Below are 57,671 nucleotides of genomic sequence, written 5' to 3' on the forward strand. Positions count from 1 at the left end.
TACATTGCTTAAGACCAAGAGAAATACGACGACGTTCTTCGTCAATTTCTAATACCATAACTTCAACTGTGTCACCTAAGTTAACAACTTTAGATGGGTGAATGTTTTTGTTAGTCCAATCCATTTCAGAAACGTGAACTAAACCTTCAACGCCTTCTTGGATCTCAACGAAACAACCGTAATCAGTTAAGTTAGTTACGCGACCTGTAAGCTTAGCACCTTCAGGGTAACGTTTAGCGATAGCAACCCATGGATCTTCGCCTAACTGCTTCATACCTAAAGAAACACGAGTACGTTCACGATCGAATTTCAATACTTTAACTTGGATTTCATCACCAACATTTACGATTTCACTTGGGTGCTTAACACGTTTCCAAGCCATATCTGTGATGTGAAGTAGGCCGTCAATGCCGCCTAAGTCTACGAATGCACCGTAGTCAGTAAGGTTCTTAACGATACCTTTAACTTCAATACCTTCAGCAAGAGAAGCAAGAAGCTCATCACGTTCAACACTGCTTTCTGATTCGATAACAGCACGACGTGAAACAACAACGTTATTACGCTTTTGATCAAGCTTAATAACTTTAAATTCTAAGTCTTTACCTTCAAGGTGAGTAGTGTCACGAATTGGACGAACATCTACTAATGAACCCGGTAAGAAAGCGCGAATGTTGCTAACTTCAACCGTGAAACCACCTTTAACTTTACCGTTGATAACACCGATAATAGTTTCTTTTTCTTCGTATGCTTTTTCAAGCACTTGCCATGCTTCGTGACGTTTTGCGTCATCACGAGAAAGAATAGTTTCACCGAAACCATCATCTGTAGCTTTAAGCGATACATCAACTTCATCACCAACAGATACTTCAACTTCACCTGTAAGGCTTTTGAATTGATCGATTGAGATAACAGATTCAGATTTTAAGCCAGCGTCAACTAAAACGTTGTCTTTAGTGATAGCAACTACAGTCCCTTTAATGATTGAACCAGGGCGTGTTTCGATTGTTTTTAAACTTTCTTCAAAAAGTTGTGCAAAATTTTCAGTCATAACTTGTATATAAACTCAGTTATTAATCCAGTCAACGTCATTGTTTCATGGGGTAATTAAATAATTGCCCAGTGCATCCGTACAGTAGGCATAAGGTTAATTTTCAGCTTACATTAATTTTTCATTACTAAATGAAAGGATTTTACCAACCACTTCTTCAATAGAAAGTTCAGTAGAATCAATAATTAATGCACCTTCTGCAGGGACAAGCGGCGCAACCTTGCGGTTTTGATCTCGCTCATCTCTTAGACGTATGTCATCCAAAAGGCGCCCGATTTTAACATCAAAGCCCTTGCCTTTCAACTGATTAAATCTTCTTTGTGCTCTTTCTTCTGCACTGGCTGTTAAAAAAACTTTAACTGGTGCATCAGCAAATACAACGGTGCCCATGTCACGACCATCTGCAACTAAGCCTGGTGTAACTTTAAAAGCACGTTGGCGTCTTAGTAATGCTTCTCTAACACGAGGAAATGCTGCTACTTTAGAGGCCAATGCGCCAATTTCTTCGGTACGTATGGCATTTGAAACATCTTCGCCCTCTAAAATAACACTACCTTCACCGGCAGCAGATATTTGAAACTGAACATCAAGGTGCGCAGCAACAGGCAATAAAGATGCTTCATCTTCAACACTAATATTATGGTGTTGAGCGGCAACCGCTAATACGCGGTAAATTGCGCCACTATCTAATAAGTGCCAACCTAACTGTTCGGCAACAATACGGGCAACTGTTCCTTTACCGGCACCACTGGGTCCATCTATAGTGATGACTGGAATGCTTTCCTGCATTTATTTATCTCCTAAAGTCGAAAATCGGCGGCATTATACGGGATTTACAATTCAAAATCGCGTAATAAATTATTCTGTAACACTTTTTAAGATGAAACAGTCGATAACTTCTCGAAATAATCAGGAAATGTTTTAGCTGTACATTTAGGATCATTAATCGTTACAGGCGTATCACTTAAGGCCACAAGTGAAAAACACATAGCAACTCGATGATCATTATAAGTATCAATATCAGCATGTTTTAAAGCAGTTGGTGGTGTGATAGAAATAAAGTCTTCGCCTTCTACTACTTCAGCACCAACCTTTCTTAGTTCGGTTGCCATGGCGCTTAAACGATCAGTTTCTTTCACTCGCCAATTATAGATATTTCGAATAGTTGTTGTGCCGCTGGCAAAAAGAGCTGTGGTAGCTATAGTCATGGCTGCATCAGGAATGTGGTTCATGTCCATATCTACAGCCGTAAGCGGCTTACCAATCACAGTAATAGATTCATCATTCCAAATAACTTCTGCGCCCATTTTTTCCAGCACATCAGCAAAGTGTTTATCACCTTGGACACTTAATTTGCCCACGCCGTGTACGGTAATTTCGCCACCTTTTATAGCACCTGCAGCTAAAAAATATGATGCAGATGATGCATCACCTTCTACCATGTATTTATCAACAGCTTGATAAGATTGTTTGCCTTTTACTGTAAATGATTGATATTCATTATTTTGTACCGTGACGCCAAATCTCGACATAATATCGAGCGTAATATCAATATAAGGTTTTGAGACTAACTCACCTTCTATAACAATATTTGTATCGGTATTAAGTAAAGGCGCTACCATCAAAATTGCTGTTAGAAATTGACTTGAAATAGAGCCATCAATACTAACAGTACTGCCAGATAGCGCTTTACCATTAATTTTTACCGGCGGGTAATCTTTGTTTTCTAGGTATTCGATATCAGCATTAAGCTGCGCTAATGCATCGACTAAGTGACCAATAGGTCTTTCCTTCATTCTTGGTTCACCCGTTAATACAAACTCACCTTGGCTTGCAGCAAGTGCGGCACATAACGGTCGCATTGCAGTACCTGCATTACCAAGATATAGCTCTAACGATTCACTTGTCTTAAAAAAGCCATTATTGCCAATAACAGTACACTCAGTACCACAATCACTTAAGGTATATTGAATACCTAAAGTTTTTAAGGCGCCTAACATGTAATTAATATCGTCACTCACTAACAAATTAGTGATTTTTGTTTCACCCTTAGCAAGCGCTGCTATTAATAAAGCACGATTCGATAGGCTCTTTGAGCCAGGTAAAAACACTTCACCATTTATTTTATTAATTGGTTGTAGAGTTAGTTGCTCCATATTATTTAGCCTCTGCTGCAAATTTTTTCATAAAATTAATTAACGCTTCTACACCTTCAATTGGCATTGCGTTATATATACTGGCTCGCATTCCGCCAACCATACGATGACCTTTTAATGCTGTTAATCCTTCAGCCTCAGCTTGTTTTACAAAGTCTGCTGATAAACTGTCGTCAGTTAACCAAAATGGAACATTCATCAAGCTTCTATTCTCTGAAACTATTGAATTTGTATAAAAGCTACTTTGATCAATATACTGATATAAAAGCTGTGCTTTTTGTTGATTAATATCAGCAATAGCGCTAACGCCCCCCTTTTCTTGTAACCATTCAAAAACCAAACCTGCTAAATACCATGCATAAGTAGGTGGTGTGTTATACATAGAGCCATTTTCTGCTAAAACCTGATAATTCATTATCGAAGGAGTATCTATATGTGCATTACCCAGTAAATCTTCTCTAACAATAACGATAGTTAAACCCGATGGGCCGATATTTTTTTGAGCACCGGCATAAATCAAACCAAATTTACTGACATCAAATTCGCGAGACAAAATAGTAGAAGACATATCGGCAATTAGTGGGATCTCCCCGGTATCTGGAATATCAAAGATTTCGATTCCATCTACAGTCTCATTAGGGCAGTAATGAACATAAGCTGCATTAGCGCTTAATGCCCAATCATTACTAGGTTTTACACGTTGTTCGCCATTAACATTATCGATAGCGTTGATAACGTTAATATTGCCATAATGACATGCCTCTTCTGCTGCGGCTTTTGACCAAGCACCTGTTACAATGTAGTCAGCATTTTTAGTCTCACCTAAAAGGTTTAATGCTACTGCTGAAAATTGACCACGACCACCGCCGTGACAAAACAACACTTTATAATTATCGGGAACTGCCATTAAAGATCGTAAGTTGGCTTCAGCATTTTCGGCTACAGCAATAAACTCTTTGCTACGATGACTCAACTCCATTACTGAGCTGCCTGTATCGGCAAAATTTAAAAATTCACTTTGCGCCTTTTTCATCACATCAACAGGTAACATTGCAGGACCTGCGCAAAAATTGTAAACACTAGACATCTAAAACTTCACCTTTCGTTAATTTAATTTATCACCCGATAATGATATAAAATGAGTTAACACTCTCTAAAATAGTTAACGCCATCATTTGAACATTATGTCTTTATTGAAAACAGTTAGTTGAATACCAAATTGATTAATGAAGAGCTCTATTCTGTCATAAGTAATATGAATAATTACAGGGTATAAAATCTAGTTAGGCGTATATATTCTTATGAATTCTATAACCGTGTAGTTATTCATTTTAATCGTTAAATATGATCTGCTAATTTATCAAGGTAGTTTAACTGTTTCATTTGATTTTTAAGGACTCTAGCATACCTATTTAATCGTTATCATCAATTCAAAAATCAACTTTGATATAACTTTTATCTCAAATTTTGCTCATAAAAAAAGGCGGTATAAACCGCCTTTCTTACTTTAATAACGGTTACTCTGCAGTATCGTCATCATTGAGCTTAGAATCTTCACCTTTACTCTCATCAGATTCAGGTGTTTCAACTTGTTCACCTGCTTCTATTTGAGTGGTTGTTGGCTCACCATTCTCATCTACTTCAAAGGTCTCAACTTCTTCAATTTCATCGATACGTTGTAAGGCAACTACATGCTCGCCTTCAATGGTACGGATAATACGAACACCTTGAGTATTACGACCAATAACGCTGACTTCGCCTACACGAGTACGAACTAACGTACCGTTATCAGTGATCAACATTATTTCGTCTTGTTCTTCAACTTGTACTGCACCAACCACTGGACCATTACGTTCACTCACTTTAATTGAAACAACACCTTTAGTCGCTCGACTTTTCGCAGGGTATTCTTCCAATGCCGTACGCTTACCGTAGCCATTTTCAGTAATAGTTAATATCGGACCATCATTTTTCGGAACAATTAGAGACACAACCTTTTGATCGCCCTCTAACTTAATACCGCGAACACCAGTGCCGGTACGACCAATAGGTTTTAACGCCCATAATTGCTCGCCTGTTTCAGGATCAACTTTTATCTCACCCGTTTCACTGTCACGTTTCTTCTCGTTGAAACGTACCACTTTACCAGCGTCTGAGAACAACATAATGTCGTTATCGCCATCGGTAATATCAACACCAATAAGAGTGTCGTCGTCACGGAGGTTTAACGCAATAATACCGTTAGCTCGTTGGTTTTTGTATGCCGTTAATGCTGTTTTCTTAACTGTACCAGAAGCAGTCGCCATAATAATGAACTTGTCTTCTTCGTATTCACGTACCGGTAAAATTGCCGTAATACGCTCACCATCTTCAAGTGGTAAAATATTAACAATTGGACGTCCACGTGCTGTTCTGCTTGCTAGTGGCAATTGGAACACTTTTAACCAGTAAAGTTTACCGCGATCTGAGAAACATAAAATAGTATCGTGGGTATTAGCGATTAATAAACGTTCGATGAAATCTTCTTCTTTCATCTTAGTTGCCGCTTTACCTTTACCACCACGTCGTTGTGCTTGGTAATCACTTAATATTTGATATTTAACATAACCTTCATGAGAAAGTGTTACGACCACATCTTCTTCTGTGATCAAATCTTCCATCGATAAATCGTGTGAAGCGTTGGTAATTTCAGTGCGACGTTCATCACCAAATTCATCACGAATGACTTCAAGTTCTTCACGGATAACTTCCATCAAGCGAGAAGGCGTTGCTAAAATATGAAGTAATTCAGCAATAACTTCTAATAATGCTTTATATTCACTTAAGATTTTTTCGTGTTCTAGACCCGTTAATTTATGTAAACGTAAATCTAGAATAGCTTGTGCTTGTGGAGGCGTTAAAAAATATTGACCATCACGAATACCAAAATCATCTTCAACCCACTCAGGACGAGCAGCGTCATCACCAGCAGCAGCTAGCATGTCAGACACAAGGCCTAAGTCCCAACCTTGAGCTAACAATTGTTCTTTAGCTTCACTCGGTGTTGGTGAGTTTTTAATTAAGGCAATAATCGGATCAATATTTGAAAGCGCAATCGACAAGCCTTCAAGTAAATGTGCACGTTCACGAGCTTTACGTAATTCAAATATCGTTCTACGTGTTACGACTTCACGACGATGCAAAATAAAGGCGTCTAGCATTTCACGTAGGTTGAATAGTTTAGGTTGACCATTAGTCAGTGCCACCATATTCAAACCAAACGATACTTGCATTTGGGTAAGCTTATATAAGTTATTTAAAATAACTTCGCCTACTTCACCACGTTTTACTTCGATAACCATACGCATACCGTCTTTATCAGACTCATCACGTAAGGCAGAAATACCTTCTAAACGCTTCTCTTTTACCAAGTCAGCCATTTTTTCAATTAAGCGGGCTTTGTTAACTTGGTATGGTAATTCGTGAACTACAATGGTTTCTTTGCCCGACTTCTCGTCAACTTCGATTTCTGCACGAGCACGAATTTTGATTTTACCACGACCGGTCAGGTAAGCTTCTTGAATACCCGCACGTCCACTGATAATACCCGCGGTTGGAAAGTCTGGTCCTGGAATAAACTCTAAAAGCTCTTCAAAGCTAATATCGCTATTATCTATTACTGCCAAACACCCATTAATAACTTCAGTTAAGTTATGCGGTGGAATGTTAGTAGCCATACCTACGGCGATACCTGAAGTACCATTAACTAGTAAGTTAGGAATTCGAGTTGGCATAACCGCTGGTATCATTTCCGTGCCATCATAGTTGGCAACGTAATCAACCGTTTCTTTATCTAAGTCGGCTAAAATAGAGTGGGCAATTTTCGCCATTCTAATTTCGGTATAACGCATTGCCGCTGCTGAATCACCATCAACAGAACCAAAGTTACCTTGGCCATCTACTAACATGTAGCGCAATGAAAATGGTTGCGCCATACGAACAATTGTATCGTAAACAGCCGTATCACCATGCGGGTGATACTTACCAATTACATCACCAACAACACGTGCTGATTTTTTGTACGGCTTGTTAAAGTCGTTGCCTAATACGTTCATCGCAAAAAGTACGCGACGATGCACTGGTTTTAATCCATCACGCACATCTGGTAGTGCACGACCTACGATAACGCTCATTGCGTAATCTAAATAGGAGCTTTTTAGCTCATCCTCAATATTGACAGGAGCAATATTATTCGCCAAATCGGTCATAAATTGATGGTATCCCTTAACGTAAATCTAATTCAGAAAATTTCGAAATTATTATTTTTAATTAACACGGCATACTAGCATAAATATTTGTCATGCCATACCGCTTTATTTTGCTTAATTCTGCCGTTAAAAAGCTAAAGTTTCAAGTAAATGCTAGATATAAAGCATTTAGGCAATACCGATATGATTTAAAAGATATTTTTTAAGTTATTTTTATATGCTGTTTTGCTTAAAATTGCTGTTTGTATGCATTTTAATCACATGTCGATTTAAACAGCAAATCTCGCTCTAACCATCTTATTAATGCCAGTATTGTGCAACTCGTCTTATGCAGAACAAATACCGTTGGCTGAACGAATATAAGATGGGCTTTATTTACAGTGAATAACCTTTGCCACTAGGCTTGTCGTAATTATTGGTTTAGAATCTTAATCATTAATAGACCAACAACGATAAATATTTATGTCTAACACGTTTAATGTTAATCCTGATGAAATTGCCAAATTTGAACAAGTTGCCAGTCAATGGTGGGAACTAGATGGTGATTTTAAACCTTTACATCAAATCAACCCGCTACGCCGACAATTTATTTGTCAGCATGTTGGCGATATATTTTCTAAAAAAATTATTGATGTTGGCTGTGGCGGCGGTATTTTAGCCGAGAGCCTAGCGCAGCTTGGCGCTGAAGTGACAGGTATTGATATGGGGCAAGAGCCACTAAATGTCGCTAAACTACACGCATTAGAAACAGGTGTAAGCGTTGATTACCAAAAAATTACCGCTGAAGAAAAAGCGCAGCAACAACCAGAACAATATGATGTAGTAACTTGCATGGAAATGCTTGAACATGTGCCAGACCCAGCTTCTATTATAAAGGCCTGTGCACAAATGGTTAAACCCGGCGGCTTTGTTTTTTTCTCGACCTTAAATAAATCGTTAAAGGCTTATTTGCTCGCAATTGTTGCTGCTGAGAAAATTTTAAAGTTAGTGCCTGATGGTACGCATGATCATAAAAGCTTTATCCGCCCTTCTACATTAATCGGTTGGGCTGAATCGTTTGATTTAAAATGTATAGATGCTGCTGGCATTCATTACAACCCATTAACTGAAAACCATAAATTAACCTCATCACTAGATGTTAATTATATTTTGTGTTGCCAGCGTCTTTAACTTATATAAGACACGCAATCATCGCGTTGTTTAATGTTTATATTAAACCTTTAAAAACAACGCGCCTTCCCTTTTAAACTTACCTTTAACGTAGAGCTGCATTAATGCCTTCAACAAACAATAAAAAACAAAACTTAGCAAGCGTACTATTTGATCTCGATGGCACCTTATTAGATACCGCTGATGATTTAGGCGCAGCTTTAAATTTTGTTTTAGCACAACACAATAAACCGCAAGTGGCGGCAAAAGATTATCGACCTGTTGCCTCAGACGGCGCCTTAGGCTTATTATCTCTTGGTTTTGGCGATGCTATTAAAGAGTTTAATTATGAAACATTGCGTAAACAGTTTTTAGATTATTACCAAGAAAACATCGCCGTACATACTTGCCTTTATCCTGGTGTAGCTGAATTACTGCTGCATTTAGAGACTAATAAAATACCTTGGGGTATTGTAACCAACAAACCTGAAGGGTTAACCAAAACGTTACTTCCTCACTATGCTGAATTTACACAATGTGCGGTTATGGTAGCTGGTGACACATTACCTCTGCGAAAACCTGATCCTGAGCCACTTTTATATGCTTGTAAAAAAATAGGTGTAGATCATCAACAATGTTTTTATGTTGGCGATGCACTTCGAGACATTCAAGCCGGAAATAGCGCACAAATGGCTACCTTTGTTGCTAAATGGGGCTACATTGCAAGTAGTGAAGATTGTAAAACATGGCAAGGTGATCACATTATCGCAAAGCCAACTGATTTAATTGCCTTTATCACACAATAAAATGCAGAAGAACAAACCAATTTAACGCGAGTCTTAATATATTTTATGGCTAGATTTTTATTGGTTTCTTCGGTTTATTTTAGCTTGATTAAATGCCATAGTTTAATGCAATAACTTATATACCATTGGCTAATTATTTTACTCTTCCTAAGTCGCTCAATTATCTAATACCTCTGAGCTAAGCACTACATTCCTAGTTTGATGATGTTTTTAACGTTATTACTACACGTTAACCTAGCAAATAAGTGCTTTTGTATTATGTATTAAAGATAATCTTAAAGCGTTGATAAAACAATCACTCGTCAATTTGACTGTTCAATAACTAAACTAAAAACATAAGCAATTGAAAAATATAAATATTAATCCCTATATTACCTTTAGTCATATAAAACTAAAAAAATAACTTAAAATAATTTAGTCGATAAAAATAATTTAAAATAACCGTTGCGTTTTACAAAAACCAAAATTAAAAAGCACTACTAAGTTAGTTGTTACTAACAGATCTTTTACTCTAAAAAAATCAACCAAAAAACGATATTTTTTATCGCTTGCATTGTAAGGCAAACCTCACTATCTTGTGATTAGATTTTTAAAAACCCCAAGATATAGTGCATTTTTCATTCAGGGACACATTGAGTGATATACGACTTATATCGTATAAAGGACATCTTGAGGCATTTAACATTTTAATTACCTATTGTGGGTGATTAAAAACAACAAATAGATTTACAGGTCATTCATGAATAACAACCTTTTTGTTACAAAACGCAACGGTTCTAAAGAGCCAATCGACTTAGAGAAAATCCATAAAGTTATTGCTTGGGCTGCTAACGGCTTAGACAATGTCTCGGTATCTCAAGTTGAACTTAAATCACATATTCAGTTTTACGATGGTATTAAAACTGCTGATATTCATGAGACCATTATTAAATCAGCTGCTGATTTAATTTCAGAAGAAACACCAGACTACCAATATCTAGCTGCTCGCTTAGCGATATTTCATTTGCGCAAAAAAGCTTATGGCCAATTTGAGCCACCAAAGCTATATCCTCATGTTATAAAGTTAGTAGAAGCCGGCAAGTACGATGAACATTTATTAACTGATTACACGCCTGAAGAATTCGAGCAACTAGAAAGCTTTATGGATCACGCACGTGATTTAGATTTTAGTTACGCGGCTGTAAAACAGTTAGAAGGTAAATATCTTGTACAAAACCGTGTAACGGGTGAAATTTATGAAAGCGCGCAATTCCTTTACATATTAGTAGCAGCGTGTTTGTTTGCAAAATACCCTAAAGAAACACGTTTAGAATACGTTAAAGGTTTTTACAACGCTATTTCAACCTTTAAACTTTCATTACCTACACCTATTATGGCCGGTGTACGTACACCTACACGCCAATTTTCATCATGTGTACTAATTGAATGTGGCGATAGCTTAGATTCAATTAATGCAACGTCTAGCTCTATCGTTAAATATGTTTCTCAACGTGCAGGGATTGGTATCAACGCTGGTCGAATTCGTGCATTAGGTAGTACCATTAGAAATGGTGAAGCTTTTCATACCGGTTGTATTCCTTTTTACAAACTCTTTCAAACAGCCGTTAAAAGCTGTTCGCAAGGTGGTGTTCGTGGCGGCGCAGCTACGCTATTCTACCCATTGTGGCATTTAGAGGTTGAAAGTTTATTAGTACTTAAAAATAACCGTGGTGTTGAAGAAAACCGCGTTCGCCATCTTGATTACGGCGTGCAGTTTAATAAGCTTATGTACCAACGTTTAATAAAAGGTCAGTCAATTACCTTATTTAGCCCTAGCGATGTACCGGGTTTATACGACGCATTCTTTGAAGATCAAGACAAATTTGAAGAGCTTTACGTTAAATACGAAGCGGACGAATCAATTCGTAAAAAGTGTATAAAAGCAATTGAGTTATTTACACTATTTGCTCAAGAGCGTGCAAGTACAGGTCGAATTTATTTACAAAATGTCGATCACTGTAATACACACTCACCTTTTGACCCAACTGTTGCACCAATACGTCAAAGTAACTTATGTTTAGAGATTGCCTTACCAACTAAGCCAATGGAAGATGTAAACGATCCAAACGGTGAAATTGCTCTTTGTACTTTGTCAGCGTTTAACTTAGGCGCTATCGACAACTTAGACGAGTTATCGGGTTTAGCAGACTTAGCCGTACGTGCTTTAGATAGTTTATTAGATTACCAAGACTACCCTGTTCCTGCAGCACACACAGCTACCATGGGACGTCGTACACTCGGTATAGGTGTTATTAACTACGCTTACTACTTAGCCAAAAATGGTGTTTTCTATTCAAACGGGAGTGCGAACAACCTAACACATCGTACGTTTGAAGCGATTCAATACCATTTATTAAAAGCATCTAACGAATTAGCGATTGAACAAGGTGCTTGTCCTAAATTTAATGAAACGCGTTTATCACAAGGTATTTTACCTATCGATACTTACAAAAAAGAAATCGATAACATTACCGGTGAGCCTTTACACTTAGATTGGGAATCATTGCGCGCAAGCATTAAAAAGCATGGTGTTAGAAACTCAACAGTATCAGCATTAATGCCGTCAGAAACATCATCTCAAATTTCTAATGCAACTAATGGCATTGAACCACCACGCGGTTTAATCAGTATTAAAGCAAGTAAAGATGGCGTTTTAAAACAAGTTGTTCCTGAGTATCAACGATTAAAAGACAACTACGAGTTACTTTGGAATATTCCAAATAACGAAGGCTACTTGCAATTAGTTGGCATAATGCAGAAGTTTATTGACCAAACTATATCTGCTAACACTAACTACGATCCTGCGCGATTTGAAGGCGGTAAAGTACCCATTAAACAAGTTTTAAAAGACATGTTAACTGCCTATAAACTCGGTGTTAAAACTATGTATTACCATAACACTCGCGATGGCGCTGACGACAATCAAATTGAAGTTGAAGACGATTGTGCCGGCGGTGCGTGCAAGATATAACGTCTACAAGAGGAAAACAGCAAGTTTTCCTCTTTTTTTACCAGCCAATTTGTAAAAAATTAAACATAATAACAACTAGATTAACCAACACTTAGTAATGAAATACTGCCCTATGAGCGTACTATTTCAAGGAGAAATAAATGTCGTACACTACGTTTAACCAAACAGCTAACAATGCTTTGTTAGAGCCAATGTTTTTGGGGAACAGTGTTAATGTTGCACGATACGATCAACAACGCTATATGGCGTTTGAAAAACTGATTGAAAAGCAGTTATCCTTCTTTTGGCGTCCAGAAGAAATTGATGTATCTAAAGACCGTGCCGATTGGCAGAGTTTAACTGAGTCTGAAAAACACATATTTATTTCTAATTTAAAATATCAAACCTTATTAGACTCTATGGCAGCACGCTCGGTAAATGCTGTTTTACTACCACTTGTGTCTCTGCCAGAAGTAGAAACGTGGGTAGAAACTTGGGCATTTAGTGAAACCATTCACTCTCGTTCATACACGCATATTTTGCGTAATTTATTTACTGACCCAAGTGAAGTATTCGACGACATTATGGTTAACCCGGCAATTTTAAAGCGTGCTTCAAGTATCGCCCAATATTTTGATGCCGTAATTATCACTACACAGTTGTTGCAGTCTCAAGGCCCTGGTAGTTATGAAGTTGACGGCAACACTATTGAAGTTAGCGAACGTAAACTAAAAGAACGTCTTTTCTTAGCAATATGCTCTGTTAATGCCCTAGAAGCGATTCGTTTTTATGTTAGCTTTGCCTGTTCATTCGCCTTCGCTGAACGTGAGTTATTAGAAGGTAATGCAAAAATTATTAAACTGATTGCTCGTGATGAAGCCTTGCACTTAACGGGTACTCAACACATGTTAAATAACTGGATGTCAGGCAGAGACGATCCAGAAATGCAAGAAATTGCCACTACGTTACGTGAAGAAGGCAAACAAATATTCATGGACGTGGTAGATCAAGAAAAAGAATGGGCTGATTACCTATTTAAAGATGGCTCTATGATCGGTCTTAACGCTGCAATTTTAAAACAATATATCGAATACATCAGTAATCAGCGTTTGGCTGCAATTGGTTTCGATGCTCCATACGACGTGAAAAGTAACCCATTGCCTTGGATGAATTCATATTTGGTTAGTGATAACGTGCAAGTTGCTCCTCAAGAAACTGAAATTTCAAGCTACCTAGTTGGACAAGTTGACTCGTCTGTATCTAGCGATGATTTTGACGACTTCGATTTATAGTATTTATGTCTTTTAGTATAACCATCGAGGAACAAGAAATAACGTTTCTCGATGAAGATAAAAATATATTGAACACCCTAGAAAGAAAAAATATAGAATCACATTTTCATTGCCGAGATGGTTTTTGTGGTGCATGTCGTTGTACCTTAAAAAAAGGCACAGTTGAGTACCACGAATACCCACTCGCTTTTATCGGCGACAATGAAATTCTCACCTGCTGCTCCTACCCTACTTCTGATATTGAATTGGTTATTGAATAATTCACATTATCCCATGCTCAATTAACATCATTGAACATTCATTTAACAAGTCACGTTATTAACGTTAACAATGTTAAATACCGCCGATAAAAACCTAAGATAAAAATATTTACACATAAAAAAAGCAGCGTATTAACGCTGCTTTTGGCTATAACCGACTGTTTATTTAATAAGTTAGCCTGTAATAGTTTGATAGATAACAGGTACTTGATCAGCTTGCTTCTCACCAATATCTAAAGCGGCTAAATACTGCTGACTTGCTCTAAGCGCTGCATCTTCATCTTTAGCATGAACGCGTGCTAACACATCGCCACGATTTACTAGGGTGCCGGTAGGTAATACACGGTCAAAGCCAACCGTATGATCAATTTGCTGACCATTGGCTGTACGGCCACCTTTCAAACCTACAACCGCTAAACCAATATCACGAGTTTGCATGCCATTAATGTAACCATGATCTGAAGCAATAATATCTTGAACGTAGTTTGCACGTTCCATCGAGCGCCATGGATCTTCCATAAAGTCGCTTGGCCCACCTAATGCGTGGATCATTTTGTTGAACTTTTCAGCAGCAGCACCAGAAGATAATGCATGGTTAATTTTTGTTAAAGCTTGCTCTTCGTTGTCAGCAACTTTAGCACTTACTAACATGGCTTTAGCTAATGAAACAACAACAGCATGTAAACGAGGCTCACGTAACGAGCCGTTTAAGTATTTAACGGTTTCAGCCATTTCTAAAGCATTACCTGCAGTAGCACCTAATACTTGGTTCATGTCAGTAATAATTGCTTGTGTTGGCACACCAGCGCCATTAGCAACATTAACAATACTTTGTGCTAAGGCTTTAGCATCGTCAATATTTGACATCATGGCACCATTACCAACTTTTACATCCATCACTAAGCTATCAAGCCCTGCTGCTAGCTTTTTAGATAAAATAGAAGCTGTGATTAATGGAATAGATTCTACCGTCGCAGTAATATCACGAATACCGTATAAACGTTTATCTGCTGGCGCTAAATTATCGGTTTGCGAAATAATCGCCATACCTAAATCTTTTACAATCCCTTTAAATTCAGCAATACTTGGCTGAACATTAAAGCCTGCAATACTTTCTAATTTATCGGCTGTTCCGCCAGTATGGCCTAAGCCACGACCTGCAATCATAGGTACGTAAGCACCACAAGCTGCAACAATAGCCGCTAGCATAAAGCTCACTTTATCGCCCACACCACCTGTTGAATGCTTATCAACCACTGGACCATCTAATTCAGGCCAAGATAATACATCGCCTGATTGTTTCATCGCCATGGTGAAGTCAATAATTTCACGTGTTTCCATACCTTGTTGGAAAATCGCCATGGCCATTGAGCCAGCTTGAGCATCATTAAAATCTTTTGTTACTAGGCCATCTACAAAGCTTTGAATTTGTTCTTTAGACAGCGAGCCACCATTACGTTTGGTGCGAATAATTTCTTGAGGTAATAACATTAACTAGAGTCCTTATATTTCCAGTAAATCTTTAGGTGTAAAAGCATCTGGTAATAGTTCGTTAACTGTCCATTGCTTTTTATCATTATTATGGTTAACAGCCATCACGAGTGCGTCAGGTGCTAAAAACTCAACAATAACTTGTCGACAAGCACCACATGGTGGCGTTAATTTTTCTTGATTGGTATAAATAACTATCGCTGAAAACGACTTCTCACCTGAGATAACGCCTTGTGCTAAACAATTGCGTTCAGCACAAACCGTTAAGCCGTATGAGGCATTTTCAACATTACAGCCTTTAACTACCTTGCCATTAGCTGTTAACGCAGCAGCACCCACATGAAAGTTGCTATAGGGCGCATAGGCATTTTCAAAGCCTTCTTTTGCAGCATTAACGAGTGTTAATAATTTATTTTCTTCTATCTTCATCATTAAAAAGCCTTTATCTGACCATGTGGTCAACTTATATTCTATCCTAGTAAATCACTAGAGGAAAAGCAACCTATATAATCAATAATTACGGGCTATGATGTGCCAATAAACAATTTCCAATACCGTGAAAATAAAAAAGCCAACATAACTGTTGGCTTTTTAAAAAGGTATTACTTAGTAGATATTAGAAAGTGTATTTAACACCAATCTTCATACTCCAAGTAGACTCTCTATCTTGGAATCTAGCTGGTGTCTCACCTTCACTAACATTTGCAGATTCATAAACGTATTGACCCGCATCGTTGATACTATAATCTAATATCTCTGTTGCTGATTGACCAAATGGTAATTGGTAAACACGTGCAGCACCTTCATCAAAAATAGCTAGCGCATTTTTAATGTCGATATAGAATAAACCTTTATGACCTTCTAAGAAACCTGGGATTTCTTGTTCAAAACGTAAGTCCATAGTCGTTGTCCATGGCGCAGTATAGTCGTTCTTACCAAGGTAGCCGCCATCAGAGCTAATACCAGCCGTTGCTAATTCAGCCATAATTTCGTCGTAGCTTAAACCGTTAGCAAAATCAACCGCACCATCGCTAGCACTTGTTGGAATGTAAGGTAAATTAGCTGTAGTAAGATCTAACTCGCCAGATAAACCAGTACGGTTATTGTAGCCTAGCAAGTAGCTAAATGGACGACCTGATTTGCGTTCCCAGAACATGTGCATGCCAGTGTTGTAACCTTCAAACATTTCAGTGTTATATGAAAGGTTGAACGTTAAACGATGCTTAACTTGGTAAGCTGACGTACCAATAGTTGGGTTCTCAGGATCTATAACTGGGTTAAAGTTGTATGCCGTATTTGAAGAAGTACCGGTTGCATCTACACGATTACGAATAGTTGAATGCGTGTATGAAAAGTTTGCTTTAAAGCCATTTTTCCAATTTTTAGCTACTGATAATGTCTCAATCATTGTATGACCGCCAGATGTATTAGTTAATAATACATCTCGTGCATCTCTATCAGCGTCAGCAAAAGTATAAATTGGACGACCTTCAACAGTTAAACCGCCATTTCCTTTTGAAGTATCTAAAGTACGAGAAAGATCAGACCATGCCATATCTTTCTGAATATCTTTATAAAGAATTTCACCACTTATGCGCCAGTCATCACCTAGTCCGATATCACTTAAATCAGCAACGTAATCAGCTGCTAAGCTATACTGCCATGTTGTAGGAACTTCGAAGTTTGGATCAATTGCGTCAATATTTGAATTTGGTCCACCTAACTCAGATTGAGCAATTTGATCTTGTGCATGTTGTGGAATACCACTTGGATCAGCATTTTGTAAGAAAGTATTAGCGGCTATATCATCACCGAAGCTTCGATATAATGCGATTCTTGAGCCATCATTTGTAAATGCATTAGAGATAAATACATTTGGTCGGCCGCCACTAAATAAGCCAGCACCACCACGAATGGTTAAATCATCAGTTGCAGTCCATGTAAAGCCTAGACGAGGTAATAACACATCTAAACCATCAAGGTTTTCATTGTTTGAAAAACCATAACGATCATAAAAACTTTGGTTAAAGTTAGGAGCATCATCATTTACAGTTAATTCATAACGTAAGCCATAAGTTACGTTAAGTGAGTCATTAACATCCCAGCTATCTTCAATGTATAATGCATGGTTACCAAGGGCAAATTCAGCGGCTGCATCATCACGGTTTAAGCTTGGGTTATTTTGGTATTCAAACCAATCAGCTTGACCTGCTTCAAAGTCATCTATGCTATCGAAATACCATGAACCTAAGTAATGTTGCATGAAAATGTTATAAACTTCTACTTCTTCGTATTCCCAACCAAAAGAAATAGCATGATCTTCGTATAAGTATTCACCACTTGCACGGAATTGGAAAGTTTCATTAGTTAGTTCATTTGCATGACGACTGTCATCAGAACCTAACATAATTTCGCCACCGTTTACGGTGTCAATTTTAACTTCACCAAACTCATAACCACCAAGTGAAACTTGTCCGTTAACAGATTCTTTTTTTGAAACTTTAATTTCTGTTGAGAAATCTTCAGTCCAGTAAGAGAATAATTGAGCAACGTAAGTATCAAATTCATTCGAACGGTTATACCAATGAGAAGAAAGGTATAAATCATCTGAATTACCAGAGCCTTGGTTACCCGCACTGTTACTAGAACCGTGTGAATAGGTAAAGGTTGCACGATGATCTTCGTTGATGTTCCAGTCTAGTTTCAATGAGTACTTTTCATCTTCTAGTGGAATAGAATCGTCCCAGCTTCCAGCATCATAGCCATATTTGTCACTAGCAATGTTAATTACACGATCAACTTCAGCTTGAGATACTTGAGTAACTTCATTAGCAACACCAGATCCTAAAGGACCTTTGTCAACAGAACTTGGTGATTCAAAAGTTTCGTAAGATGCGAAGAAAAATAGTTTATCTTTAATGATCGGACCGCCAAACGTAGCACCCCAAGTTTCTTCATCAAATTTTAAATCAATTTTGTCGCCATCGTCTGTTTCAGGAGTACCAGCCCAAGCATCTTTTGCTTGTTCTATAAACATAGAACCATGGAATTCATTTGTACCTGATTTTGTAACAACGCTTACTTTACCACCAGAAAAACCGCCTTCTTTAGCGGTAAATGGTGCAATGGCAACACTGATTTGATCAATTGAATCAAAAGAGATTGGTGAACGTTCTGTAGGGTAACCATTACCGGCTAAACCAAAATCATCATTAAGGTTTACACCATCAACAGCCAAACTGTTATATCTTGGGTTACTACCCGCTAGAGATAAAGTATTGCCATCATTACCAACAACAGCCATTGGGTTTTGACGAACAATGTCTTTCAAGTCACGGTTGAAAGCAGCTGATTTAGTTAAATCGTCGCCACTAAATACACTAGATGAACCTTTTGACGGGTCAAAGAATGTTGAAGAACCTGTAACAGCAATACGTTCAATATTAACATCGTCTAAAACTTCATTAAGACGGAATACATCGCCTAACGAGATATAAATACCTTCTAATTTTTTATCAGCATAAATATCAGAGTCAATCGTTACCGTGTATGGACCACCAACACGAAGACCTTGTGCAGAGAAGTTACCCGTATCGTTAACTTTTAAAGTTTTACGAGTACCTGAAGGCTCATGAACTATGGTAATCGTTGCATCTGTAACTACATTACCGCTTGCAGTTAAGATATTGCCACGAATTGACGATGACGTATCATCAGCCATAGCTGATGTTGACAACCCTAACGCAAGTACAACTGCGCCAGTAATGCGTGAGAGACGATGAGTTTTCATCATAATATTCCTTGGTATAAGTTAGTGTTTTGTTTTGTAAATATTTTATTAAAATGTTTTTTAAAGTTTTACTTAGCTAATTATTCATCTTTTTATTGTTTTATAAGCTTCTGCATGTGAAATTAAAACAGAGTTTTATTACATTTTCATTACAAAATTTTACACCTATTTGTTTAAAAATTTACATTTTACAAACAAATAAAATACAAAAACACAGAGGCACCTAATAAACACTTCAATAACAATAACTTAAACAATCAATTTAAACATAACAAAAAAACACTTATAACCATAAACTGCTCATTAGACATTGATTATAACAAAAAATGATAAAAACATACCGTTTGGTCAAGATAAAATAAAGTATGATTTTAGCTCTATTTTTTAAGGGCTGTATTAGTGTAAAGAATATAACCATGACAAAAAATGAAATTATAAGTAGGTATATTTTCTTGTGAAATCCTACAAAACGTATTAAAACAGTGCCTTAAATATGTATTTAAATTAAACTGACCAAGAACTGTCGAGCCTGGCTATATTACTTGAGAATAATCAACCCGATTAATTGGCAACACATATAGCAAGATTACGCTAAGGTTCGTATGGACCGAATAAGTGTAATATTGGCTTAATAGAATTACGTTAACAAAAATATAATTATAAAAAGGTTAATCACGTGAGTAACAATAACAGCAATGAAAAGCAAGGAAGCATTCGCGCTAGAAGTGAGGCTATAATTTTAAAGGCCGCCCAAAAAGAGTTCATATTACAGGGCTTTAAAGGTGCTACCGTTCAGTCTATAGCCGATAACGCAGGGCTACCTAAAGCTAATGTTTTGTATTACTTCAAAAATAAAGAAAATATATACCATGCTGTATTACAGTTAACACTTGATACTTGGGACCAAGGTATCGGTGAACTTGATGTTGAGGACGGCCCTGTTGTTGCTATTGAAAAGTTTATTGCCTCTAAAGTTAAAATGTCTTTCGAACATCCAGAAGCCTCTAAAATTTATGCAATGGAGATTATTCAAGGCGCCTTGCACTTAAAAGAGTTTGCACGTACGTACCTTCGTCAATGGGTTCGTGAAAAAGCGAAAGTATTTCAAGTATGGATTGATAGTGGCGAAATGAAAGATATTGATCCCGTAAAGCTTATTTTTTTAATTTGGTCTTCAACTCAACATTATGCCGATTTTGAACAACAGATATTAACGATAATGAATCGCGCTGATTATGAAGAAGATGATATGACTCAAGTAACACAATTTTTAACTGACTTTATATTGCGTGGTTGCGGGTTAAAGTAGGAACTTTGATGAAATTATTTACATTTTTATTAACAACGTCCTTATTAATAAGCCCAGGGATAGTAATGGCAGAAAGAATCAGCAAAACAACATCTTCCATACGTATTGCCACTTTCAATGTGAGTATGGAAGCTTTAAATTATCTCCCCTCTGAATTAGGTAGAGAAGCTAAACCTACGGGTAAAGAATTAGCGCAAGCATTGAAACAAAACCATCAACAAATTAGAAATATTGCTGAAATAATCCAACGCGTAAATCCTGATATAATTTTGTTAAATGAATTTGACTCAAATGATAAAACTCATCAATCATTGAAGCTTTTTTTAAGTGAATATTTAGCAAAGAGCCAGCAAGGTGAGAACGCTATAAACTTCCCTTACTTTTATCAAGGGCCTGTCAACACCGGTGTTGCATCAGGTTTTGATTTAAATAATGACAACAAAATAGGAGAATTACCCAGCGATGCCTTCGGTTATGGACTTTTTCCCGGACACTTTGGTATGGCATTATTATCTAAGTATCCAATAGTAGAAGATAAAATAAGAACATTTCAGCTATTTAAATGGCGAGATATGCCTAATGCCATGATGCCTATCGATCCAGAAACAAAAGCACCATGGTTTAATGAAAAAGCCTGGAACAACTATCGCCTATCTTCTAAATCTCACTGGGATATTCCTTTAAATGTTAACGGAGAAGAGTTGCATATTTTAGCAAGCCACCCCACTCCACCCGTGTTTGACGGACCTGAAGATCGCAACGGAAAAAGAAACTTTGATGAAATACGTTTTTGGATTGATTACTTAACCCCAAGTGCCGCCAGCTATATTTACGACGACAAAACCCAATATGGTGGCCTTAGCGAAAATAAAGCCTTTGTTATCTTAGGCGATTTAAATGCTGATGCTGTCGATGGAGATGCGATTAAATCTGGTATTCAAAGCTTAATTTCCCATGCACGTGTCAATGATCCTACACCTTTTAGTGAAGGCGGAAAACTTCACAAAAAGGACAACCCTAACGCAAAATATCACACAGCCTATTGGGGCATGCGTGCCGATTACGTATTACCTGCTAAACAGCAACTACAGGTCATTAACTCGGGTATTTTTTGGCCCACAGTCAAAGAAGCTGAGTTTAGATTAATTAAAGACCGTGCTGCTTCATCAGATCACCGACTAGTTTGGGTCGATGTAGCATTTAAAGAATAAATTTATGAACAAACAACAGCTTAACTTAAGCTGTTGCACTTACCTTTTACCCTTATAAAGTTAGCGGATATCAATATGAAAAAATTCATTCCAAGCTTATTAACCAGTTTGTTAATCATGTCTTGTAGTCAACTTCAAGCGGCACCAACCAAATTAAACACCAGCGCGGCAGATAATATGCCCAAGAATATTATCATGGTTGTCGGTGATGGCATGGGACCAGCTTTTACCACAGCTTATCGTTATTATAACGACAACCCAAATACTCCTGAAATTGAAAAAACTGTGTTTGATCGCAATTTCACAGGTACCAGTAGCACCCACCCTGATCCTGAATCTGGCTATATTACCGACTCAGCAGCAAGCGCTACAGCGTTATCTACCGGCATAAAAACTTACAATAATTCGATAGGCTTAGATATAAACAGATTGCCGGTTGAAACCGTTTTAGAATATGCAAAAAAACAAGGCAAGAAAACCGGCGTTGTTGTTACCGTACAAATAAATCACGCAACTCCTGCTTCGTACTTAGCTCATAACGAACATCGTTATAACTATAACGCTATCGCTGACAGCTATATTGATGACGGTATAAAAGCAGATCTATATTTAGGTGGCGGCTGGAAATATTTTATCCGTAAAGATAGAAACTTAGTTGACGAGTTTATTGGTTCTGGTTTTCATTACATCGATAAATATAGCGAAATAGACTCTATTCCTAACGATAAGCCGGTATTAGGGTTATTTGATAAAACCAATTTACCTTGGGCATTAGACGATACCAACAAACACCGTTTATCAATGATGACCAAAGCAGCTACCAAGCAATTAGAAAACAAGCATGGTTATTTCATGCTAGTTGAAGGAAGCCAAGTAGATTACGCCGGACACGCGCGAGATATTGCTGCGGCAATGGCAGAAATGGACGACTTAGCAAAAACCATTGAATACCTTGAAACTTATGTAGCAGATAACCCAGATACATTAGTAGTGATCACGGCAGACCATAGTACTGGTGGTTTAACTATTGGTAAAAAAACAGCACGCACAGACCCAAACATTAATAGTAAATACTTGTGGCGACCTGAATTTATTAGAGCCATGACTATGTCACCACAAACAATGGCGAGTAAGTTTGTTGAAAATGATTTAAGCATAGAAAAAATTAATGAATTCATGACTTTTGATATTACCGAAGCTGACTTAGCTAACTTAAAAGCAGCAAAGGTTATCGACCTAGATATTATGACGCAATTCAACCAATTATCTGCTGCCGAGAAAAAGGGCAAAAGAGCGCCAAGAGCTTATCAATCTGTACTTAACGTAATGACCAAAATCATTGATATAAAAACGAATACTGGCTGGGGATCAATTAGCCCATCAGGAACGCATACTGGCGTTGATGTCCCCGTATTCGCTTTTGGTAAAGGTAGTGAAAACTTCAATGGCTTTCAAGATAACACCGATATTGCTAAGAAAATATTTACCTTGCTAGGTAAGAAATAACTTAGTATTCGTTAGCCATAGGCAGCCAAAATGCATGATTTTTTAATACAGTTATATAGAAATTAATCATTAAACGCTAATATTGAATCAAGTTAAAAACGTCGAGTAATTCACTCGGCGTTTTTGTTTATTAAGCTTAAATGATTAAAGCTTAAATGATTAACCTTAAACGACTTACCACACAATAAGTCAAATCTATAAAGCCAAATATTAAACATAATAGCTATCAACAGCTCAACGCCTAAATTTCTCACTGAAATTCAGAGTATAAAAAGCCATCATCAATTTCACACTTTGATGATGGAATGATGGCTAGCAGGATTTCGAAATTAAGCTTTTCTTTTAAAGCAGATAAACTAACAAAAAATAGTGAGTTACCAGCTTGCATAAGCCTTAATCTTTATTGAGCTCATCATGCAATTCAATATTAAGCTCTAAAACGTTTAAATCGCCTTCTTTTTTATCAAGATTTATCGAGAAACTTTCATCTGATACTTTAATATATTTACGTAAAACCTTCAGAATATCTTCGGTGAGTTGCGGTAAATAATCAGGCTGCTTATTACGGCTATTACGTTCGTGAGCAACAATAATTTGCAGACGTTCTTTAGCCTTAGAAGCTGTTGTTACCTGCTTTTCTTTTTTAAAAAAATAATCAAGCAATGCCATGTTAACCTCCAAATAAACGACTAAGAATGCCTTTTTTCTCGGCTTGTATAAATCTAAATTCAACCTCTTCGCCAAGTAAACGTTCAATAACGTCCTGGTAGGCTTTACCTGCATCGCTTTCAGTATCTAAAATTACCGGTTCACCGGCATTTGATGCTTTAAGTACCGCTTGGGATTCAGGTATAACACCTAGTAAAGGTATTGAAAGAATATCTTTAACATCTTCTACGCTGAGCATCTCACCTTCTTCTACACGTTTTGGTGAGTAACGTGTTAGTAATAGGTGTTCTTTTATTGGCTCTAAACCAAGTTCTGCTCGGCGAGAGCGACTAGCTAACATACCTAAAATACGATCAGAGTCACGTACTGAAGAAACTTCAGGATTGGTAGTTACAATGGCTTCGTCAGCGTAATACAGAGCCATCATAGCACCTGCTTCTATACCTGCAGGCGAGTCACAGACAATAAAATCGTAGCTTTTACCTAGCTCTTCAAGCACTTTACCCACATTTTCTTTATTTAATGCATCTTTATCACGTGTTTGCGAGGCAGGTAATATTGACAGGCTGCTAACACGTTTATCTTTAATCAACGCTTGATTTAATGTTGCTTCACCATTGATAACATTGACAAAATCATAAACAACACGACGTTCGCACCCCATGATTAAGTCAAGATTTCGTAATCCAATATCAAAATCAATTAAAACAACTTTATGACCCTTCAACGCAAGGCCAAGGCCAATAGCAGCACTTGAGGTAGTTTTACCCACACCGCCCTTTCCTGATGTAACAACTATTATTCGTGCCATAGACCGAATATCCTTTATAAGTTAAATGTTAAAGTTAAATAAGTTTTGACGACGTTAATTCGCTGTCAGTCAAATGAATATATACAGGTGAGCCCCAGTGCGCTTCCATTGACTCACTAAGCCAATAGTTGCCATTAATAGAAACCAACTCTGCTTCAAGATTTTGGCAATATATTTGTGCTTTATGATGACCTTTAGCACCTGCAATTGCTCTGCCGCGTAGCGAACCGTAGATATGTATATTACCATCGGCGATCACTTCAGCGCCGGCTGAGACTGAACCAATAATGACAAGGTTTTGCTCTTTCGCATAAAGCTGCTGGCCAGAACGAATTTGCCCTCGATGAACTTTATCGGTATATAAATGACAAGTTGTTGCTGGAGTTGTTGAACCTGTTTGTGATGCTGAACTTTGTTTAGCTGCAGTATCTTTAACTAGCGTACTTTTATCAGCAGCGCTAGCCTTAGCAGTGTTAACAAAAGAAAAACCTAGTTGGCGAATAACTTGACGTTGTTCTTTTTCAATCGCACCTGTAAAACCAACAAAGATAAAATTAAACTCTTCTATTAAGGCTTTTACTGCTTGATAATCAATTAAGCCTGCTACTTGTTCAATACTGACTACAACAGGAACTAAATGAAAGAAATCAGGGGCTTGTGCTACTTTTTTTGTTAAATCAGCACGAATATGGGCTAACATGGATGTTTTTAGATGTAAAACAGATAGGGTAAAACTTGACCCTTTAAATTCAATACTGGCATCAGCCATAATGAAGTTATTCCTAAATGAAGCAACAATCTGTGTTTAGACACTCATTATTTACAATGATAATATCTACATTGATAATATTTACAAAGTGTTGCCAATATTACCGTTATCTTAACTAACCGATAACGGTAATACTAATAAATGAAACATTGCTAATCCAAGCTATTAATAAACTTACTTATTTACTTGGCTTAAACTATTTTTTAAAGTCGAAATTAAAGCAGCTTGCCCATCTTGAATACAATTAACTTTATTATTTGCTACAAGTAGTGAATAACTTAAATTAATTGACGCAACTAATAATGTACGCTCATTGGTAGCCATACCTTTTTGTTGCTTGATATCATCACATATAACAGCCAGGTTAGCCGCAGCCTGCTTAAAATCTTCTGCTTGCTCTGCTGAACAAGAAAACTTGTGCTGCTTGCCCATAATTTCAACGTTGATACCGATAGGGTCTTCAGCAAACATTAACTAAGCTCTTCTACACTTTGTAATTTGTCTAAAATGCTTGTTACAGCATTGCTGGTTTGCTTCTGCTTTTCTTCACTTTCAAGTACTTCGAGTTGCAACATTTCATTTTCATCAGCCAATAATGACTTTTGCTGCTCTAAAGTTGCCACTTGGCTTTTTAGTAAGGTATTTTTCTCAATGATCTGTTCAATCAGTTGTTCGAGTTGAGGGAGAGTATTTTCTAACATAAGGCGCTCTTGTTAACTGTATAAATAAAAGCGCAAACTTAATCTAAACTGAGACAAAATGCTACTGTTTAACAAGATTTAAAGCTGAATTTATGTAACAAATATTAACGACAAGCCAAATGAACACACAGAGTATAAAAAACAAACATTTATAACAAAAAACATACAGTTAATTTAACTTTACATAGCAGTGGCTGTAACGGTTTATAATCTGTTAACTCGGCTATAAAAATCAATTAATTAACCTTAAGTAGTGTTTAGCCATATAAAGCTACAGTAACAACAAAAGAGTTTTTTGTCCTATCTAGGTAATATAATCTATTCGCGAGTCATTACGTTAAAATCTAGCTTGTGATAATTGAGTATAATAGCTAATATCAACATAGTTAATAGCCATAAATGGATAGCATCACTATGAAGAATAAGGTCAGTCTATCGGTACTAATGCTTTTCTCAATCTTATTCAGCATGACGAGTGCAGCAGAAAAGTTAACGGTAGTTTTTGGTGAAAAGTTAGCACCTTGGGTTTTAGCTGATACCGATGAAGGAATTATCATCGATATATTAAAAGCCACACTTACCCCCTTAGGATATGAAATTCAACCGTTATACATGCCTTATGCGCGACGAACACATGCTTATAAATACGGTAATGTAGATGCAGTTTCTGATATGAATTTGAATACGATTAACCAACACAATTTAAAAGGTTACTTCTCAGATAATGCTTATGCTTATGAAAATTTTGCTTTTAGTTTGCATAAAAATAAATTTAATTTTACCCAAATAGAAGATCTTAAAAACCATAGTTTACTTTCGTGGCAAGATGCTGCAATTCATTTAGGTGAAGCATACGCGAAAATGGTGAATAGTCATGACAGTTATAGCGAGACCTTTGATCAATTAGTACAAGTTAAAATGCTTTATTTAGACAAATTTGACGTTGTACAAATGGATGCGAATATTTTTGATTACTATCGAGTGCAGATAATAAATGATGGCAAAATAAATGCCACTCAACAAGTTGACCGTTTTGGGCTATTTGGTGAAAGTCCGAATGGTTTTTTATTTAAATCAGAAGCGTTACGAAACAAATTTAATACGCAGCTACTACGCATAAAGAAGTCAGGTGAATACCAGAAAATATTTGATCGTTACTTAACTACCGGTAACACTGGTACGGAAAAGATAAAAAATTAAATCACTTAATTTGTACTCAAGCTAGAGTTAATTTCTTTCAGCTAATCAATAACGTAAATTTTAAAGTTTATTTTGCATTTAGATTTTAATAAGTCATGCATCAGTAAAAATAACACATACCATAAATAATCTAACTAGCAACAAAGTCATGCTAGACACAAAATATATTATCCCCTTATTAAGCCACCCATAATAACTTGTTCATATTTTTATGAGTAAACTACACTTAGTTCACAATTCTAAATGTGGTGTTTATTATGCCTAAACCTCGTTCTCAACAAATCAGTTTAACAGACACGCCGAATTATCATATTTGCAGTCGCACCGTTCGCAAGGCCTTTTTATGCGGTGTTGATAAAGAAACCGGCGTTAGTTATGAGCACAGGCGTAGCTGGATTGAAAAGCGTATATTTCAATTAGCTCAGGTGTTTGCCATTGATATTTGTGCTCATGCTGTGATGAATAATCACTTACACCTCGTTCTTCATGTTGAAAGTGAACAAGTGGAAAACTGGACAACATTAGAGGTGCTTACTCGTTGGCATAAGTTGTTTAAAGGTACCCACCTCACTGTTAAATTTCAACAAGAACAACCGTTAACGCAGTTCGAATTGGAAATGGTTGAAGACACAGTACAGGTGTATAAACAGCGCCTCATCGATATCAGTTGGTTTATGCGCTCTTTAAATGAGCCTATTGCCAGGCAAGCCAATAAAGAAGATAAGTGTACTGGCCACTTCTGGGAAGGACGTTTTAAATCTCAAGCCCTGCTTGATGACGCTGCATTACTGTCTTGTATGGCTTATGTAGATTTAAATCCTGTCCGTGCCGGTATTGCCCCAACGCCTGAGCAGTCAAGCTTTACCAGTATTCAACTGCGTATCAAAGCAGCGATTAAAGGAGAGCAACCTAAAGCCTTATTACCTTTCACTGACAATGAACATCAAGAAAAAACTGCAGGCATTTCTTTTAGCTTAAAAGATTACTTAACACTTGTTGATGAAACTGGGCGCGTGATGAGAGAAGATAAACGCGGCGCTATCAATGCTAAAACGGCTGAAATACTATCAAGACTCCACATCAGCGATGAGAGCTGGTTAAAACTCACCACCAACTTTGAAGGTATGTTCACTGGCGCGGTAGGTACTGCAGAGCATTTGTGTGAATTTACAGAGCAGGTTGGTTTAAAGCGAGCTCATGGTATCGCCAATGCTCAGGCTTGTTTGAATAGCGCTTAGCCAACTAACTCAGTTCAATAACAAAAAATACGGTTTTCTGAGGATGACATTAAAAGCTTGCCTGAAATTCAGCAGATGCTCAGAAAACTCTGCAAATAGACAACATACTCCTCATTTACTTACTGAATAGTCCTACTAAAGCAAAAGTAATCTTCCCTTTCTTTGTTCGGTTATTTTATACAGTTATTATGGGTGGCTTAATAAGTTAAAGCTTGCCTGAAATTCAGCAGATGCTCAGAAAACTCTGCAAATAGACAACATACTCCTCATTTACTTACTGAGTAGCCCTACTAAAGCAAAAGTAATCTTCCCTTTCTTTGTTCGGTTATTTTATACAGTTATTATGAGTGGCTTAATAAGTTGGGTGGCTTAATAAGTTTTGCTATGTTCGGTTATTTTATATAGTTATTATGGGTGGCTTAATAAGTTTTGCTTTCTTTGTTTGGTTATTTTATACAGTTATTATGGGTGGCTTAATAAGTTGTTAATTTGGGTGGCTTAATAAGTTGCTGCAAATAGACAACATATCCCTCAGTTACATACTGAATAGTCCTACTAAAGCAAAAGTAATCTTCCCTTTCTTTGTTCGGTTATTTTATACAGTTATTATGGGTGGCTTGATAAGCTATTGTTATGGGTGGCTTAATAAGTTGTTAATAAGTTGAATATGGGTGGCTTAATAAGTTGATAAGTTGGGACGAGACATAAGTTGGTTAAAAAGCACCAGATGCGCTCATGATGCTTTTTATTATGATAAGGAAAATTAATCGCTTATTAATTACCTATTCACTCTACGAGAGATTAAACCAAAAATCGCTAATGTAAACATCGCGATAGTGGATGGTTCAGGTACCTGTGCAGTCGAAGGTGCTGCACTTAAGGAGCTGGTAAACATTACGTTGCTCTCCTCTTGCGTCAAGCCTTGCACTGCTAAACGACTGGTTGCGGTATTGCTTGCATCAACAAAACCACCATTTAAGCCAAAAGCCTGTACTTGTCCGTAAAGAAAAAACTGGTCTCCCGTATTAACATTAAAACTTACACTAAGTGAACTGGTATAAGGATTATCCGCTGTTGCTGCAATAATTGGTTGACCTACACTACCAAAATACCCTGAAGCAAGCTCAGTACCATAATCTAGTGGAAACGTTTGGTTACTATCAAACAACATGTCAGTTGCTGCGCCAAACCATAAACTAAAAATATAATCGTGAAAATCTGCTGTGTCAGGATCATTCCAGGTACCACCAGAATTGAAAAAATCAAAATCCATGGTGTATTCAAGAGTCTGGCCTTCGCCTGACCAAAGGTACTCTGTTGCAGCAAAACCATTAACAGAGTTACGTTCGAAACTAGCTGAATCAGACTTTACTTTAATTTGAGGCAAACCGAGGTTGTTTTCATCTAAAATAACATTTGCATAATATTTTCCGTCATTATCCCCCATCGTGACTAGGCTACGACCTGTCTGCCTTATTATTTCCACCCCACCAACTTCCTCATCAGTAAAAGCTACACCTTCAGGCATATCTGGAAATGGAGAATCACTCCTAACTGTGCCATCATTATTGTAGATGGCTCGCTGATTGCCACCGTTAAAGTGACACATTAGTTGTGTTGTTGCTTCCCTGTCGTATAACAACTCAACAATGGTTTTCCAATTACTGATATAATTTGGATCCTGTAAGCCCGGACATGTTCTTTGATGCGTATCGACAGATGTATGTTGAGTAACTAAGCCCGCATTGGCGATACTATTGACTGATAAAAATAAACTAAATATTGTAAGTTTTAACGCTGTATTTTTCATTTGCAAATCCTTTTAAGTACTTGTTGAACAAAGTCAAACAAAAACAGTTAGATTAATAATTATTATAATAAGCAACGCCTTTACGCATAAAACATACCAATTAAATATACTCTAATTAAATCATGTACATCAAGAATTCAAAGTATAATTAAATTACCGTTGGCTCTAAGGCTGTAAAATAATCGGACACTTTAATGCAGGAGTATCGATAAAACATGTATATAGCTTTTCTCAAGGCGAAAAAAAATCCAATACATGTATTGGATTTTAATAAAACGCTAAATCAAGCTGACATTAATTAATGTTTGTACAACCTTTCATATAAGGTTGTAAAGCCGTTGGCACATTAATGCTACCATCAGCTTGTTGATAGTTTTCAAGTACAGCGACTAAGGTGCGACCAACCGCAAGACCTGAACCGTTAAGCGTATGAACTAACTCTGGCTTATTCGTTTCGCTACTACGATATCTTGCTTGCATTCTACGAGCTTGAAAGTCGCCCATATTTGAACAAGAAGAAATTTCACGGTAAGTGTTTTGCGCGGGTAACCACACTTCGATATCAAAGGTTTTAGTGGCACTGAAACCAATGTCTCCAGTACATAACACTACAGTTCTATATGGTAATTCGAGTTTTTCTAGAATCTTTTCAGCATGACCGGTTAAGTCTTCTAAAGCTTGAAAAGAGTCTTCTGGCTTAACGATTTGTACCATTTCAACTTTGTCGAATTGATGCTGACGAATTAAGCCACGAATGTCTCTGCCATAAGAACCTGCTTCACTACGAAAACATGGTGTATGCGCGCACATTTTTATCGGTAGGTCTTGCTCTTCAATAATTTCATCACGCACTAAGTTCGTTAACGGTACTTCTGCGGTTGGGATCAAAGACAGTTTTTTATTGTTCAATTCGGTATGGAATAAATCTTCACCAAATTTTGGTAACTGGCCAGTACCGTACAAAGAGTCATGGTTAACTAAATAAGGTACATACATTTCTTGGTAGCCATGCTCTTCACTATGCACGTCTAACATAAACTGTGCTAATGCCCGGTGAAGTTTAGCAATTTGGCCACGCATAACAGCGAAACGAGTACCAGCAAGCTTTGCGCCACTTTCAAAATCTAAACCTTTGTCTAAAGCGGTAGCAACGTCAACATGGTCTTTAACTTCAAAATCAAATTCGCGCGGTGTACCCCAACGTTTTATTTCAACGTTGTCGTCTTCACTTGCGCCCGCAGGTACTGACTGATGAATTAAGTTTGGAATAGCAGAAGCGATCAGGTCGATTTTCGCCAACACTTGTGTTTGTTCTTCTTTCGCTGCTTCTAGCTCGTCACCAAGTTTACTCACTTCAGCCAACAAAGGCTGAATATCTTCGCCACGAGCTTTGGCTTGTCCTATTGACTTAGAGCGAGTATTACGCTGATTTTGTAAGTCTTGCGTATTCATTTGAATGGTTTTACGCTGCTCTTCCAATGCAATTAATTGCGCGGTATCTAACGTATATCCACGTTTAGCAAGTTCAGCTGCGGTGTTTTCTATGTCTGTTCTAAGTAGTTTTGGATCAAGCATGATATGTCACGTGTTTTCTTTGTTATTTACTTGTTAAAAATAGATACAATATACATGCCTAATGCTGCTGCAATAATGCAAAAGCCAACATTAAGTAAAATGTTTATTGTTGCTTTAAATATGTCACCTTGCTGAATTAATAACAAGGTATCTAATGAGAAGGTTGAGAAAGTGGTAAATGCGCCTAAAAAGCCAATACCAATAAGTGTTCGATAAACACTTACTTCAATCACACCTTGTTCAATTAACCCATAAAGTGCTCCCATGATCAGGGATCCGGAAATATTAACCGCCAACGTCGCAAAAGGGAATCCTTTTCCGAGCCAATTTAGAATTAATTGTGAAATATAAAATCTAAGACTCGCACCAAAGGCACCGCCTAAGGCAACAAATAGGTATAAAGTGAAGTTACTGAAGGTATTAGTCATATCGACGTTGGTCACTTTGTTGATTTAACTGGTTTAAATAATTGAGTTTTTCACGCAGTTGTTTTTCAAGTCCGCGATCCGTAGGTTGATAAAGCATGGTTTGGGCGATTTCTTCTGGAAAATAATTTTCACCCGCAGCAAAGCCCCCTACTTCATTGTGCGCATAACGATATTCATCTCCATGCCCTAGCTCTTTTGTAATCGCGCTAGTAGAGTTTTTCAAATGTAATGGCACATCAAGATCACTGGTTTCTTTTGCTAAAGCCTTTGCTTGAGAAAATGCCATATAAACTGCATTACTTTTTGGCGCCAGTGCCATATAAACTGTAGCTTGAGCTATTGCTCGCTCCCCTTCGCTGGGGCCAACTCGTTGAAATGTATCCCAAGCATTAATCGCTAATTGCATGGCACGTGGGTCTGCATTACCAATATCTTCACTCGCTATGGCGAGTAGGCGTCGAGCGACATAAAGTGCATCACCGCCGCCGGTAAGAATACGGGCATACCAATAAAGTGCAGCATCGGGATCCGAGCCTCTAACCGATTTATGAAAAGCACTAATGAGGTCGTAAAATGCATCGCCGCCTTTATCGTAAAGGGCTATTTTATTACCAGCAACTTGGATCAATTGCTCTTTAGTCAAGACTTGTTGGTTGTTTTCAACCTGAGTAATTTCTAAACAGTTTTCAAATAAATTGAGTAATCTTCGGGCATCGCCGTTAGCTAATGCAATAAGTTGTTTCTTGGTTTCTTGATCAATAACAATTTCAAGCTGAGTACTCTTTTGTTGATAACTAATGGCTCGCGCTAATACATTACTTAAGTTTTGTTCACTCAATTTTTTTAAGGTATAAACACGGGCACGTGAAAGTATCGCTTGGTTTAATTCAAAGGCTGGGTTTTCAGTGGTCGCGCCGATAAATATAATAGTGCCGTCTTCTATGTGCGGTAAAAATGCATCTTGTTGGCTTTTATTGAAACGATGCACTTCATCAACGAAAAGCACCGTTCGGCGTTGCTGATGTGTCGCGCGATTTTTCGCGTTTTCAATCGCTTGGCGAATATCTTTAATACCTGAAGTTACGGCAGAAACACGTTCTATATCGGCATTGGCATGGTTCGCAATAATTTCAGCAATCGTCGTTTTGCCGGTACCTGGTGGCCCCCAAAAAATAATAGAGTGCACTTTGCCTTGTTCAATCGCTAAAGGTAATGGCATACCTTTAGCCAAAATATGCTCTTGGCCTTCATACTCTGCCAGTGATTTCGGCCTCAATTTAGCCGCTAAGGGTTTAAAGCGGTCATCTTCAGCAAACTCTAGGTCGAGTGAGCCATTAGCGTTGGTCATCTAAATAAACACCTTCGGGGACGGTAAACTGGAATATACTCTGCTTAGGTTTAGTATTGCTTTGCTCAAGCGTTATTACACTGAGTTGGCCAGTTGCGTCTAAAATATTGAAGCTTGAAAGTTCAATGCTGTTTTCCACATTAGCAAAACTGAGCTCTAAACTTTTAACACGCGCATTTTCATTCGTTGCGGTAACCAAGTAACGATTGTCTGTTAATTGACTTACGGTGTAATCTTGCCAAAGTTGTTCATTATTACTGGTAATAAGTAATATGGGTGTATTGGCAATAGCACTCTCTAAGGTATAAACACTAACTTGCTCAACAAAAGGATCATAAAACCATAAATTTTCGCCATCTGAAACGATTAATGACTCGTCTGGCATAACAGTTTGCCAATGCACTAAATTAGGTTTACTGACCGAAATAAGACCATTACCTTGCTGTAATTCATTACCTGCTTCGTCAAATATAACTTGAGTAAAACTTGCACTAAAAAAATCAATCTTAGCTAATTTAGCCATTAATTCACTTTTATAAGTATTTGATTTTTCCATAGCATTAACAGCAACATGCTGGTTATTTTGTTTATCGAGCATTTGATTATCAGCACGATTTTCACTGACATTTGCTGTTACTGACTTTTGTAAGTCTATTTTATTAGCCGCTTTAACTTTATTTTCAATCACCTGTGAGGTCTTAAGTTCAAAGTCATCATGACTTAGCGCTAAGCTCGACGCTGAAAGTACAGCACTGCACAGAGTTGCTATGGCAGCGCCATTTTTTATAAGTTTACTTTTACTTTGCATATTAATTGTCCTTAACGGGTGGTGGCGCTAAAACTTCTCGCGCACCATTGTTACCTGGTCTGCTTACGACACCGTGCGATTCCATTTGTTCAACAATACGTGCAGAGCGGTTGTAACCAATTCTAAATTTTCTTTGGATACTAGAAATTGAAACACGACGACTTTCTGTAATAAAGGCTAGGGCTTCGTCGTATAAGGTATCAATTTCTTCTTCACTGTCAGCGTCTGCTTGTTCACCAGGTAGCAAAATATCTTGTTCAGAATCGCCTGAAAGTATTTCTTCGATATAATTAGGTTCAGCTCGCGATTTCCAGTCATTTACAACGGCATGTACTTCGTGATCATCAACAAAAGCACCGTGAACACGAATAGGCACCGCTTCACCAGGTGGTAAATAAAACATATCACCCATACCAAGTAATTGGTCTGCACCTTGTTGATCAAGAATAATACGAGACTCAATTCGTGACTGCACTCTAAGCGCCATACGGGTTGGAATATTCGCCTTAATTAAACCAGTAATAACATCGGCTGAAGGACGTTGAGTTGCTAATATCAAATGAATTCCCGCAGCACGCGCTTTTTGAGCGATACGTGCAATAAGCTCCTCAACTTTTTTACCCACTATCATCATCATGTCAGCAAATTCGTCAACAATAATAACAATCGAAGGTAGTTTTTCTAATGTCGGAGGTGTTTGTGTAAATGCGTCACTAGGTTGCCATAATGGATCTATAAGAGGTTCTCCGGCTTCAATAGCAGCGGCAACTTTATCATTGTAACCTTTCAAATTACGAACGCCTAACTTTGACATTAATTGATAACGTCGCTCCATTTCACCAACACACCAACGCAAGGCATTAGCCGCTTCTTTCATATCGGTTACAACTTCAGATAAAAGGTGGGGTATACCATCATAAACCGATAATTCTACTTGTTTAGGATCAATCATTATCATGCGGACATCTTCAGGAGAAGATTTATACAAAATACTGACAATCATGGTATTAACCGCCACTGACTTACCTGAGCCCGTAGTACCCGCTACAAGTAAATGAGGCATTTTAGCTAGGTCGGCAATCACCGGTTGACCTGAAATATCGCTGCCAATGGCCATGGCTAAATTTGATTTAGACTTGGCAAATTTTTCGCAAGATATTACATCAGCAAAAAATACTGTTTCTCGGTGTTTGTTAGGTAATTCAATCCCAATAACGGATTTACCTTCAATAACTTCAACAACCCTGACACTTTTAGCAGATAAAGAACGTGCTAAATCTTTAGATAGATTGGTTATTTTGCTCGCTTTAACACCTGGTGCTAAGTTTAGTTCAAAGCGAGTAATTACTGGACCAGGGAATACACCAACAACTTCAGCCTTTATGCCAAACTCCAATAGTTTAGCTTCAACTAAGCGAGAAACCATATCGAGTTGTTCTTGATCTATTGGATTTTCTACTTTGTCTTTGCGGTCTAATAAATCTAAAGATGGCATATCAGTATAGTTAGGCTCATCGGGTTTATCTTTTTCTAGTTGTTGATAAATTTTGTCATGTAATGTTGTTGGCTCTTCTATGACAATTTTTTCGACTGGCTCAAAAGCTGCAGCAATTTCATCATCACTAACATGCTCTTGCACATTCATAGCAAGCGGTTCACCCATTAATTCGTCTATATCAACGTAAGGTTCATTTTCTCGATAATTATAAGCACTGTCATCTTTACTTTTTGCGATCAAACTTTCATGTTGCGTATCGCTGATGGCTTCCATTGCCTCTTTAATTTCATCAGACTCTTTTTCAAAAGCGATGTAATGATCAGTGGAATTATCGTTTATTGCTGCTTTATTATCGCTATTGGATATGTCATCGGTTTGTTCAGTATTTAAGGCTGAAGCTTTGTCTGAAGGTTTCTCAGGACTGGTATCTAAATGATGTTTAATTAAAGAAGGTATAGTTAAGCTATATTCAATAGCATTAATGGTTAACTCCCCTACTTTATCAATAGCTTTAAGCAACGAAATGCCGGTTAATAAAACAAAACCTGAACCACAAAATGTCACAAATAATAATGTGCTACCAACAAATGAAAAATATGGAATAAGAGAATTGCTTAATACATCACCTAAAATACCACCGGCAGAAAAATAAAATACGTCGTCAAAGTTCATGCTAGCTATTGAGGTTATGCCAATATAAAACAAAATAAAGCCAATAAACTTTAAGCCTAAAGTTAAATAATCTAAACGGATTAATTGATGATATTTTTGAAATAATAGCCAACCTGTTATTGCGATAACAAAAGGTAAACTATATGCAATTAAGCCAAATAAATTTAACAATAAGTCTGATAAATAAGCACCAACCGCGCCGCCTAAATTGCGAACAGGGTTTTGATAGCCAGTTTGAGACCAACCGGGATCTGCGGGATCGAAACTAAATAATGCTAGCATGATAAACATAGCAAAAACGCAAGACACTAAAAGTCCGGCTTCAAGCAGGCGTTGAACGCCATTTAACTTTGGAGATGGAGAAGACAAGAGCACACTCTTCTGAAAATTATCATTATAATAGTGCTAAAATACCAAACATTAGCGATGAATAAAACGTAATACCGAATATTTACTGTGAATAAAGCTTTTTAGCGCTTTATAGGTAAATTATTTGAAGATTTCACTTCTTCCATAACAACATAAGTTCTACTTTCACTGACTGCTGGTAATCTTAATAAAGTATCACCGAGTAATTCACGATAAGCGGCCATATCTGCAACACGGGTTTTAAGTAAAAAATCAAAATTACCTGACACTAAATGGCACTCTTGAATAACGTCTAATTCGTGCACTGCTTTAGAAAAGTCGTCAAACACATCAGGGCTGGTTTTCGTTAAGGTAATTTCAACAATAACCAATAATGCAGCATCTAATTTTTTGGGGTTTAAAATAGCTTGATAACCTACAATAAATTTGTCGTTTTCTAAACGTTTTACCCTTTCAAGGCAAGGAGTAGCACTTAAGCCGACTCTTTTTGAAAGTTCAATATTAGATAAACGTCCATTTTTTTGTAACTCAAACAAGATATTTTTATCAATTCTATCTATTTTTTTTGCCACCGAAGAATTCATACATAATCCACTAGTAAAATACTTATTTACAGGATTATATCCTAACATTGTATAAATAACGACACGTTAATTCGAGATAAAGCCACTATACTAGTGCCATATTTTACAACAGAGATAGAAACTATGATTATCGGTGTACCTAAAGAAATAAAAAACCACGAGTACCGTATTGGCTTAACTCCTGCAGGCGTTAAAGAACTAGTTGTTAATGGCCATGACGTTATCGTTGAAAACAATGGTGGTGCAGCAATCGGCTTCGAAAATGAGCAATACATTACAGCCGGTGCAAAAATTATCGATACAGCAGCAGAAATTTTTGCTACTGCGGATATGATCATCAAAGTGAAAGAGCCTCAACCAAATGAATGTAAAATGCTTCGCCCTGGCCAAGTACTTTTTACTTACTTACATTTAGCGCCAGATCCAAAGCAAACCGAACTGCTTATCGCTTCTGGCGCAACTTGTATTGCGTACGAAACGGTTACACAAAATGGTGGCGGTTTACCACTTTTAGCACCTATGTCTGAAGTTGCTGGTCGTATGTCAATTCAAGCAGGTGCACATGCACTTGAGAAAGCTCAAGGCGGTTTAGGTGCTTTACTCGGTGGTGTTCCAGGTGTTGCCCCTGCAAAAGTTCTTATTGTTGGTGGTGGTGTTGTTGGTACTCAAGCAGCACGTATGGCTGTTGGAATGGGCGCTGATGTTACTATTTTAGATCGTTCATTACCGCGTTTGCGCCAGTTAGACACAGAGTTTGATGGTCGTCTTAAAACAGTATATTCAACTGCTGATGCTATGGACCAACTTATTGTTGAAGCTGACTTAGTGATTGGTGCAGTATTAATTCCAGGTGCAGCTGCACCTAAATTAGTAACAGCTCAACATATTAAAATGATGAAAAAAGGCGCTGTTATTGTTGATGTTGCGATTGACCAAGGCGGCTGTTTTGAAACATCTAAAGCAACTACGCATCAAGAGCCTACTTACGTAGTGGATGATGTTGTGCATTACTGTGTAGCTAATATGCCAGGTGGTGTTGCAAGAACATCTACAATGGCATTAACCAACGCGACTATGCCATTTACAGTTACACTAGCCAACAAAGGTGCTAAGCAAGCATTGCTTGACGACGCGCACTTAATGGCCGGTTTGAATGTATTAGGCGGTAAAATAACTTACAAACCAGTTGCTGATGTACTTGGTTATGAATACGTTGCACCAGAAGTAGCAATAGCGACTCTGTAATTTGTAACAATAAAAGTTTTAAAGCCGCTTATATTAAGCGGCTTTTGTGTTTATTAAGCGTTTAACTTAACAGAAAAATACAAAGCAAAAGGTAGATTTGTAAAAATAGCCTTGCAGATTTGTGAAATAAATTATTATTTATAATTATTTCTTTGTTGCTCTCTTGAGATAATCACTTAGAATCCCAACTATTAAGACATTAACATATTTATTTTGGAGTAGTTCATGAGCGAAGCAAGACATTGCCCGTTACTCATATTGGGTTCAGGCCCTGCAGGCTATACCGCCGCAGTATATGCAGCACGTGCTAATTTAAAACCTGTGATGATCACAGGTTTACAACAAGGTGGTCAATTAACCACAACCACTGAAGTAGAAAACTGGCCAGGTGATGCAGATGACCTTACTGGACCTGCACTAATGGATCGCATGCAAAAACATGCTGAAAAGTTTGATACTGAAATTATATTTGATCATATCAATGAAGTAGATTTTAGTGAAAAACCTTACAAACTTAAAGGTGATTCAGGGTTATACACCTGTGATGCACTTATTATTTGTACTGGTGCATCTGCGATGTATCTTGGTTTACCTTCTGAAGAAGCCTTTATGGGTAAAGGTGTTTCGGCTTGTGCAACTTGTGACGGTTTTTTCTATAAAAATCAAAAAGTCGCTGTTGTTGGTGGCGGTAATACCGCAGTTGAAGAAGCGCTTTATTTATCTAACATAGCTTCTGAAGTTCATTTAATTCACCGTCGTGATACTTTCCGTTCAGAAAAAATATTGACTAAACGCTTAATGGATAAAGTGGCTAACGGTAATATCGTTTTACACCTAGACCGTACATTAGACGAAGTACTAGGCGATAACATGGGTGTTACTGGCGTACGTGTTAAAGACATGAACTCTGATGCCACGGAAGAATTTGATGTCATGGGTGTGTTTATTGCCATTGGTCATAAGCCAAACACTGATATATTCAAAGGCCAACTTGATATGAAAGATGGTTACTTAACTATTCAAAGCGGTACAAATGGCAATGCAACACAAACGAGTGTTGAAGGCATTTATGCTGCTGGTGATGTTGCCGACCATATTTACCGTCAAGCAATTACATCTGCAGGTGCCGGTTGTATGGCTGCACTTGATGCAGAGCGTTATTTAGACGCCAAAGGTAGTCACTAAGCAATGACTCGAGCTATTCCTTGGATAACTTCGAATAGCTCGACTTTCCCCGATTTATCTACCGCTTTAAACGAGCCCAACGGCTTACTCGCTTTCGGTGATGACCTATCTGCTGAACGAGTTTATCAAGCCTACCAAAATGGTATATTTCCCTGGTTTAGTGATGGTGAGCCCGTTATGTGGTGGAGTCCTGATCCACGTGGCATTATCAACATTTCACAACTTGTTATTAATAAAACCTTAAAGAAAGTAATTAAAAGAAACACTTTTACCGTCACAATAAATAAAGACTTTAATCAAGTTATTGCACTATGTGCTGATGCCCCCTTTCGTCAAGAAGAGACTTGGATTGTTGACCCTATGATAGCGGCTTATAAGTTATTGCATAAACAAGGTAAAGCACACTCGATTGAAGTATGGCATAACGAGCAATTAGTTGGCGGATTATATGGCGTAGCCGTTAATGGTTATTTCTCTGGTGAATCTATGTTTTACCGACAAAGTAATGCGTCAAAAATAGCACTTGTATATTTAGCTGAATTACTTAAATCAATTAATGTTGAATTTATAGATTGCCAAATGTTGAACCCTTTTTTAGCTAACATGGGTTGCATTGAAGTTACAAGAGAGCAGTTTTTGCAATACCAAAGTACTGCAAAAAAAATAATTCCACCGATAAATTTTTGGCAAACAAAAACCCTTGCTTATATCTAACAGATAAAAGCTAAATAGCTTACTAGTATTCAGTTCCAAGACATTAACATACCAATAAAATAATCAATTTATACAATATAAAAATTACGCTAGTAATAATAGCGCTAGCCAAATATTGAATTTATAAGTAGGCATAATTGTTGAAATTTGCTAATAATGATAATTGATATTTAATTGCTTCGTTATGGTGAAAGTTTGCGTAAAAATACAACTTGGTTAATGATAATAGTCATTACACTCTATTCAAATTATGCGCTTTCATACAATATTAGTAATATTGAACAAAAACTTAACCACCAAATTTCTATAAATCCAAAAGCTGTATTTTATGAAATAGAGTCTTTATTAGTTGACCCTGAGCTCAACGTAAATTTAAAAGCGATATTGATGGTACTGCAATCAGAAGTCGCTTACTTTATTGACCAACCAGAACATATTCTAAAATATTCGAGAGCAGCTTTAGCAACCGGTTTATTAACTGATACCTGGCATGCAAGAGTACTTATTAGTCAATCCAGAGGTTATTTTCAACGCGGACAGTTTAATGAGTTCTATGCAACCGCTAATATGGCAGTAATTAAAACCGAGCAATATAACTTATCGACTTACAAAATTTCGGCACTGGTAGAGAGAGCTTATGCAAATAATTTATTGGGAAATAACGATCAAGCGATAAAAGATTTAGCCCTCGCCATAAAATATTTAGAATTAATGCCCAATGTTTTTGATAAAGCCATTATTTTAGAAAGGTTTAGTGCTGTAAATAAAAGGCTAGGCAACATAAAAGTTGCACTGAAATATCAACATCAAGCAAATATAATATATGAAAAAATAGATACCCCACATTACTTATCTATTGGTTATTATAACCTTGCTAGAATTTATCAAGCAATAGAAAACTGGCAAGATGCCAGTGTATGGATGTTAAAGTCTTACCGACAAGCATTAAAAGATAAAAACAAGCTCAATCAAGCATTTTCATTGTCTAGGTTGTCAGAGTATCAAAATAATCTTGGGAACATAAAAGAGGCCAATAAATACCTGAATGAAGCTATTATTGCTGCAGATTTAAGTGCATCTGAAAGAGTTAAAATACATGTACGTAAAAATATGGCAAAAATATTAGCGCAAAATAAAGCATTTATTGAATGTAAAACCTTACTATTAGAAACCATTACACTTGCCGAAACCTACCAAATGGAACGAGATAAAATCGAATTAATGCAAATGTTAGCTGAAACGTATTTTAGCCTTGGCGACTTTGAGTCAGCATATATAACGTTAAAATCAGCAAAATAATCTTAAAACATGCAACATTTATATCATGCAGGCCTTAAGTTTTACTTTAAAGTTTGCGAGAAAAAACATCTATGAATAATAATTATAAACTTGGCATTACAAAACCTTTTCCTTGCAATTACTTACCCGAACAAGAAGAACGATTGTTAATTGCGGTTGATGAAAACCTACATAACAGGGACCATTATGGTTGGCTTATGCAACAAGGTTTTCGTCGCAGCGGTGATGATATTTATCGGCCTCATTGTGTTGCTTGCCAAGCATGTAAATCTTTACGTGTTCTAGTACAGGAGTTTATTCCATCGAAAAGTCAAAAGCGTATTCTAAAGCGCAATCAACATTTTAAAATTTTGTTAAGTCAGGTGGTAAAAGCAAGCTACTATCCGCTTTATGAACGATATATTAACACTGTGCATCAAGACGGTAGTATGTTCCCAGCCTCTGAAGAACAATTTAAAAGCTTTACCCAAAACAATATTACTGAGCAGTGCTACATCGAAATTTGGCATAATGATGTTTTAATCAGTGTTGCAGTAACCGATGACATACCAAACGCCCTTTCAGCTGTTTATACTTTTTATGATCCCGACTATAAAAGCTATGGTTTAGGTGTTTATTCGATACTAAAACAAATTGAAATCGCTGCTCAACAGAATCGACAGTTTCTCTACCTTGGCTACCAAATAGAAACATGCAGTAAAATGAATTATAAAGACCGCTATAAAGCACATCAAATATTAGTAGAAAATCAATGGCAAACGGTAAATAAATAACACTATAGCTTTACATTAGCGCCGCAATTCGGCATTATCTGCGCAGCTTTTTATTTACGCACTAATTTAGAGGTTTGGCGCCCAATGGCGAAAGAAGAAAATATTGAAATGCAAGGTACTGTTTTAGATACTTTGCCAAATACTATGTTCCGTGTTGAACTAGAAAATGGCCATGTTGTTACTGCTCATATTTCTGGGAAAATGCGCAAAAACTACATTCGTATATTAACTGGCGACAAAGTTACTGTTGAATTAACACCTTATGACTTATCTAAAGGTCGTATTATCTTCCGTGCTAGATAAATATTTCAAGTTTTAGTTTTAAAAGCGCTTTTGCTTAACAAAGCGTTTTTTTATAACTAAAATTTTTGTTATTGCCAATTTAAAAACAAAAAACCGAGCTTGCTCGGTTTTTTTATATCTGAAAATAAAGATATGTTAAATATAAGTTGTCAGCATTAGCTATCAAAAAAACACATAAATGCTCTTAAACATTTATGTGTTAAATTTAGCTAAACATTAGTGTTCGACTAACTCTTTCTTCGATTCATAGTTAATAACGAGTTTGTCTTTCTTAACCGCAACCTTTGCTACTCCACCTTGCGTTAACTCACCAAACAAGAGTTCATTAGCTAATGGTTTTTTCAAATGCTCTTGAATCAATCTTGCCATTGGACGTGCACCCATAGCTTTATCGTAACCCTTATTAGCCATCCATTTTTTAGCATCTTTGGTGACTTCTAACGATACACCCTTCTCGTCAAGTTGGACTTGCAGCTCAACAATAAATTTATCTACAACTTGTTGAATAACCTCATCACCCAAATGGTTAAACCAAACAATATTATCTAAGCGATTTCGAAACTCAGGTGAAAATACTTTGTTTATTTCTTCCATAGCGTCAAGAGTATTATCTTGCTGTTTAAAGCCAATAGATTGCTTAACAGTATGCGCAACACCCGCATTAGTTGTTAACACTAAAATAATATTTCTAAAATCAGCTTTACGGCCGTTATTATCAGTTAACGTACCGTGATCCATCACTTGTAGTAGAATGTTGTAAACGTCTTCATGTGCTTTTTCTATTTCGTCTAACAACACAACAGCATGCGGGTTTTTAATCACTGCATCTGTTAATAAGCCACCTTGTTCATAACCCACGTAACCTGGAGGAGCACCGATTAAACGACTAACGGCATGTTTTTCCATATACTCAGACATATCATAACGCAGTAACTCTACACCTAAGACTTTTGCGAGTTGTTGAGTAACCTCTGTTTTACCAACGCCTGTTGGACCAGCAAATATAAAAGAGCCTATTGGTTTGTGTTCATTACCTAAGCCCGCTCGAGATAAACGAATAACAGAAGATAACTCATCAATTGCATGATCTTGGCCAAAAACAACCAATTTTAAATTACGGTCAAGCGTTTTTAAACTATCGACTTCTGTAGAAGATACCGACTTTTCAGGGATACGTGCCATTTTAGCGACGATATTCTCGATATCGGTATTATTGATGGTTTTTTTACGTTTGGATACCGGCACTAATTGCTGACGAGCACCCGCCTCATCAATTACATCAATAGCTTTGTCAGGTAAAAATCTATCGTTAATATATTTTGCAGAGAGTTGCGCGGCAGCTCTCAAGGCATTATTAGAGTATTTAACGCCATGATGGCTTTCGTACTTTTCTTTTAAGCCATGTAAAATTTTTGTTGTATCGTCAACACTAGGTTCAACAACATCAATTTTTTGGAAACGACGAGCTAAGGCACGATCTTTTTCGAATATACTTTGGTATTCTTGATACGTTGTTGACCCCATGCATCGAAGCTTTCCTGATGACAGTAACGGTTTGATTAAGTTTGAGGCATCAAGCATACCGCCAGAGGCAGCACCAGCGCCTATAATAGTATGAATTTCATCAATAAAGAGAATTGCATTGCCGTCTTGTTCAAGTTCTTTTAACAACGCTTTAAAGCGTTTTTCAAAATCACCGCGGTATTTAGTGCCAGCCAACAATGCGCCCATATCTAAAGAGTATATAGTCGCATCTTTTAGAAACTCAGGTGCTTTATCTGAAACAAGTAAGTTTGCTAAGCCTTCAGCTATAGCCGTTTTACCAACGCCTGCTTCACCGACAAATAAAGGATTATTTTTTCTGCGGCGACTCAACACTTGTAAGGTTCGTTCTAATTCATTATCGCGCCCCACTAGCGGATCTATATTCCCCTTTAAGGCTAATTCGTTTAGGTTTGTAGAGAAATTATCAATAGTACGTGGTTCTTCTTCACCAGCAGGAGCTTGAGACTCACCACTATTTATCCCTTCTTGTTCAACCTTTGCGATACCATGAGAGATAAAATTAACAATATCTAAACGGGTAATGTCAGATTTTTTAAGGAAATAAGCTGCTTGAGATTCTTGCTCACTAAATATTGCTACAAGTACATTTGCCCCATTTACTTCACTTTTACCTGACGATTGCACATGAAAAACAGCACGCTGTAAAACTCGTTGAAAACCAAGCGTTGGTTGAGTTTCACGTTCAGCTTCTCCAGCAGGAATAACTGGGGTTGTATCAGCAATAAATGCTAATAACTCTTTTTTTAAATTTTCGATATCCGCGCCGCATGCTTTTAAAGCATCAATAGATGAAGGATTGTCTAACAATGCCAACAATAAGTGTTCAACCGTCATAAATTCATGGCGAGACTCTTTAGCCTGACGAAAAGCCATATTTAACGATACTTCTAAATCTTTATTCAGCATAGGTTGCTCCCATTAAAATCTTGCGTAATTACGCTTTTTCCATAGTACATTTAAGCGGGTGTTCATTACTCGTTGCGTAACTTAGCACTTGATCAACTTTAGTTTCTGCTACTTCAGCTGTAAAGGTACCACAACGTCCCTTCCCTTTATAATGAATCGCTAACATCACATCTGTTGCTTGTTCTGAATCCATATTAAAAAATCTACATAACACATCGATAACGAAATCCATCGGTGTGTAGTCATCATTTAAAAGCACAACTGTATACATTGGGGGTTTATCAAATTTTTCAATAACCTCGTCATCAAGAACTGTTTGGTCACCTATTAATTCTTTCCATTTACTCATAATTCTATATTAGTCTGTCAGTTAAATTTTGCTTGAGATTTAAAAAATAATAACTAAAAAATGAAATTATGTTACTTAACACTTGACTATTTTTAATTATTATCTACGATTTACTTTAATGGCTATTTTTTAGTCATCTTGTGTAAATAATGATGCTTTAGATAATGCTTTGTGGAAAGCATACCTAATTACCGATGAATTTAGAAGGATGTTGATGTATGGCTCACGGTACAGTTAAATGGTTTAATAATGCGAAAGGTTTTGGTTTTATTCGTCCAGAGGATGGTGGTGAAGATATTTTCGCTCATTATTCAACAATTCAAATGGAAGGATACCGTACGTTAAAAGCGGGTCAAGATGTTAATTACGAGTTAAATGCTGGCCCAAAAGGCGATCACGCTGCAAGTATTACTCCATCAGAAATAGAATCAGACTCAGACAATTAATAAGATACTGAGAATAGTAAAAATAAAAACACAGCTATTTAGCTGTGTTTTTTTATATTTAACGAACTTTATTTACCTTAAAAATCATGATAAATAAATTAGCACTTAAATGCTGCTACGTATTACATATTATCAGTTTACATATTATTAATAATACAATCGCCAAATTCAGAACAAGTGACTAAGGTCGCATTATCCATTAAACGTTCAAAATCATACGTCACTGTTTTCGCATTGATAGCACCAGACATGCCCTTTAACAGTAAGTTAGCCGCTTCAGTCCACCCCATATGTCTTAACATCATTTCAGCAGATAATATAACTGAACCTGGGTTTACTTTATTTAGACCCGCATATTTAGGTGCTGTGCCATGAGTAGCTTCAAAAATCGCCACATCATCATTTAAATTAGCGCCAGGTGCGATACCAATACCGCCTACTTGTGCTGCTAAAGCATCTGATAAATAGTCACCGTTTAAATTCAACGTTGCAATAACACTATATTCTGCCGGACGTAATAAAATTTGTTGCAGCATAGCATCAGCAATTACATCTTTGATGATAATTTCTTTGCCTGTTTTAGGGTTTTTAAGCGTACACCAAGGACCGCCATTCATTAAATCAGCACCGAACTCTTCTCTGGCTAATTCATAACCCCACTCTTTGAAGGCACCTTCAGTAAACTTCATGATGTTGCCTTTGTGCACTAAAGTAACTGACTCACGATCATTATCTATAGCGTACTGAATAGCTTTACGCACTAATCTTTGGGTACCTTCTTTAGAAACAGGTTTAATACCAATACCACAATTCTCTTGGAAGCGAATTTTTGTAACACCCATTTCTTCAGTTAAAAATTTGATCATCTTGTTAGCTTGATCTGTACCTGCTTGGTATTCAATACCTGCGTATATGTCTTCAGAGTTTTCTCTAAAAATAACCATATCTACTTCGCTAGGCTTCTTTACTGGGCTTGGAACACCGGTAAACCATTGCACTGGTCGTTGACATACATATAAATCAAGAATCTGCCTTAAAGCAACGTTTAAAGAACGCATACCACCACCAACAGGGGTTGTAAGCGGACCTTTTATGCCCACTTTATATTCTTTGAACATGTCTAAAGTTTCATCAGGCAACCAAGTTTCAGAATCATACATTTGCGTTGCTTTTTCACCGGCATAAACTTCCATCCAATGAATTTTCTTTTCACTGCCGTAAGCTTTAGCTACTGCAGCATCAACAACTTTCATCATAGGTGGGGTAACATCGACACCTATTCCATCGCCTTCGATAAATGGGATAATTGGGTTATTAGGTACTTTTAACAAACCTTGTTCTGAGGTGATTTTAGCGCCTGCACTAGGAATAATTACATGGTTCGACATACGAGTTCTCCTAAATTTACTAATAAAAATAGCCGTTTGCTAGTTTCTTTTCCCTTAAACTAATAGAAAAAGCGCAGCGACACTAATACTGAAATCATGATGTTTAGTATAACTGCTATGAATGATTAAACCGTTGCTTTAATTTAATTGCAAACTTTTATAGGAAATAAATGGGTTTATTTTCATATCACCCTTTGTATAAGAGCTTAAATTTCAGACAAAAAAAAGCTAGGCAATTGCCTAGCTCTTGACTAACTTATGTTTAATTTATGCTTTAAAAATAATTAAAGTAAGCTAGATAAAATAGTATTTAGCGTTGCACTTGGACGCATAGCTTTGTCAGCTAAATCGGCATCTGCAAAGTAATAACCATTAATGTTCATACTTGGCCCTTGAGCACTGTTAAGTTCCTCAACAATTTTTGCTTCTTGCTTAGTTAATGCTTGAGCAACGGCAACAAAACTTGATTTTAAAGTTTCGTCTTTATTTTGTTCAGCCAAGGCTTGAGCCCAGTACAAAGCAAGGTAAAAATGTGACCCACGGTTATCTAGCTCGTTAACACGACGAGATGGTGATTTATTCTCTTGCAAGAACTTAGCTGTAGCTTCATCGAGTGTATCTGCCAATACTTGTGCTTTCGCATTGCCAGTATTTACGCTTAAGTGCTCTAAAGAAGCCGCTAAAGCTAAAAATTCACCTAAAGAGTCCCAACGTAAGTGGTTTTCTTTTTCGAACTGTTGTACGTGCTTAGGCGCTGAACCACCGGCACCCGTTTCAAATAAACCACCGCCATTCATTAGGGGTACAATTGAAAGCATTTTAGCACTAGTACCTAGCTCTAAAATTGGGAATAAATCAGTTAAGTAGTCACGTAGTACGTTACCTGTTACTGAAATCGTATCTTCACCCTTAGCAACGCGAGCTAATGTATAATCACAAGCTTCAACAGGCGCCATAATTTGAATATCTAGGCCGGTAGTGTCGTGATCAGCAAGATAAGTATTAACTTTCTTGATCATTTCTGCATCGTGACCACGGTTAGCATCTAACCAGAAAATAGCAGGAACGTTAGTTGCCTTAGCACGTGTTACAGCTAATTTAACCCAATCTTGGATCGGTGCATCTTTAGCTTGACACATTCTCCAGATATCACCTTCGCTAACCGCGTGCTCTAATAATGTTGTACCACTATCGTCAACAACGCGCATTGTACCTTCACCAGACATAGTGAAAGTTTTGTCATGTGAACCATACTCTTCAGCTTTTTGCGCCATTAAGCCAACATTTGGTACTGTGCCCATTGTCGTTGGGTTAAATGCACCGTTTTCACGACAAAAATCAACAACTGCAGAAAATACACCTGCGTAGTTACGATCAGGGATCATAAATTTAGTTTCTTTTTGCGTTCCATCTGGTGCCCACATCATACCTGAAGCACGTAATGCAGCTGGCATAGACGCATCAATAATTACATCACTTGGTACATGTAAATTAGTGATACCTTTATCAGAATCAACCATAGCTAATTCAGGACGAGTAGCATAAACGGCATTAATATCAGCTTCAATTTCAGCTTTCTTTTCATCAGATAAACGGCCAATTTTAGCGTAAACATCACCAATACCGTTATTGGCATCAACACCTAATTGATTAAAAGTAGCGCCGTGTTTTTCAAAAACATCTTTGTAGAATACTTTTACAGCATGACCAAACATAATTGGGTCAGACACTTTCATCATCGTGGCTTTTAAGTGAAGAGAAAGTAAAACATTTTCAGATTTAGCTTTTTCTGTTTCAGCAGTAAAAAATTCAACTAATGCTTTTTTACTCATCACTGAAGCATCAATAACTTCTTTATCAAGTAAAGGTAAATGCTCTTTTAATAAAGTAACATCACCATTTTGAGCAACAAATTCGATTTTAACGTTAGTTGCGCCATTAATGGTCGTTGACTTTTCGCTACCGTAAAAATCACCTGATTGCATATGTGCAACATGTGACTTAGTCGTAGGCGACCATTTACCCATTGAGTGCGGGTTAGTACGCGCATATTGCTTAACTGAACCAGGAGCACGACGGTCAGAGTTACCTTCACGTAAAACCGGGTTTACTGCAGAGCCAAGTACTTTAGCGTAAGTTAATTTAATTGACTCTTCAGCTTCGTTTTGTGGCTCTTCAGGGTAATTAGGTAAGTTATAACCTTTCGCTTGTAATTCTTTTATTGCCGCTTGTAATTGAGGGATAGAAGCAGAAATATTAGGTAATTTAATAATGTTAGCTTCAGGTGTTTTTGCTAATTCGCCAAGCTCAGCTAATGCATCGTCCATACGTTGCTCAGCTGTTAAATATTTAGGGAAATTAGAAATTATACGACCGGCCAATGAAATATCGCGCGTTTCAACATCGATTGCTGAAGAAGCAGTAAATGCTTTTACGATAGGTAAAAAAGAATGCGTAGCTAAAGCTGGCGCTTCATCGGTAATTGTATAAATAATTTTTGATGTATCTGTGGTCATTTAAAATCCTTTGCTGATTTGCCATATATCGATAAAATGAATACACATTCAATGACGAATAATTATTCATTTTATCGATAAAAAATATTTTCGCGCGCATAATATAGGAATTCAAAGCGCATTAAAATAGATGAATTATTTTCTAACAAAATTTTATAGAGTTAATATTTGTGACAATAAAACAAAATCAAAAGCTTACGGCTAAATATAAGCGAAAACCGCAAAAGGTACGACCAGTTGACTTTAGCCCTGAAATTGTACTTTTTAACAAACCCTTTGACGTACTATGCCAATTTACTGATGATCAAAATAGAAATACCCTTAAAGATTATGTTGATGTAAAGGATGTTTATGCGGCAGGACGCTTAGACAGAGATAGCGAAGGATTACTGCTACTAACCAACGACGGTAAGCTTCAGCATAAATTAGCTAATCCTAGCCAAAAAACCAGCAAAGTGTATTGGGCACAAGTTGAAGGTGCCCCGACTGAAGATGATCTTATTGCCTTTAGGCAAGGTTTAAATCTTAAAGATGGACTCACTAAGCCAGCAAAAGTTAGCATAATTACAGAGCCCAATATTTGGCCTCGAGTACCAGCCATTCGAGAGCGTGCTGCTATTCCTACCACTTGGCTAGAAATAACTTTACAGGAAGGGAAAAACAGACAAGTTAGAAGAATGACCGCCCATATTGGCTTTCCTACTTTAAGATTAATCCGCTACAGCATAGGAAAATGGACTTTAGATGGTATTAACAATGGTGAATATAAGAGAGTAAAACATGAATGATTTAACTTCAAACCCTCATGGCAGCGCGCAATTTAAGCCTAATACTACCGTTGCCGTTGTCGTTGTTTGCCAAGGTAAGTTTTTATTAGTAGAGGAGATTGAAAATGGACGTACGGTTTATAATCAACCCGCTGGCCATCTAGAAGCTAATGAAAACTTAGTTGACGCGGCAATACGAGAGCTTGAAGAAGAAACGGGATTAGTTAGCTCTGTAGATTACCTCAGTGGTATTTACTATTATTTTCGAGCGTCTTTATCGCTATATTATTTACGATTTTGCTTTGTTATTGAGCGTGACTGTTTTGAACCATGCAAACCACAAGATACTGAAATTCTTGCATGTCATTGGTTAACATATGATGAAATTAAAGCAAAATCTGCTCAATTACGCAGTTCATTAGTGCTTGAATGCATCGAAGACTACCTTAGCGGCAAAAAAATTCCATTAAGTCACCTAAAATCTAATCTTTAATCTATCATCACGCTGAATGACCATGCTATAATTTCGCGCCATTTTCCATAGAAATATAGTTGTCATGACCTCTAACGAACATGTAAATCTAAACTCAACTGCGCCAAACGAGAAATTACCTAAAGACACGAAAGTTATCGTGGGTATGTCGGGTGGTGTTGACTCATCTGTTTCTGCTTATTTATTAATTGAACAAGGCTACCAAGTTGAAGGCTTGTTCATGAAAAACTGGGAAGAAGATGATAATGACGAGTATTGTGCCGCTGCTGAAGACTTAGCAGATGCAGAAAATGTTTGTAAGAAACTCGGTATTAAACTTCACACTATTAATTTTGCTACCGAATATTGGGATAACGTGTTTGAGTATTTCCTTGCTGAATATAAAGCAGGAAGAACACCTAACCCTGATATTATGTGTAATAAAGAAATTAAATTTAAAGCGTTTCTTGAATTTGCCTGTGAAGATTTAGGCGCTGATTACATTGCTACAGGGCATTACGTTCAACGTGAATATTGTAATGGCAAATGGCAAATGCACCGAGGTTTGGACAGCAATAAAGATCAAAGCTATTTTCTATACACATTAAGTCATCAGCAAGTCGGCAGAACATTATTTCCTGTTGGACATATTGAGAAACCAGAAGTACGTGCTATTGCTGAAAAAGCAGACTTGATCACGCACAATAAAAAAGACAGCACCGGCATATGTTTTATTGGTGAGCGTAAATTTAAAGATTTCTTAGGTAAATACTTACCGGCACAGCCAGGCGTTATTGAAACACCTGAAGGTGAAGCTATTGGTGAACACGACGGTTTAATGTATCACACCTTAGGTCAGCGTAAAGGTTTACGTATTGGCGGACTTGCAAATGCCGGTGAAGCGCCATGGTATGTGGTTGATAAAGATCTTGAGCGTAACGTATTAATTGTTGGTCAAGGACACGACCACCCTCGCCTATTTTCTAAAGGCTTAATTGCTAATCAATTACACTTAGTTGATCGCGTTGACTTAACAACACCGATTAGTTGCACAGTTAAAACCCGCTATCGCCAAGAAGATGTTGCCTGTAACTTATCACCTATGGCAAATGGTGAATACTTAGTGATGTTTTCAGAGTCACAAAGCTCAGTAACACCAGGACAATCTGTGGTGTTTTATCAAGATAATATTTGCCTTGGTGGCGGTATTATTAATTCCCTGATTCGCTAATAAAAGATATTCATGAATAATTTAGAAAAACAAACAATTACCTTAGCAGCAGTATGTCAAACTGCCGTGTTAGTGCAGAACATAGCGCGCACTGGTGCAGTGGAAGAATCAGAGCTTGGTATTATGCTCAACAGTATTATGGTGACTTCTCCTGACAATATTTTAGACGTTTATAGTAACGATATTGCGCATTTAAAATCTGGATTAAAAGCTTTAATAGAGCAATTAGGTAATCAAACAAAAGAAAAAGATCCAGAATTAACCCGTTATGTTGTTAGCTTATTAGGCTTAGAAAGACGCTTAGCCAATAAAAAAGGTCAGTTAGCACTTTTAGGTGGCCGTATTGAACAAAGCCAACGTCAATTAGCACACTACGATATTACCAGCGAAACACTTGTTGCTAGTTTAGCTAGTATTTACAGCGACTTACTCAGTCCAATTGGTACACCAATACAAGTTGCTGGCGAACCAAGCTTACTAAAGCAGCAAACTAACCAACATAAAATTCGGGCGCTATTACTCGCCGGTATCCGTTCAAGTGTGTTATGGCGTCAAGTCGGTGGTAAACGTAGAAATATACTCTTTGGTCGCACAAAAATGGTCGCGTGCGCCAAACAATTACTTAAAGAAATTTAAATATAACCTCAGGAATATACTATGGAACTTTCAGCATTAACTGCGATATCACCGGTTGACGGTCGTTATGGTAGTAAAGTTAAATCATTACGCCCTATTTTTAGCGAGTTTGGCTTAATTAAATACCGTGTAACAGTAGAAGTACGTTGGTTACAAAAACTAGCGGCTACCGCTGAAATAGCCGAAGTTCCTGCCTTTTCTGCTCAAGCGAATGCTTTGTTAGATGCTATTGTGAGTGAATTCTCTGAAGCTGACGCTCAAAATATCAAAGACATTGAAGCAACAACTAACCATGATGTAAAAGCCGTTGAGTATTTTCTAAAAGAAAAAATCAGCGCTAATGCTGAATTAAATGCTATTACTGAGTTTATTCATTTTGCTTGTACCTCTGAAGATATTAACAACCTTTCACACGGTTTAATGTTATCTGACTGTCGTGAAAACGTACTAATGCCTATGATTGACGATATTCTAGCTGATATAAAAGCATTAGCCGTTGAATATAAAAATATCCCTATGATGTGTCGTACTCATGGTCAACCGGCTTCACCGAGTACGCTAGGTAAAGAAATGGCCAATGTTTACGTGCGTTTAAAACGTCAACGTCAGCAAATTGCTCAAGTTGAAATGTTAGGTAAAATTAATGGTGCAGTGGGTAACTACAATGCGCATTTATCAGCATACCCTGAAGTAAATTGGCATAACTTTGCGGATGAGTTTGTTAATTCATTAGGCTTAAGCTTCAACCCATTTACAACACAAATTGAACCACATGATTACATTGCCGAGCTATTTGACGCCATTGCACGCTTTAATACCATCCTCATTGATTTCGATCGTGATATTTGGGGTTACATCGCTATGGGACATTTCAAGCAAAAAACCATTGCGGGTGAAATTGGCTCATCAACAATGCCACATAAAGTTAACCCAATAGATTTTGAAAATTCTGAAGGTAACTTAGGCATTGCTAACGCGTTATTTACGCATTTAGCACAAAAATTGCCTATCTCTCGCTGGCAGCGTGACTTAACTGATTCGACTGTACTTCGTAACTTAGGTGTTGGTTTTGCTCATACCTTAATTGCTTATCAAGCAACACGTAAAGGCATCAGTAAATTACAAGTAAATGAAGCGAACTTATTAGCTGAGTTAGATGCAAACTGGGAAGTTTTAGCTGAGCCAATTCAAACAGTTATGCGCAGATACGGCATTGAAAAACCATACGAAAAACTTAAAGAATTAACCCGTGGTAAACGTGTTAACGGTGATTCAATGCGCGAATTTATTATGACGTTAGAATTACCAGATGCTGCAAAAGCACAGCTTTGTGAAATGACACCAGCATCTTATATCGGTCGCGCGGTAGAGTTTATCAATGAGCTAGACTAAGCTCATTACAATAAAATAAGCTTAAAAAGTTAATAATAAAGGGATCCGCTAGGCTCCCTTTTTGTTATTTGCTCTTTAGTTATTGACTATTGAGTTATTTACTATTCAAAACAATCAATAGTACCGACATTGTAAGCATGTTTATTTTAGTATTTACATTGCGCTATTACTGTTGATTATAAGGGTTAAAAATGAATTTAGAATCGTTAAATTGGGGAGATTTATCTCCAGAAATATTTCTTAAAGAGTACTGGCAAAAAAAACCTTTGCTGATCAAACAAGCCTTTTCAAACTTTGAAGATACAATTTCTGCAGATGAATTAGCCGGATTAGCGATGGAGGCTGAAATTGAGTCTCGCATTATCAGTGTTGATAATAATGACAATTGGCAGGTTGATCATGGTCCATTTGAAGATTTCTCTCAATACGGTGAATCTTATTGGACTTTATTAGTGCAAGCAGTCAACAACTGGTCTCGACCAACAGATGCCCTGTTAAAGCCATTTTCGTTTATACCTAACTGGCGAATAGACGATGTCATGGTAAGTTTTTCAACGCCAAATGGCGGTGTTGGTGCACATTTAGATCAGTACGATGTATTTATTGTTCAAGGTAGTGGAAAAAGACATTGGCAAGTGGGCGCACCTGACAACACTTTAACCAACCTGTTACCCCATGCAGATCTGAAACAAGTTTCTGAGTTTACGCCTGTTATTGATGAAATTACCCAAGCCGGAGATTTACTTTATATTCCACCTAATCATCCGCATAAAGGCATATCAATTGAAAATTCAGTCAACTTCTCTATTGGTTTCCAAGCGCCTTCTAGCCAAGATTTATGGTCAAATTTTGCTGATAAACTGATTGATAATAACTTAGGCGAAGAAAGGTTTAGTGATCCAGATAGAGCGTTAACGAATACAAGTTACCTCATTACACCAAAAGATAAGCAACAACTAAAAGCATTTATGTTGCAGCAGCTTGAACAAGAGTCATTTTACGAACAGTTTATCGGGCAATATTTAACCCAAGGTCATCATGCCATGGAAATATTAATACCGGTTGAAGATATAGATGAAAGTAAACTCAACGATATATTATCTGAACCCGAAATTAGTTTTATGCCGGTTTCAGGTTTAAAAGTGGCACTAATTAATGATGAACAAACAACACTATTTATCAATGGTGAGAGCTTTTTACTTGATAACCAAACTCTTCCATTGGGTGAGAAATTAGCACAACAACAAGCGTTAAGTACTCATGAAGTTAAAAATCTCGCAATTTGTTTGAAAAACAAACAATTGTTAACTAGTGTATTAAATAAGGGCTATTGGTATATAGATTAAAAAATGTCATACACAGTTAGTAGAGTACAGTGGGAGCAAGCAGCCCCACTTTTAAAAAATGTCAGAGAGCAGGTATTTGTTTATGAATGGCGAATACCTAAGAAAATTGAGTTTGATCGAAAAGATTACTTTGCTAATCATGTACTGGCTTGTCACGATAAAACCCAAGAGCCCATTGGCACAGGGCGAATTTTATCAAGCGGAGAAATTAGTCGTATTGCCGTGTTAAAAGACTGTCGTAAAGATCAAGTGGATAAAATTATCTTAGAAAAGCTTTTTACCATAGCGAAGGAAATGGAGTTAAAAGAAATATTTATTTATAGCCCTTTAGAGATTATCGATTATTTTCGTCAATATAATTTTAATACAACCGGGGCAGTTTTTATGGAGGCTGGCATGCCTAAACAAAAAATGACTTGTCTTTTGGAACAAGTCACTCCAGCGAAGTATTATCTAAGCCATTAAATTGACTTAGATAATCACCAACATTTATTACAATGGACTGTTAAGCCCATACATCATCTTTAGCATAAAGTTGATAAAGACCTTCGGCCTTAGACATTAATAATTTCGCATAATCAACTTGTTCTTGAGAATCACTTTTTAAAAGGCCATCTGCTTGTATTTGCCATTTAAAAGTAAAGTGACGTAAAACATTACGTGCTGATTCATTTTCTTCTAAAACGAGGTGATCTGTAGGTAAATCTCCGCTAATAACCCACACTTTAGTTTTGTCGATTAAATTAATTTTCCAAACCGCCATTAATGGAATTAAATAACGGCTTTCTGTATCTGCTACGCTCTCAGTGACCAAGCCTTTTTGCGCTAGATACTTAGTAGCTTTTAAATATTGTTCGCGAACCCAAGCTTGTTGTTCGTCTTGAGTCATTTCTAATTTTTTTGTCATATTTATGGTCTTTTTATTGTTTATATTAATAAGTTATTAACATTAAGAAAGTTTGTATGAATTAGTTCACAGCAAAGTACAAATTTATTCGCAGCTTCAGTAGCGAAGCAATTGCCTAAATGGTATTGTGCGCAGCGAATTATTACAACCCTAGTTTAAGTAAAAAATAATACTTAAACTATTTTCAAATCATTGGAGATTTCGATAGTGGCCGTTTTTGATTTAGTAGATTTTGATAACCACGAGCAAGTTGTATACTGTAGTGACGACGCATCAGGACTTAAAGCTATCATAGCTGTTCATAGTACCGCATTAGGCCCTGCTGCCGGTGGGTGTCGTTTTTGGGATTATGCAAGCGATGAAGCCGCTCTTAAAGATGTATTACGTTTATCTAAAGGCATGACATATAAAAATGCTATGGCCGGCTTAAAGCTTGGCGGTGGTAAAGGCGTTATTATTGGTGATGCCAAAACATTAAAATCAGACGCATTATTTA

At 37.1% G+C, this 57,671-nt stretch carries 50 protein-coding genes (2 of these 50 running past the window's edge); 25 read left to right on the top strand and 25 right to left on the bottom strand.

Annotation, left to right across the window (positions count from 1 at the left end):
• From rpsA to gyrA, 5 genes are all read right to left on the bottom strand, one after another.
• Positions 1–1,048, bottom strand: partial view of a 30S ribosomal protein S1 gene (gene rpsA / locus B6A32_RS10465; RefSeq protein WP_085303692.1) — the 5' portion only. Its footprint begins 620 nt before the window's first position; the window shows 1,048 of its 1,668 coding nt (coding positions 1–1,048); the start codon lies at positions 1,046–1,048; the stop codon falls past the left edge of the window.
• 108 nt (positions 1,049–1,156) lie between these two features.
• Positions 1,157–1,837: a (d)CMP kinase gene (cmk, locus tag B6A32_RS10470; RefSeq protein ID WP_085303694.1), complete on the bottom strand. Its 681-nt coding sequence runs from the start codon at positions 1,835–1,837 to the stop codon at positions 1,157–1,159.
• 86 nt (positions 1,838–1,923) lie between these two features.
• Entirely contained in the window at positions 1,924–3,204 is a 1,281-nt protein-coding gene (gene aroA, locus B6A32_RS10475; RefSeq protein ID WP_085303697.1) for a 3-phosphoshikimate 1-carboxyvinyltransferase, read from the bottom strand.
• Position 3,205: 1 nt separating this feature from the next.
• Positions 3,206–4,291 (bottom strand): 3-phosphoserine/phosphohydroxythreonine transaminase, encoded by a 1,086-nt coding sequence (serC, locus tag B6A32_RS10480; RefSeq protein WP_085303699.1) that lies wholly within the window; start codon positions 4,289–4,291, stop codon positions 3,206–3,208.
• 430 nt (positions 4,292–4,721) lie between these two features.
• Positions 4,722–7,451, bottom strand: coding sequence for a DNA topoisomerase (ATP-hydrolyzing) subunit A (gyrA, locus tag B6A32_RS10485; protein ID WP_085303701.1), 2,730 nt, complete (start codon positions 7,449–7,451; stop codon positions 4,722–4,724).
• A 462-nt stretch (positions 7,452–7,913) separates the two neighbouring features.
• On the opposite strand from gyrA, the gene ubiG reads away from it, so the two are divergent.
• The 5 genes from ubiG to yfaE all read left to right on the top strand — a co-directional run bounded on the left by ubiG (position 7,914) and on the right by yfaE (position 13,947).
• Positions 7,914–8,621, top strand: coding sequence for a bifunctional 2-polyprenyl-6-hydroxyphenol methylase/3-demethylubiquinol 3-O-methyltransferase UbiG (gene ubiG / locus B6A32_RS10490; RefSeq protein ID WP_085303703.1), 708 nt, complete (start codon positions 7,914–7,916; stop codon positions 8,619–8,621).
• Between the two features lie 104 nt (positions 8,622–8,725).
• Positions 8,726–9,406, top strand: coding sequence for an HAD family hydrolase (locus tag B6A32_RS10495; RefSeq protein ID WP_085303705.1), 681 nt, complete (start codon positions 8,726–8,728; stop codon positions 9,404–9,406).
• Between the two features lie 739 nt (positions 9,407–10,145).
• Positions 10,146–12,416 carry a class 1a ribonucleoside-diphosphate reductase subunit alpha gene (gene nrdA, locus B6A32_RS10500; protein WP_085303707.1) on the top strand — a complete coding sequence of 757 codons (2,271 nt, stop codon included), beginning with the start codon at positions 10,146–10,148 and terminating at the stop codon, positions 12,414–12,416.
• A gap of 140 nt (positions 12,417–12,556) precedes the next feature.
• On the top strand, positions 12,557–13,687 hold the full coding sequence (gene nrdB / locus B6A32_RS10505) for a class Ia ribonucleoside-diphosphate reductase subunit beta (RefSeq protein ID WP_085303709.1): 1,131 nt from the start codon (positions 12,557–12,559) through the stop codon (positions 13,685–13,687).
• A gap of 5 nt (positions 13,688–13,692) precedes the next feature.
• Positions 13,693–13,947 (top strand): class I ribonucleotide reductase maintenance protein YfaE, encoded by a 255-nt coding sequence (gene yfaE, locus B6A32_RS10510; protein WP_085303711.1) that lies wholly within the window; start codon positions 13,693–13,695, stop codon positions 13,945–13,947.
• A gap of 174 nt (positions 13,948–14,121) precedes the next feature.
• Here yfaE and deoA read toward each other — a convergent pair whose 3' ends face one another.
• The 3 genes from deoA to B6A32_RS10525 all read right to left on the bottom strand — a co-directional run bounded on the left by deoA (position 14,122) and on the right by B6A32_RS10525 (position 19,231).
• Positions 14,122–15,438: a thymidine phosphorylase gene (gene deoA / locus B6A32_RS10515; protein WP_085303713.1), complete on the bottom strand. Its 1,317-nt coding sequence runs from the start codon at positions 15,436–15,438 to the stop codon at positions 14,122–14,124.
• A 12-nt stretch (positions 15,439–15,450) separates the two neighbouring features.
• Positions 15,451–15,900 (bottom strand): cytidine deaminase, encoded by a 450-nt coding sequence (locus B6A32_RS10520; protein WP_233131383.1) that lies wholly within the window; start codon positions 15,898–15,900, stop codon positions 15,451–15,453.
• A 154-nt stretch (positions 15,901–16,054) separates the two neighbouring features.
• Positions 16,055–19,231, bottom strand: a complete 3,177-nt coding sequence (locus B6A32_RS10525; RefSeq protein ID WP_085303716.1) for a TonB-dependent receptor — start codon at positions 19,229–19,231, stop codon at positions 16,055–16,057.
• A 673-nt stretch (positions 19,232–19,904) separates the two neighbouring features.
• On the opposite strand from B6A32_RS10525, the gene B6A32_RS10530 reads away from it, so the two are divergent.
• From B6A32_RS10530 to B6A32_RS10540, 3 genes are all read left to right on the top strand, one after another.
• Positions 19,905–20,537: a TetR/AcrR family transcriptional regulator gene (locus B6A32_RS10530; RefSeq protein ID WP_085303718.1), complete on the top strand. Its 633-nt coding sequence runs from the start codon at positions 19,905–19,907 to the stop codon at positions 20,535–20,537.
• Positions 20,538–20,545: 8 nt separating this feature from the next.
• Positions 20,546–21,748, top strand: a complete 1,203-nt coding sequence (locus B6A32_RS10535; RefSeq protein ID WP_085303720.1) for an endonuclease/exonuclease/phosphatase family protein — start codon at positions 20,546–20,548, stop codon at positions 21,746–21,748.
• 75 nt (positions 21,749–21,823) lie between these two features.
• The gene (locus B6A32_RS10540; RefSeq protein ID WP_085303722.1) at positions 21,824–23,254 is read left to right on the top strand and encodes an alkaline phosphatase; all 1,431 of its coding nucleotides are present in this window, start codon (positions 21,824–21,826) and stop codon (positions 23,252–23,254) included.
• 393 nt (positions 23,255–23,647) lie between these two features.
• Here the strand turns inward: B6A32_RS10540 and minE are convergent, their stop codons facing one another.
• From minE to B6A32_RS10565, 5 genes are all read right to left on the bottom strand, one after another.
• Positions 23,648–23,923, bottom strand: a complete 276-nt coding sequence (gene minE / locus B6A32_RS10545) for a cell division topological specificity factor MinE (RefSeq protein ID WP_085303724.1) — start codon at positions 23,921–23,923, stop codon at positions 23,648–23,650.
• 1 nt (position 23,924) lies between these two features.
• Positions 23,925–24,734, bottom strand: a complete 810-nt coding sequence (gene minD, locus B6A32_RS10550; protein WP_085303726.1) for a septum site-determining protein MinD — start codon at positions 24,732–24,734, stop codon at positions 23,925–23,927.
• Between the two features lie 34 nt (positions 24,735–24,768).
• Positions 24,769–25,503, bottom strand: coding sequence for a septum site-determining protein MinC (gene minC / locus B6A32_RS10555; protein ID WP_085303728.1), 735 nt, complete (start codon positions 25,501–25,503; stop codon positions 24,769–24,771).
• A gap of 174 nt (positions 25,504–25,677) precedes the next feature.
• A complete protein-coding gene (locus B6A32_RS10560; RefSeq protein WP_085303730.1) occupies positions 25,678–25,974 on the bottom strand; it encodes a cell division protein ZapA in 297 nt (98 codons plus the stop codon).
• The gene (locus B6A32_RS10565) at positions 25,974–26,204 is read right to left on the bottom strand and encodes a DUF904 domain-containing protein (RefSeq protein WP_085303732.1); all 231 of its coding nucleotides are present in this window, start codon (positions 26,202–26,204) and stop codon (positions 25,974–25,976) included. Before B6A32_RS10565 ends, B6A32_RS10560 begins: the two co-directional genes overlap by 1 nt.
• Positions 26,205–26,603: 399 nt before the next feature.
• On the opposite strand from B6A32_RS10565, the gene B6A32_RS10570 reads away from it, so the two are divergent.
• Both B6A32_RS10570 and B6A32_RS10575 read left to right on the top strand, forming a co-directional pair.
• Positions 26,604–27,404 carry a substrate-binding periplasmic protein gene (locus B6A32_RS10570; protein WP_233131384.1) on the top strand — a complete coding sequence of 267 codons (801 nt, stop codon included), beginning with the start codon at positions 26,604–26,606 and terminating at the stop codon, positions 27,402–27,404.
• Positions 27,405–27,661: 257 nt separating this feature from the next.
• Positions 27,662–28,642 (top strand): transposase, encoded by a 981-nt coding sequence (locus B6A32_RS10575; RefSeq protein WP_085303737.1) that lies wholly within the window; start codon positions 27,662–27,664, stop codon positions 28,640–28,642.
• Between the two features lie 778 nt (positions 28,643–29,420).
• On the opposite strand, the gene B6A32_RS10580 is transcribed toward B6A32_RS10575, so the two are convergent.
• The 7 genes from B6A32_RS10580 to lrp all read right to left on the bottom strand — a co-directional run bounded on the left by B6A32_RS10580 (position 29,421) and on the right by lrp (position 37,734).
• Positions 29,421–30,452: a PEP-CTERM sorting domain-containing protein gene (locus B6A32_RS10580; protein WP_085303739.1), complete on the bottom strand. Its 1,032-nt coding sequence runs from the start codon at positions 30,450–30,452 to the stop codon at positions 29,421–29,423.
• Between the two features lie 294 nt (positions 30,453–30,746).
• On the bottom strand, positions 30,747–32,027 hold the full coding sequence (serS, locus tag B6A32_RS10585; RefSeq protein WP_085303741.1) for a serine--tRNA ligase: 1,281 nt from the start codon (positions 32,025–32,027) through the stop codon (positions 30,747–30,749).
• A gap of 26 nt (positions 32,028–32,053) precedes the next feature.
• Positions 32,054–32,455, bottom strand: a complete 402-nt coding sequence (gene crcB, locus B6A32_RS10590) for a fluoride efflux transporter CrcB (protein WP_085303743.1) — start codon at positions 32,453–32,455, stop codon at positions 32,054–32,056.
• Positions 32,448–33,803 (bottom strand): replication-associated recombination protein A, encoded by a 1,356-nt coding sequence (locus B6A32_RS10595; RefSeq protein ID WP_085303745.1) that lies wholly within the window; start codon positions 33,801–33,803, stop codon positions 32,448–32,450. The genes crcB and B6A32_RS10595 overlap by 8 nt, the downstream gene beginning before the upstream one ends.
• A complete protein-coding gene (lolA, locus tag B6A32_RS10600; RefSeq protein WP_085303747.1) occupies positions 33,790–34,611 on the bottom strand; it encodes an outer membrane lipoprotein chaperone LolA in 822 nt (273 codons plus the stop codon). Before lolA ends, B6A32_RS10595 begins: the two co-directional genes overlap by 14 nt.
• Before the next feature lies 1 nt (position 34,612).
• Positions 34,613–37,150 carry a DNA translocase FtsK gene (locus B6A32_RS10605; RefSeq protein ID WP_269844041.1) on the bottom strand — a complete coding sequence of 846 codons (2,538 nt, stop codon included), beginning with the start codon at positions 37,148–37,150 and terminating at the stop codon, positions 34,613–34,615.
• 101 nt (positions 37,151–37,251) lie between these two features.
• Complete coding sequence (lrp, locus tag B6A32_RS10610) at positions 37,252–37,734, bottom strand: leucine-responsive transcriptional regulator Lrp (protein ID WP_085303751.1); 483 nt, start codon at positions 37,732–37,734, stop codon at positions 37,252–37,254.
• Positions 37,735–37,857: 123 nt separating this feature from the next.
• On the opposite strand from lrp, the gene ald reads away from it, so the two are divergent.
• The 6 genes from ald to infA all read left to right on the top strand — a co-directional run bounded on the left by ald (position 37,858) and on the right by infA (position 43,253).
• Positions 37,858–38,979, top strand: coding sequence for an alanine dehydrogenase (gene ald / locus B6A32_RS10615; RefSeq protein ID WP_085303753.1), 1,122 nt, complete (start codon positions 37,858–37,860; stop codon positions 38,977–38,979).
• A 225-nt stretch (positions 38,980–39,204) separates the two neighbouring features.
• A complete protein-coding gene (gene trxB / locus B6A32_RS10620) occupies positions 39,205–40,164 on the top strand; it encodes a thioredoxin-disulfide reductase (protein WP_085303755.1) in 960 nt (319 codons plus the stop codon).
• 3 nt (positions 40,165–40,167) lie between these two features.
• Positions 40,168–40,878: a leucyl/phenylalanyl-tRNA--protein transferase gene (aat, locus tag B6A32_RS10625; RefSeq protein WP_085303757.1), complete on the top strand. Its 711-nt coding sequence runs from the start codon at positions 40,168–40,170 to the stop codon at positions 40,876–40,878.
• Positions 40,879–41,073: 195 nt separating this feature from the next.
• Positions 41,074–42,177 carry a tetratricopeptide repeat protein gene (locus B6A32_RS10630; RefSeq protein WP_085303759.1) on the top strand — a complete coding sequence of 368 codons (1,104 nt, stop codon included), beginning with the start codon at positions 41,074–41,076 and terminating at the stop codon, positions 42,175–42,177.
• Positions 42,178–42,248: 71 nt separating this feature from the next.
• On the top strand, positions 42,249–42,950 hold the full coding sequence (locus B6A32_RS10635; protein WP_085303761.1) for an arginyltransferase: 702 nt from the start codon (positions 42,249–42,251) through the stop codon (positions 42,948–42,950).
• 84 nt (positions 42,951–43,034) lie between these two features.
• The gene (gene infA, locus B6A32_RS10640) at positions 43,035–43,253 is read left to right on the top strand and encodes a translation initiation factor IF-1 (RefSeq protein WP_011043571.1); all 219 of its coding nucleotides are present in this window, start codon (positions 43,035–43,037) and stop codon (positions 43,251–43,253) included.
• Positions 43,254–43,469: 216 nt separating this feature from the next.
• Here the strand turns inward: infA and clpA are convergent, their stop codons facing one another.
• Both clpA and clpS read right to left on the bottom strand, forming a co-directional pair.
• The gene (clpA, locus tag B6A32_RS10645) at positions 43,470–45,725 is read right to left on the bottom strand and encodes an ATP-dependent Clp protease ATP-binding subunit ClpA (protein WP_085303763.1); all 2,256 of its coding nucleotides are present in this window, start codon (positions 45,723–45,725) and stop codon (positions 43,470–43,472) included.
• A 28-nt stretch (positions 45,726–45,753) separates the two neighbouring features.
• Positions 45,754–46,074 carry an ATP-dependent Clp protease adapter ClpS gene (clpS, locus tag B6A32_RS10650; protein WP_085303765.1) on the bottom strand — a complete coding sequence of 107 codons (321 nt, stop codon included), beginning with the start codon at positions 46,072–46,074 and terminating at the stop codon, positions 45,754–45,756.
• 218 nt (positions 46,075–46,292) lie between these two features.
• Between clpS and cspD the strand changes: the two genes are divergently transcribed.
• On the top strand, positions 46,293–46,520 hold the full coding sequence (gene cspD / locus B6A32_RS10655; protein WP_085303767.1) for a cold shock domain-containing protein CspD: 228 nt from the start codon (positions 46,293–46,295) through the stop codon (positions 46,518–46,520).
• Between the two features lie 137 nt (positions 46,521–46,657).
• Here the strand turns inward: cspD and icd are convergent, their stop codons facing one another.
• Both icd and B6A32_RS10665 read right to left on the bottom strand, forming a co-directional pair.
• Positions 46,658–47,908: an NADP-dependent isocitrate dehydrogenase gene (gene icd / locus B6A32_RS10660; protein WP_085303769.1), complete on the bottom strand. Its 1,251-nt coding sequence runs from the start codon at positions 47,906–47,908 to the stop codon at positions 46,658–46,660.
• 284 nt (positions 47,909–48,192) lie between these two features.
• Entirely contained in the window at positions 48,193–50,424 is a 2,232-nt protein-coding gene (locus B6A32_RS10665; RefSeq protein WP_085303771.1) for an NADP-dependent isocitrate dehydrogenase, read from the bottom strand.
• 170 nt (positions 50,425–50,594) lie between these two features.
• Here B6A32_RS10665 and B6A32_RS10670 point away from each other — a divergent pair, with 170 nt between their 5' ends.
• The 7 genes from B6A32_RS10670 to B6A32_RS10700 all read left to right on the top strand — a co-directional run bounded on the left by B6A32_RS10670 (position 50,595) and on the right by B6A32_RS10700 (position 56,733).
• On the top strand, positions 50,595–51,212 hold the full coding sequence (locus B6A32_RS10670; protein WP_408607670.1) for a pseudouridine synthase: 618 nt from the start codon (positions 50,595–50,597) through the stop codon (positions 51,210–51,212).
• On the top strand, positions 51,205–51,684 hold the full coding sequence (locus B6A32_RS10675) for an NUDIX hydrolase (protein WP_085303773.1): 480 nt from the start codon (positions 51,205–51,207) through the stop codon (positions 51,682–51,684). Before B6A32_RS10670 ends, B6A32_RS10675 begins: the two co-directional genes overlap by 8 nt.
• Positions 51,685–51,748: 64 nt before the next feature.
• On the top strand, positions 51,749–52,894 hold the full coding sequence (gene mnmA, locus B6A32_RS10680; RefSeq protein WP_085303775.1) for a tRNA 2-thiouridine(34) synthase MnmA: 1,146 nt from the start codon (positions 51,749–51,751) through the stop codon (positions 52,892–52,894).
• 12 nt (positions 52,895–52,906) lie between these two features.
• Complete coding sequence (gene hflD / locus B6A32_RS10685; RefSeq protein ID WP_085303776.1) at positions 52,907–53,530, top strand: high frequency lysogenization protein HflD; 624 nt, start codon at positions 52,907–52,909, stop codon at positions 53,528–53,530.
• 21 nt (positions 53,531–53,551) lie between these two features.
• The gene (gene purB, locus B6A32_RS10690; RefSeq protein ID WP_085303777.1) at positions 53,552–54,922 is read left to right on the top strand and encodes an adenylosuccinate lyase; all 1,371 of its coding nucleotides are present in this window, start codon (positions 53,552–53,554) and stop codon (positions 54,920–54,922) included.
• Positions 54,923–55,113: 191 nt separating this feature from the next.
• Positions 55,114–56,268, top strand: a complete 1,155-nt coding sequence (locus B6A32_RS10695) for a cupin domain-containing protein (protein ID WP_085303778.1) — start codon at positions 55,114–55,116, stop codon at positions 56,266–56,268.
• Positions 56,269–56,271: 3 nt separating this feature from the next.
• Complete coding sequence (locus B6A32_RS10700) at positions 56,272–56,733, top strand: GNAT family N-acetyltransferase (protein ID WP_085303779.1); 462 nt, start codon at positions 56,272–56,274, stop codon at positions 56,731–56,733.
• A gap of 40 nt (positions 56,734–56,773) precedes the next feature.
• Here the strand turns inward: B6A32_RS10700 and B6A32_RS10705 are convergent, their stop codons facing one another.
• Positions 56,774–57,175: a DUF4826 family protein gene (locus tag B6A32_RS10705; protein ID WP_233131385.1), complete on the bottom strand. Its 402-nt coding sequence runs from the start codon at positions 57,173–57,175 to the stop codon at positions 56,774–56,776.
• 207 nt (positions 57,176–57,382) lie between these two features.
• Here B6A32_RS10705 and B6A32_RS10710 point away from each other — a divergent pair, with 207 nt between their 5' ends.
• Positions 57,383–57,671: the 5' portion of a Leu/Phe/Val dehydrogenase gene (locus tag B6A32_RS10710; RefSeq protein ID WP_085303780.1), read on the top strand. 755 nt of this gene lie beyond the right edge of the window; only the first 289 of its 1,044 coding nucleotides appear in the window; the start codon lies at positions 57,383–57,385; its stop codon lies beyond the right edge, outside the window.

It is taken from the genome of Colwellia polaris, from assembly GCF_002104515.1.
Classification (GTDB): Bacteria; Pseudomonadota; Gammaproteobacteria; order Enterobacterales; family Alteromonadaceae; genus Cognaticolwellia; species Cognaticolwellia polaris.

What these genes read in the sequence shown, in the direction of transcription:
- cmk (WP_085303694.1), bottom strand. Translation starts at nt 1,837, where the DNA reads ATGCAGGAAAGCATTCCAGTCATCACTATAGATGGACCCAGTGGTGCC.
- aroA (WP_085303697.1), bottom strand. Translation starts at nt 3,204, where the DNA reads ATGGAGCAACTAACTCTACAACCAATTAATAAAATAAATGGTGAAGTG.
- serC (WP_085303699.1), bottom strand. Translation starts at nt 4,291, where the DNA reads ATGTCTAGTGTTTACAATTTTTGCGCAGGTCCTGCAATGTTACCTGTT.
- gyrA (WP_085303701.1), bottom strand. Translation starts at nt 7,451, where the DNA reads ATGACCGATTTGGCGAATAATATTGCTCCTGTCAATATTGAGGATGAG.
- ubiG (WP_085303703.1), top strand. Translation starts at nt 7,914, where the DNA reads ATGTCTAACACGTTTAATGTTAATCCTGATGAAATTGCCAAATTTGAA.
- B6A32_RS10495 (WP_085303705.1), top strand. Translation starts at nt 8,726, where the DNA reads ATGCCTTCAACAAACAATAAAAAACAAAACTTAGCAAGCGTACTATTT.
- nrdA (WP_085303707.1), top strand. Translation starts at nt 10,146, where the DNA reads ATGAATAACAACCTTTTTGTTACAAAACGCAACGGTTCTAAAGAGCCA.
- nrdB (WP_085303709.1), top strand. Translation starts at nt 12,557, where the DNA reads ATGTCGTACACTACGTTTAACCAAACAGCTAACAATGCTTTGTTAGAG.
- yfaE (WP_085303711.1), top strand. Translation starts at nt 13,693, where the DNA reads ATGTCTTTTAGTATAACCATCGAGGAACAAGAAATAACGTTTCTCGAT.
- deoA (WP_085303713.1), bottom strand. Translation starts at nt 15,438, where the DNA reads ATGTTATTACCTCAAGAAATTATTCGCACCAAACGTAATGGTGGCTCG.
- B6A32_RS10525 (WP_085303716.1), bottom strand. Translation starts at nt 19,231, where the DNA reads ATGATGAAAACTCATCGTCTCTCACGCATTACTGGCGCAGTTGTACTT.
- B6A32_RS10535 (WP_085303720.1), top strand. Translation starts at nt 20,546, where the DNA reads ATGAAATTATTTACATTTTTATTAACAACGTCCTTATTAATAAGCCCA.
- B6A32_RS10540 (WP_085303722.1), top strand. Translation starts at nt 21,824, where the DNA reads ATGAAAAAATTCATTCCAAGCTTATTAACCAGTTTGTTAATCATGTCT.
- minE (WP_085303724.1), bottom strand. Translation starts at nt 23,923, where the DNA reads ATGGCATTGCTTGATTATTTTTTTAAAAAAGAAAAGCAGGTAACAACA.
- minD (WP_085303726.1), bottom strand. Translation starts at nt 24,734, where the DNA reads ATGGCACGAATAATAGTTGTTACATCAGGAAAGGGCGGTGTGGGTAAA.
- minC (WP_085303728.1), bottom strand. Translation starts at nt 25,503, where the DNA reads ATGGCTGATGCCAGTATTGAATTTAAAGGGTCAAGTTTTACCCTATCT.
- B6A32_RS10560 (WP_085303730.1), bottom strand. Translation starts at nt 25,974, where the DNA reads ATGTTTGCTGAAGACCCTATCGGTATCAACGTTGAAATTATGGGCAAG.
- B6A32_RS10565 (WP_085303732.1), bottom strand. Translation starts at nt 26,204, where the DNA reads ATGTTAGAAAATACTCTCCCTCAACTCGAACAACTGATTGAACAGATC.
- B6A32_RS10570 (WP_233131384.1), top strand. Translation starts at nt 26,604, where the DNA reads ATGGATAGCATCACTATGAAGAATAAGGTCAGTCTATCGGTACTAATG.
- B6A32_RS10575 (WP_085303737.1), top strand. Translation starts at nt 27,662, where the DNA reads ATGCCTAAACCTCGTTCTCAACAAATCAGTTTAACAGACACGCCGAAT.
- B6A32_RS10580 (WP_085303739.1), bottom strand. Translation starts at nt 30,452, where the DNA reads ATGAAAAATACAGCGTTAAAACTTACAATATTTAGTTTATTTTTATCA.
- serS (WP_085303741.1), bottom strand. Translation starts at nt 32,027, where the DNA reads ATGCTTGATCCAAAACTACTTAGAACAGACATAGAAAACACCGCAGCT.
- crcB (WP_085303743.1), bottom strand. Translation starts at nt 32,455, where the DNA reads ATGACTAATACCTTCAGTAACTTCACTTTATACCTATTTGTTGCCTTA.
- B6A32_RS10595 (WP_085303745.1), bottom strand. Translation starts at nt 33,803, where the DNA reads ATGACCAACGCTAATGGCTCACTCGACCTAGAGTTTGCTGAAGATGAC.
- lolA (WP_085303747.1), bottom strand. Translation starts at nt 34,611, where the DNA reads ATGCAAAGTAAAAGTAAACTTATAAAAAATGGCGCTGCCATAGCAACT.
- lrp (WP_085303751.1), bottom strand. Translation starts at nt 37,734, where the DNA reads ATGAATTCTTCGGTGGCAAAAAAAATAGATAGAATTGATAAAAATATC.
- ald (WP_085303753.1), top strand. Translation starts at nt 37,858, where the DNA reads ATGATTATCGGTGTACCTAAAGAAATAAAAAACCACGAGTACCGTATT.
- trxB (WP_085303755.1), top strand. Translation starts at nt 39,205, where the DNA reads ATGAGCGAAGCAAGACATTGCCCGTTACTCATATTGGGTTCAGGCCCT.
- aat (WP_085303757.1), top strand. Translation starts at nt 40,168, where the DNA reads ATGACTCGAGCTATTCCTTGGATAACTTCGAATAGCTCGACTTTCCCC.
- B6A32_RS10635 (WP_085303761.1), top strand. Translation starts at nt 42,249, where the DNA reads ATGAATAATAATTATAAACTTGGCATTACAAAACCTTTTCCTTGCAAT.
- infA (WP_011043571.1), top strand. Translation starts at nt 43,035, where the DNA reads ATGGCGAAAGAAGAAAATATTGAAATGCAAGGTACTGTTTTAGATACT.
- clpA (WP_085303763.1), bottom strand. Translation starts at nt 45,725, where the DNA reads ATGCTGAATAAAGATTTAGAAGTATCGTTAAATATGGCTTTTCGTCAG.
- clpS (WP_085303765.1), bottom strand. Translation starts at nt 46,074, where the DNA reads ATGAGTAAATGGAAAGAATTAATAGGTGACCAAACAGTTCTTGATGAC.
- cspD (WP_085303767.1), top strand. Translation starts at nt 46,293, where the DNA reads ATGGCTCACGGTACAGTTAAATGGTTTAATAATGCGAAAGGTTTTGGT.
- icd (WP_085303769.1), bottom strand. Translation starts at nt 47,908, where the DNA reads ATGTCGAACCATGTAATTATTCCTAGTGCAGGCGCTAAAATCACCTCA.
- B6A32_RS10665 (WP_085303771.1), bottom strand. Translation starts at nt 50,424, where the DNA reads ATGACCACAGATACATCAAAAATTATTTATACAATTACCGATGAAGCG.
- B6A32_RS10675 (WP_085303773.1), top strand. Translation starts at nt 51,205, where the DNA reads ATGAATGATTTAACTTCAAACCCTCATGGCAGCGCGCAATTTAAGCCT.
- mnmA (WP_085303775.1), top strand. Translation starts at nt 51,749, where the DNA reads ATGACCTCTAACGAACATGTAAATCTAAACTCAACTGCGCCAAACGAG.
- hflD (WP_085303776.1), top strand. Translation starts at nt 52,907, where the DNA reads ATGAATAATTTAGAAAAACAAACAATTACCTTAGCAGCAGTATGTCAA.
- purB (WP_085303777.1), top strand. Translation starts at nt 53,552, where the DNA reads ATGGAACTTTCAGCATTAACTGCGATATCACCGGTTGACGGTCGTTAT.
- B6A32_RS10695 (WP_085303778.1), top strand. Translation starts at nt 55,114, where the DNA reads ATGAATTTAGAATCGTTAAATTGGGGAGATTTATCTCCAGAAATATTT.
- B6A32_RS10700 (WP_085303779.1), top strand. Translation starts at nt 56,272, where the DNA reads ATGTCATACACAGTTAGTAGAGTACAGTGGGAGCAAGCAGCCCCACTT.
- B6A32_RS10705 (WP_233131385.1), bottom strand. Translation starts at nt 57,175, where the DNA reads ATGACAAAAAAATTAGAAATGACTCAAGACGAACAACAAGCTTGGGTT.